This is a genomic window from Flammeovirgaceae bacterium, from assembly GCA_015180985.1.
Taxonomy (GTDB): domain Bacteria; phylum Bacteroidota; class Bacteroidia; order Cytophagales; family Cyclobacteriaceae; genus UBA2336.
Window position 1 is genome coordinate 1,210,963 of sequence record CP054185.1, and the last position, 57,671, is coordinate 1,268,633.

Sequence of the window (57,671 nt, forward strand, 5' to 3'; positions counted from 1 at the left end):
TCCATCCGTAACCAACTTTGAAAACAACCACAGTGTTATTGATAATGATGGCCCGCGCCTCATTATTCGCACCAACCTCAATGCCCCGAACGGACGCATTGTTGAGGTAAATGCCACAAATCCGGCACCCGAAAACTGGAAAGATATTGTAAAGGAAACCCCGGAGCCGATACAAAGTGTAAGTACGGCAGGGCGCAAATTATTTGTTGCGTATTTAAAGGATGCTAAAAGCCAAATCAAACAGTTTGATAACAAAGGAAATTTCGAGCGCGAAGTAGAACTACCGGCCATTGGTACAGCCGGTGGTTTTGGCGGCCGGTGGACCGACACCGATGTGTACTATTCGTTCACTTCGTTTACCTACCCGGCCACCATCTTTAAATACAATATTGTTTCCGGTAAATCAACCGAATACGCCAGACCAAAAGTTGCCTTCAATCCGGATCACTACGAAACCAAACAGATTTTTTACCAGAGTAAGGATGGTACAAAAATCCCCATGTTTATTGTTCACAAAAAAGGCATTGCGCTGAACGGGAAAAATCCAACCTGGTTGTATGCTTATGGCGGATTTAACATCAGCCTCACGCCTTCATTCAGCGCATCGCGCATGGTGTGGCTTGAAAACGGAGGCGTCTATGCGCAACCCAACCTGCGTGGAGGGGGTGAATATGGCGAGCAATGGCACCTGGCCGGCACGAAAATGAACAAGCAAAATGTGTTTGATGACTTTATTGCTGCCGGTGAATACCTTATTGCAGAGAAATACACAGCAAGCGATAAACTGGCTATTGCCGGTGGTTCAAACGGGGGTCTTTTGGTAGGCGCCACCATGACACAACGCCCCGATTTGGCGAAGGTGGCTTTTCCGGCAGTAGGGGTAATGGATATGCTGCGCTACCACAAGTTTACCGTAGGTGCTGCATGGGCTTATGATTACGGCACAGCCGATGACTCGAAAGAGATGTTTGAATACCTGCGCAGGTACTCACCAATCCATGCGCTCAGGCCCGGAACGGCCTATCCGGCAACATTGGTTACTACAGCCGACCATGACGACCGCGTGGTGCCGGCTCACTCCTTTAAATTTGCGGCCACGCTTCAGGCGTGCCAGGCGGCAAATAATCCGGTACTGATTCGGGTAGATGTAAAGTCTGGCCACGGTTCATCCAATTTGTCGAAGGCGCTTGATGTAACGGCCGATCAATACGCCTTTGCCTGGTACACCATGGGAGTGGTGCCGCCTTTGGCTAAGGAAGATATGTGATGGATATAGGCCAACTGATACTGCCAGCATTAGTGGGAGTACACCGTTAGTCATTCTAACTTCGCAATTACGCAATTAAATAGTGTTATGTCGGTAATTGTCCGTATCGGAATTGAATCTGATCTTCCAGGTGTGCTTGAACTGATTAAAGAACTGGCAACTTACGAACGCGCACCACATGAAGTAACCAACACGGTTGAATTGATGGAACAGGATGGATTCGGAGCTAAACCCATCTATGGCTTTTTTGTGGCCGAAGTAAATAATCGGCTTGTGGGTGTTTCAATTTACTACTGGCGCTACTCCACCTGGAAGGGCAAGCGCCTATACCTGGAAGACATTGTAGTGACCGAGTCGGAACGCGGAAAGGGCATTGGTAAAAAACTGTTTGACCGCACCCTGCAGCATGCGCTGGATGAAAATTGTACCGGCATCATGTGGCAGGTACTTGATTGGAATGAGCCTGCTATAAACTTTTATAAGAAGTTTTACAACCCAAAGATGGATGAAGAATGGATTAACTGCAGTTTGGAGCGTGAGCAGATTGAAACGCTATTGAACAAATCTTAAACACCCACCTCAACAATTGCCCGGAGCGGAATCCCGTGGCCTCCGTGTACCTCAACGTAGTCGTCCTCCAGGTCAATCAGGTCTGACACCACCTCCACCACTTCGCCAGTGGCCAGTTTAACGAACAGGCTGATGGATTCGTGGTCGGCATTGGTAAGCGCCATGGCTGTTTTGAGTTTGTGTTCCCGCTCAAACTTGTCCTCAAAAGAGGTAAGCACTTCTTCAGCAGCAAAATGAAGTGAGCGGATTTCTTCGAGTGAAACTTTTCGGGCATTCATACTACACAGGGTTAAGTGAAACATGAAACCCATACGGGTATTTATAAAACAAGGCAACCGCACGGCCGGTTCATACCTCTTCCAGCAAGGTGCGAAAAGCTACGTGTTTAAACTTCTGTTTATGCTCCTCAATTAATGCCGGTGCAAATTTTTCAAGGTACTGCACCACATTTTCCAGCGAGTGGGCCTGGTATTGCACACTGTACGATAGGGTGCCGTCCTCGTTATCATGAAGTACTTTGTAAATCTTTCCTGATACAAACATGCCTGTATTCAGTACTTGCTGCATGTGCGATTCTTTCATCCACTTCAGCCAGGCAACTTCATCAGCCTGGTCAATACCTACAGTAACATTATAAAGAAACATGCTTATCGGATAGTTGATCAGAATCATTAAATGCGCTGACCCTGATCATGTAGAAAGGTAGCTTTTTTGATGTACTTTAGCAATGACCAAGATAATAGGTTCTAAAATGAAGGCGATCTTATTCATTTCTTTCATAGTGGCATTTTATTGTATACTGCCATCGGGTTTTGCTCAAAGTCAGGATACCACACCTTACCGGATTGAAACAAAGGATGGGAATGAATTTATTGGCCGGATTATTCAGCAGGATCAAACCACCATCCGGCTACAAACTGAAAAGCTGGGTGAAATAACAATTCAGAAAGCCGACATTAAAAGCATGGTTGCAATTCAAACAAAGCAAGGAAAAGATGGCAGGTACTGGTTCGATAATCCGCAGGCCACCCGGTATTTCTGGCAGCCTAACGGGTATGGACTTAAAAAAGGCGAGGCCTATTATCAAAACATATGGATTTTCTTTAACCAGGTTAGCGTAGGCGTTACTGACCACTTTAGTGTTGGGGCGGGCTTAATGCCGTTGTTTCTATTTGCGGGTGCATCCTCGCCCGCCTGGTTGACTCCGAAATTCTCCATTCCTGTTGTCAAAGATAAATTTAATTTGGGGGCAGGCGCATTAATAGGGACTGTGCTGGGCGAGGAGAACTCAGGCTATGGTATTACTTATGGAGTAGCCACTGTTGGCTCGCGCGATAAAAATTTCAGTTTTGGTGTGGGCTATGGCTATGCCGGAGATGACTGGGCTCAAACTCCAACGTTCACGTTAAGTGCTATGATTCGGACAGGTGAACGAGGCTATTTAGTTACTGAGAGTTACTATATCGGCTCCAGCGATGCCTCGTTGATGTTGTTTTCGGTTGGTGGAAGAAGAATCGTAAAACGGGTTGGAATTGATTTTGCGTTAATAATTCCATCGGAAACGGGAGGCGAACTGTTTGCCTTCCCAATCCTGGGTCTCACGGTTCCGTTTGGTAATGTGCCCGGCAATGTGGTTAAGTGAGTGTGTACAGCGGTTTAACTTAATCGTTTACCCACCTCATCCCAATTAACAACACTCCACCAGTTTGCCACGTATTCGTTTCGCTTGTTCTGGTATTTCAGGTAATAAGCATGCTCCCAAACGTCCAAAGCTAAAAGGGGTGTGCCTTTTAGTTCACTACTATCCATCAGCGGGTTGTCTTGGTTTGGTGTGGATCCGATTTTCAGTTTGCCATTATCATTTACGAGCCATGCCCAACCGGAGCCAAACCGGCCCATGGCGGCCGCAGAAAATTGTTCCTTAAATTTTTCGAATGACCCAAAGGCATTACTTAGTGCATCGGCAACTTTTCCGGCAGGGGCACCACTACCGCCAGGCTTCATAACCAGCCAGAAAAAATTGTGGTTCCATGCTCCACCTCCGTTGTTACGTGCCTTCGCTGAAAGACGCGAGGTGTTGGCAAAAAATTCAGTTTCCGAAGCATAGGCAATACCTTCAGCCGTAATAGCCTCATTTACATTTTTCACATACGCAGCATGATGGCGGCTGTAATGAATCTCCATGGTCAAGGCATCAATTGCCGGCTCCAACGCTGCATAGGCGTAGGGTAGGGTAATTTGCGAGAAAGTCAATGCCGGAACTGAAACAGTTTTTGCGGTAGCAGTTGCACTACAGGCCGTTTCGGCCATGATTGGCGGGGCTGCTGTGGCTACCAATGCGGCTTTAACGGCAGTTTCAATAAATTCTCTCCGGGTTTTCATAAACTGAGTTATTTTAAATCACGTAGTTTCTTTTACAAAAGTCAATTTACCTAAAATTCCGTAGCTTGCATATAGCCCTAACACCAACCTTATGAGCGATATACTGTACGAGCAGATCCCCTCATTGGATTTAGCTGACTTTACCGGCAGCGACTTGGTAAAGAAGAAAAAGTTTGTTGCCGATCTAGGCTCAGCCTATAACAATATAGGCTTTGTGGCTATCCGCAACCATTACCTGTCCGATGACTTATCCGAAAAACTGTATGCCGTTATTAAAAAATTTTTTGCCTTACCGGATGCAGTAAAGCAGAAGTACGAGATACCCGGCCTGGCCGGCCAACGCGGGTATGTGGGCAAAGGTAAAGAACATGCCAAAGGAAGAAACACCGGTGACCTGAAAGAGTTTTATCACATCGGGCAGGAGGTAGAGGATGATGACCCAATTAAAAGGGAATATCCTGCCAATGTTTGGCCCGATGAGTTACCTGAATTTAAAGAAATCGGCTTGGAAGTTTACCGCAGGCTGGAGAAAACCGGTGTCTATATGCTTCGGGCAATTGCCCTTTATCTTGGTCTGCCCGAAAATTATTTTGATGACAAAGTGCGTCATGGCAACAGCATTTTGCGGCCTATCCATTATTTTCCCATTACCAACCCAGAGGCAGTGCCAGCTGATGCGGTACGCGCTGCCGAGCATGGCGATATTAACCTGATTACTTTACTGATGGGAGCCAGTGCAGATGGACTGCAGGTGTTGCGCAGGGATGGGAAGTGGATACCCATTACGGCTTTGCCCGAGCAGTTGGTGGTGAACGTTGGCGATATGCTGGAGCGACACACCAATAAAAAGCTTAAGTCTACCATTCACCGGGTGGTTAATCCCCCGCGCGATAAAATGAATACTCCCAGGTATTCCATTCCGTTTTTTATGCATCCGAGAAGTGAAATGAGTTTGGCTGCAATTCCATCCTGTGTGGATAAGGACCACCCTAAATTGTGGCCTGATATTACAGCCGGAGAATTTTTGGAGGAGCGCCTGGCAGAAATCGGGTTGAAGAAAAAGTAAACAACCGGCTTTACTTGCGCCATGTACCAGCGTGTCCGATACTACATTTTTCTGCGCGATGTATTGTGGTTGGCATTAACAGCATTCGGAGGGCCGCAAGCTCACCTGGCTCACTTTCAGCGGGTATTGGTAAATAGACGCAAGTATCTTACTGAGGCTGAACTGATGGAGCTTAACTCACTCTGTCAGATACTGCCCGGACCCAGTTCTACACAAACTCTTACTGCAGTTGGGTTTAAAATTGGTGGTCCCAACCTGGCGTACCTTACCTTATTGGTATGGGCATTACCCTCGGTGCTTTTCATGGCCATGATGGGTGTGTTGCTTTCAAACATTCAGGAGAAAAACTGGTCATTGGAATTCACCCGTTTTATTCAGCCTATGGCCGTGGGCTTTGTAAGCTATGCTGCCTATATCATTAGTTTAAAAACAGTTTACACCAAAACCGGAATCGTTTTGATGATAGCCGCTGCATTAGCTTCATACTTTATTCAAACTCCGTTTGTCTTTCCGGTTATCCTGCTGGTATCCGGCCTGGTTACTGCACTCAAGTATAAAGAGCATCCTAAAGAAGCAAAAAAGAAGTTAGAGATTCCCTGGGCAAACTTTTTTTTGTGGATAGGCGTGTTACTATTAGCGGCCGGGCTGGGTGCTGTTACCGGTGCCTTGCCAATTCGGTTGTTCGAAAATTTTTATCGTAACGGCAGCCTGATTTTCGGAGGCGGACAGGTGCTGACACCATTGCTTTATACCGAGTTTGTGCAGTACGCCCCCAAGCAATACCTAACTTCGCAAGAGTTTCTTTCAGGCTATGCGGTTGTGCAGTCGCTGCCCGGGCCCGTGTTTTCATTCAGCGCTTTTATCGGTTCGCTGGCTATGCGCGAGTATGGCTTTGCCGGTGAACTTGTCGGTGCGTTTATGTCGGCTGCGGGAATATTTTTGCCGGGTACTTTTTTGATATTTTTTGTTATCCGCATCTGGGATAGTTTAAAAAAATACCGGGCAATCCGGGCATCACTGGAAGGTGTTACCGCAGCCAGTGCCGGGTTGGTGGCTGCTGCAGCAGTTATTCTGTTTCAGCCCCTACAGAACACGGTGTTGAATTTCTCAGTTACCATAGGCACGTTTGCGGTGCTGGCATTTACCCGAATTCCTTCCCCGATAATTATTCTGTTAGGATTTGCTTTAGGGTTTATTATTAAGCAATAAAAAAAGCCCGGCACTGCACCGGGCTTTGCATTTTGGTTAACGTACCCTCTAATTATCCGAGTTTAAAAATAATCGGTACTACGTAACGTTGGCGCACCGGCTTACCGCGTTGCTTGCCTGGATTCCACGGGGGTGCACTCTGTACCACCCGTACCGCTTCCTCATCGCAACCGGCACCAATGCCTTTTATAGCTTTTACATCTTGTATGGAACCATCGCGGTTAATTACAAACTCCACGAATACCTTACCCTCAATACCCATCCTGCGGGCCTGGGCCGGATATTTCATTTTGTCTTGTACATACTTGTAGAAGGCAGCCATTCCTCCTTTCGGTGTGGCCGATTCTTCCACCACCAGGAAAATCTGGTCAACATCTTCTTTCTCTTCAACCACCGGGGCAATGGTTATTTCTTCAACCTTGGTGTCGGTGGTTACTTCAACGTCAAATTCAACCTTGATATCTTCTTTTATTTCTTCCTCGTCAGGAACCTCAATAATCTGAGGCTGCTGAATTTTCGGGGGGGGTGGCGGAGGTTGCTCCGTAGGGGGTACTTCCAGTATTTCCTCTACCGCATTGGTATTCTTGCCCAGGTTTTTCAGGTCGGTGTCATCGTACGACCGGAATTCGAAGGCCATTACAACGATAATCAACGTGATAACCAACCCGATGTTAAAAAACAACCAGGATTTGTTGGTTAAATCCGCTTTTTCTGTCTTTTTAGGTTCCATAGGTTCAGCAATTTGACAATAGAACGCCAAATATAGAAAAAGGTCACAAACCGGGGATAAGAAAATTGGCTATTTCCGGGTACCGTAAAATATCGTCAGATAAAGGGTGGGAAAAACCGAATATTTTTTGGCGGTAGGGATAAATTCGATGGATTTGGTATAAGCATCAATTAAAAAACCCGCTTCAAAACCTGTAACCGAACTTTTTATATCACCCATTTCAAAGTTCAAGGCTGCTTTAAAGTTACCGCCAAGAACAGCATCCGATTGGCCAAGCCCCTCCAATAATCGTCCGGTACCCCAGATTTGCTCAATGGGAATGCTTAAATCGTATTGTTTGCGTAGGGTTAAAAAACCATTGTTGTCAACGGAATATTCTACATAGTACGGGGCAACCAAACCCAGGCTTGGGCCCGCTGCAAACACGGCCTTTATTTCTACGCCCTGCTGGGGTGCTTTTTTAAATAAGATAAAATCGCGGCCGTACTGAAGCCGAAAGGCATATAGGTAGTTGCTCTTTCCGAGGATGAAGAAGTTGCCCGTAGCGTACGAATTAAATCGAAGTTCCTGAGGGTGTTTAACATTCATTATTTCCAGCCCGTAGGTTTCCAGCATCCGGTCATTCAGTTTGCGGGACTTTTTAAACATAAATCCACCAATCAGGCCGCCTGCTGTATTTTTGTTGATGCCCCATACGAATTCCGACTGGTATTCGTAGCTATCCTGGGTTTGGCTATACGCCAGCCCCGCCAGGGCTGTTAACAATAAAATCAATAATCTGACTAGTAATTCACGCATTGTTAGCAACTTGCCGTGTATTAGTTGGTTTCAAAATAACGCAAAATTTACGGATAAGTTATTGTATGAGTACCCTTACCAATACCTACCAGGGTGGGTTACGCACCACCTTAACACATACCCGTTCGGGGCAATCGTTCATTTCAGATGCCCCACCGGATAACATGGGTAAAGGCGAAGCCTTTAGCCCAACCGATTTGGTTTGCGCGGCCCTGAGTTCATGCATGCTCACCACCATGGGTATTGTAGCTGAACGCGAACAGATTGATATGACCGGCATGAGAACAGCGGTAGTAAAAATAATGGCTTCAAATCCTCGTAAAATTGCTGAAATACAAATAACGCTGTCGCACCCGAACCTGAAAGCTACTGAAGCACAGAAGCAAAAACTCAGAAATACGGCCCTATCCTGCCCGGTGGCGTTAAGCCTTCATGACTCAGTTAAACAAACTGTGGTTTTTAACTTCTGACGGCCTTTAAAAGCTGTTCGTACTGAATTTCGAAGTGCGAGGCGTGGTAAATGGTTTTGCCATTGCGAATGATAAGTGCCTGCGGAGACTCGTGCGGCACGCCAAACAACCCGGTAATCTTATCGGAAATGTTCCGGTAGGAAAGTAAATCGAGAAAGTAGGGTGTAATGCCTCGCATTTCTTCTGTGTTCCAGTTTCTTTCTAACCGGTTAAGTACTGCGTTGCTGATAGAGCAGCGGGTGCTGTGTTTAAAAATGAGGGTTAATTCGCTGGCCTGCTGCAGGCGGATTAATTGCGAAGAATCGGTTAAATAATTCCAGTTCATATTTAGTCGTACCACAAACCCTGCTCGCGTTTGTCAAAGCGCGGTTTTCTGATTTTTTCTTTCAGGTTGTCGGGCTGGGTTTCGTTTTTACGGAATAAACGCGCCCACCAGAGTTTAAAGTTCGTAAGGAAGTCTTTTTCTTCTTTAACATTATTCTTGTTGGTTTTTACAAACTGGGCATCGGGGTGATAATCCTTTTTGCCAAACAGATCGAATTTCCTCATGCGTATGTTACCCTGGTAGTCCGTTACGCGGGCAAAGGCTTTACCGGGTTCGCGCACATTCAAAGCTTCTTTATCGCTGCTGGGGTTGTGCTTGTAATCCCAGGTGAGTTTCGAAACTTTGTAATATTCACTTGCTTTAAGGGAGGTTTTAGATGCTGCAATACCAGGCAATGAACCTTTGGCGGCTAAGGGCTTCGTTTTATAATCGCCCTCTTTCACGCGCACCTGGAGTCCGGTGATTTCTGCATTGTATTTGGAAGGCTTTAACTTTCGCAAGGCTTCTTCGTCAGCATTTTTGTTTTCAACATAGCGTGATCGTTTTACCCGTACCTGGAGTCCATCCACTTCATAGGTGGTTTTATCCGGCCGTGATTTTTTGATGGCTTCGTCAACCTGATTGGGATTCTTTAGGTAGTTTCGTTTAAAGCGCAACAGGCGCGTATAACCGGTAAATTCTTCGCCCTGGTTGCGCATATCAGGGTGCAAATCAAACTGACGGTATTTTCCGGGAAAGCCACCCACTTCCTTGCTCGGTTCTTTTTTGTCTACTTTCAGGTTGCCCTGGTAGCGCCCGGCCCGGGCTGCGCGTTCATCGGGTGTGCGTACAGGAATAGGCTGCTCATTGTTATTCCACAACTTACCACTCACGCTGCCTCCGCCTTTCTTTGGTTGTTTGGCTTTATAAGTTCCGGTAAACTCTTCACCCTGGTTACGCATGCTGGGTTTTAAGTCGAACTGTTTGTATTTGCCGGGAAAGTATCCGAGTTCTTTTTGGGGTGTTTTAACCGGAATGGGCTGTTCGCGGTTGTTCCAGAGTTTGCCGCTTACGCTGCCGCCACCTTTAAGTGGTTTTTTTGCTTTAATGTATCCGGTAAAATCGCCACCCTGTGCATCAAAGGTTTTTCTTCCTTTAATATTTCCCTGGTAGGTATCAATTCCTTTTGCCCCGATGCCGGGTGTTCTTCCCTGAACAGGTGTTTGCCGGTTGTTCCACAGTTTACCGCTCACGCTGCCTCCGCCCTTTAGTGGTTTGCGCGCTTTTATATAGCCAGAAAAATCGCCACCCTGCGCGTCAAAGGTTTTTCTTCCTTTAATGTTTCCCTGGTAGGTATCAATTCCTTTTGCCCCGATGCCGGGTGCGCGTCCCTGAACCGGCATTGTGCCGGGCCGCTTTTCGCCTGAGCGTGTTGCCGACTTATAGCCTCCACCGGGAATCGTTCCTTTGTACGGTTTGTCGCCAAAACGATCCCTTCGTACAGGCAGCGGATAAACCGGTTGGCCTGCTTCAAGTTTGCCGCGGCTTGAGAAGTTCCGGCCGCGTATTCTACGGCCGCTGATGTCGCCTTTCCAAGCGCGACTTTCACGGGTGGCAGTTACATACCGTCCACCAGCCGGGCCTTTGTATGGTTTGTCGCCTATGCGCTTGCGACCATAATAAGGTGTTGTGGTTGGTTTGATAACTTTTGGCCGGGGTGTTTCGTAATTTTTTGTTCGAAGCCTGCGCCCTGAAATGTCACCGGTATAAGCACGTTCACCTTTTTGTTTGCGGTTCCAGAAGCCTGCATAAGGGTTTATGCTTTTGCGGGCGATATAGGCACTGGAGGCAGATGCCGGAACAACCCTGCGGCTACGAGGCGGTTTTTGTAAACTGGCTGAACGCTGATTGCGGGCCACGTAGCTTTTGTTTGAAACTGCCGGTTGCTCTGTTTTACCCGGTTTGCGCGAGGGGTTATGAACAAAGCGGCCGGATTGCGGGTACACGTTGCGTGTGCGGCCCGTGGCTGATCGCACAGTGACGCGTTTTGGTGAAACTGCCCGCCATTTAGTTTGAGGATCTTTTGCATTAGTGCGAACATAAGGCCCTCGCTGTGGGTAAACATTTCGGGTTTGGCCGGTAGCCGTTCGTACCTGAACACGATTGCCTGCGGCATTGCCTTGCCAGGCTTTTTCTTTGCCCGGTGTGCTTTTATAAATCGGACGTAAAGGTTTGCCGGGTTTTCCGCTTTGCGAGGCGCTTGTTGCCTTTGATTTGCCTTTGGGTGTTATGCGTTTTGCGCTGGTGCTTTTGCTCTTTGCTTTCTTGGGTTTGGCTTTGAAACGCGTTTCACGCGAAGGTTTGCCGGGTTCATCACCTTTAGTGTTTTGTGCAAGTAACGGGCTTGCAAACGCCATTGTCACAATCAGAACTATTGCGTAAGGCACGCGTACCTGTGGGTGGATAATATGCTCCTTGACGAGGCTCAAAAAATAGTGATAAAGCAGGCTAAGGTACGAAAAACGCGCAATTTGCCGGATTATAAAACCTTTTGTTAAAACGCCAGCAATTCTTCAATCTTGTTTTTCAGTCGTCCTTTAGGCAAAAAGTTTTGTTCAAGCGTGGAAGCAAACGGGATGGGGGTATCCAGGCTGGCCACACGCATTACCGGAGCATCCAGGCAGGTAAAGCAATGTTCGGTAATCCAGGCACTGATTTCGGCACCAATACCACCGGTTAGCGTGTCCTCGTGCAAGATCATTACACGGCTGGTTTTCTTAACGGATTCATAAACAGTTTCGGTATCCCACGGCAACAGGGTACGCAGGTCGATAATATCTGCTGAAACTCCGGACATGCTTTCCAGAATTTCTTTAGCCCAGTGCACGCCCATGCCATACGTGATGATAGATAAATCGGTACCCGTGGTTACCGTTTTTGCCTTACCGATTTCGAGGGTATAGTAATCGTCCGGTATTTCTTCTTTAATGGATCGATACAATAATTTATGTTCGAAATACATCACGGGATTAGGATCCTCAAAGGCTGCACACAGCAAGCCCTTGGCATCGTAAGGAGTTGAGGGATAAACGATTTTTAATCCCGGGGTATGAAAAAACCAGGCTTCGTTGCTTTGCGAGTGAAACGGACCGGCCGCTGTGCCGGCACCGGTGGGCATTCGCACCACCACATCGGCCTGCTGCCCCCAGCGCCAATGGGTTTTGGCCAGGTTGTTTACAATTTGTGTTATACCTTCTGACACGAAATCGGCAAACTGCATTTCCACCATGGCCTTCATCCCTTTAATGGAAAGCCCAAGACCGGCACCCAAAATAGCCGATTCGCAAATGGGCGTATTTCGTACGCGGTCTTTACCGAATTGCTTTACGAACCCATCGGTAATTTTAAATACGCCACCGTACTCGGCAATGTCCTGGCCCATCAGCACCAAATTATCATGGCGCTCCATACTTTGTTGTAAGCCATCGCTGATGGCATCGATAAATCGTTTTTCTGATTTTTTGTCGGATGAAGGCGTGATAATGGCGCGAGTAAAAGGCGCATAAACATCCTGAAGTTCCTGTGCGGTATTGGGTTGGGGTGGTGTTTCTTCAAAAGCGATAGCCAGGCCGGACTCAATTTCCTTTTTGATTTTTTTTCGGATGGCTTCAGCTTCCTTCTCCGTAAGGATACCCTCGCTAAACAAAAATTTCTCGTAGTTGTCCACCGGATCTTTCTTGGCCCATTGCTCCATCAGTTCCTTCGGCACGTATTTGGTACCCGAGGCCTCTTCATGGCCGCGCATACGGAAGGTGATGCACTCAAGAAGAACCGGCCTTGGATTTTTGCGGATATCTTCGGCAAGTTTTGAAACGGTGTTGTACACAGCCAGTACATTATTGCCGTCTACCTGAATGCCTTCAATGCCGTAACCAATGGCTTTATCTGCAAAGCTTTTACAGCGAAATTGTTCGTGGCTGGGGGTTGACAGGCCATACCCATTGTTCTCAATCACAAAGATTACAGGCAAATCCCAAACGGCAGCCACATTAACTGCTTCATGAAAATCGCCTTCGCTGGTGCCGCCATCGCCATTAAAAACAGCCGTAACTTTTTTCTCTTTGTTCAGTTTGCTGGCCAGTGCAATGCCATCGGCCACACCGTTTTGCGGGCCGAGGTGTGAGATCATACCGACAATGCGGTATTTGTTATTGCCGAAGTGAAAAGAGCGATCGCGGCCCTTAGTATACCCGCCCAGTGTACCCTGCCATTGCGCAAACAGTCGTTCGAAGGGCATGTTGCGCGAGGTAAACACACCCAGGTTGCGGTGCATAGGCAGAATGTATTCGTCAGGCTGAAGGGCCTCGGTTACGCCAACGGCAATGGCCTCTTGCCCGATGCCGCTGAACCATTTGCTGATTTTATTTTGCCGAAGGAGTATCAGCATTTTTTCCTCGATTAAACGGGGTCGCACAAGAGCTTGGTAAAGATGAATGAGTTTAGCGGAGTTGAGATTTTCTTTATCAAAATTCATACACAATAGAAAGTAGCAAAGTTAAGGGCTGAGAACAAACTTGTTTATACGTATATATGGTTTAATTTTGTACGTAGCTTAAGTACGCATGGAAGAAGTTAAATTAACTTTAAAACTTAAAAAGCGAACCATTGAGAGGGGTAAGCGCTTTGCCCGAAAGCAAAAAACGAGTTTATCGAAGATGATTGAAAATTACCTGGATAAGGTAACGCAGCAGGAATCGGATGAACTAACCCCGCTGGTCAGGAGTTTGTCCGGTGTATTAAAAGGTAAGTCACTTGATTACAAACGCGGATACTCCGACTTTCTCGATCGCAAATACAAGTAATGGATCGGGCGTTTGTCGATACGGACATTATTCTTGATTTATTGGCCGAGCGCAATCCGTTTTATAAAAGTGCTGCTATTCTTTTTTCTAAAGCCGATAGAGGCGACATTACATTATGTGTATCAACGCTTAGCTTTGCCAATACACACTTTTTGCTTCGCAAAAAATTTTCGGAACGTGAATCCAGAAAAATTCTAATGGGCTTCAAAACGCTGGTTCATATACTGGCAACAACAGATAAAGTAATTGACCGGGCATTAGCTTCAGGATTTTCTGATTTTGAGGACGCGGTTCAATACTACACGGCTTCAGAAAATAATGTGAACTTACTGCTTACAAGGAACCTTAAAGACTATAAACTTGCAAAGATTCCGGTAATGACGGCTGAGGCTTATATAAAGACAATTGGGTCATAGTATGATTTCGTTTTCTGAGTTTAGACTTGACAACGGGCTACATGTAATTGTTCATGAAGATCCGACCGTTCAGATAGCCGTGCTGAACCTTTTGTACGATGTCGGCTCGCGCGATGAGCGGCCGGATAAAACGGGGTTTGCTCACTTGTTCGAACACCTGATGTTTGGCGGCTCAGTCAACATCCCCAACTACGATGAGCCGCTGCAGTTGGTAGGCGGAGACAATAATGCGTTCACCAACACCGACATCACCAATTATTACTTAACCGTTCCGGCCACGAATATTGAAACCGGCTTTTGGCTGGAGAGCGACCGCATGCTGGGATTATCGTTCAACCCGAAGGTGCTGGATGTACAACGCAAAGTGGTGATTGAAGAATTTAAACAACGCTACCTCAATCAGCCCTATGGCGATGTGTGGCTGAAACTACGGCCGCTGGCGTACCAGGTGCATCCCTATCAATGGGCCACCATCGGTAAAGAGCCTGCTCATATTGAGGGTGCCACGCTTGAGGATGTAAAAGATTTTTTCTATACGCACTACATTCCAAACAATGCGGTACTGGTTGTGGCCGGCAATGTAACGGTTAACCAGGTGAAGAGCTTATCGGAAAAATGGTTTGCGCCCATACCGCGCGGCAAAAAAAAGGAACGGAAGGTGCCGGCTGAACCTGTGCAAAAACGTAAGCGCATATTAGAAGTTGAGGCCGAAGTACCGGCCAGCGCACTTTATATGGCCTGGCACATGCCGGGCCGGTTTCACCCCGACTTTTATGCGGTTGATCAACTGTCGGACATTCTGGGGCGTGGCGAATCAAGCCGGCTGTATTCGCAATTGGTAAAAGAGAAGGAAATATTCACTTCCATATCAGCTTATGTTTTAGGTTCGATTGATCCGGGTTTGCTGGTCATCAGCGGACGATTAAAGAGCGGCATATCCACCAAACGAGGCGAAGAGGCTGTTTTAGGAATTATTGATGAACTAATAAAAAAAGGCATAGAGCAGCCCGAATTACAAAAAGTTAAAAACCAGGCTGAAACCGCCCTTGAGTTTGATGAAGTAGAGGTAATGAACCGTGCCATGAGCCTGGCATTTTCTTCCTTATCGGGTGATGTGAACCACGTTAACCGTGAAAAGGAGGTGATTAACAATGTATCCATCGAAGCGATAATGCAAAAAGCAACAGCGATTTTGAAGGATGAAAATCTTTGTGTGATGCATTACCGTTCAAAAGCAGAAGCAGCATGAATATGCGGATAGGTTTCGGTTTCGATGTGCACCAACTGGAGGCAGGCCGGGAATTTTGGCTTGGCGGCATAAAAATTTCTGCCGATAAAGGTGCTACCGGCCACTCCGATGCCGATGTACTTATACATGCCTTATGCGATGCCTTACTGGGCGCTGCCGGATTGCGCGACATCGGCTACCATTTTCCTAACACCGATCCCCAATGGAAGGGTAAAGACAGCAGACATTTTTTAACTGAAGTAGTGCGCATGCTAAATGCAAAGGGGTGGCGGGTTGGTAATGTGGATTGTACGGTTTGCCTGGAGCGGCCAAAGATCAATCCGCATATACAGTCCATGCGGGCCGTGCTGGCACCCGTGCTTCAAATCCCGGCAGATGGCGTTAGTATTAAGGCTACTACTAATGAAAAACTTGGCTACATAGGTCGTGAAGAAGGCGTATGTGCGTATGCCGTGGCTTTGATTGTAAAAAACTAAGAACATTATTTTGTCGTTCCGCTTCCCAGCAGCATGGACCATGTTTTTAATGAAGGAGTGCGGTCGGCAATTATCTTTATGATGCCTAAAAACGGAATGAAAAGAATTAACCCGGCCACACCCCACAGTATACCTCCGGTAACGATGGCTGCAATGGTAACCAATGCGTTAAGTTTCAGGCGGCTGCTTACGGCAAGCGGAAAGATTACATTCGCCTCCAGGTATTGAACCACTGCGAATACGGCAATAACACCAAGGGGGTACCAGATGGAGTTATACGTAATCCATGAAATGGTGATGGGCAGCAGTGCTGCAATAATGATTCCGAGATACGGGATGAACGTGAGGATAGAGGCCGTAAATCCGAATAAAACCGGGTGAGGAATTCCAATCAGGTAAAGACCTAAACTGTTCAGTACACCTACAATCAGGTAAACCAACAGCATACCTTTAATAAAATTGTAGTAGGATTGGATGCTAAGGTGAAGGATTTCGCGGATTTGCTCCTTGCGCTGCGTTGGAAAAAGCCGGTAAAGCACATTAACCCACCGGTCGCGATGATAAAGAATCAGCACTACGTAAACCGGAACTAAAATAAACAACACACCTGAAATCGTTCCGGCAGAAATGGTTTTCCTGATAAAGCTCATGGTATCCGATCCGGACTGCTGACCAAGATTTTTCAGCCATTCGTTTTGTCGCTCGGCACTGATATTTAGTTCCTGCGTAATCCAGGCACTGAATGCATGGAATGTTTGCAGCAGTTTATCCTGCAAGGTGGTCCACTCTTTAAAGAAACTCAGTAGCTGAAGTGTAAATAACCAGGCGATGGCGCCCATCAAAACAAAAATAATCGACAGACTGATTAGAATGGCAGCCATCTTTTTAATCCGGTGCTGCTCAAGCCATATGCAAACAGGATAGAGAATGCAACTAATCAGTAAGGAAAATGAAAGCGGAATAAAGAGCGGCCTGCCGATGTAAAGTATAACTCCGCCAAAAACAATATATTGTAGGATAAGCAGGGCGGAAACCCGTGCATTTGCTTTACTGAGGTTCATTTAATACCAATGTAACGGAAGGCCCAGTAGGTAACCATGATAGAAATCATCATAACGGAAGACGGATCGCATACTATTAAAAATCATGCACTGAATGAGACCTACCATTCACTGCATGGCGCCATGAATGAGTCGCTGCATGTTTTTATAAAACACGGCCTGGAGTTTTTTCTTGCCCGATCACCTGCAGCGATTGCTGTGCTTGAAGTAGGCTTTGGCACAGGATTGAATGCCTGGCTCACGGCTAAACACCTGGCAGGTACTATGGTTAAACTTCACTACATAGCGCTTGAGCCTCAGCCTTTGGGTGAGTCGGTTTGGTCGCAATTGAATTATGCGACTACAAACGATGATCAGACTTTGTTTAACACCCTTCACCGCGTTGCGTGGAATGAGCCCGTGCCGGTAACTCCTGAATTTGTAATTCATAAGATGCCCAAATCGGTATATGATTTGGAACTGACTCAGGCATGCCTGGACCTTATATATTATGATGCCTTTGCTCCTCAAAAGCAGCCTGAAATGTGGACGAGCAATATACTGGCAAAAGTGGCCGGTTGGCTTAGGCCCGGTGGTGTATTGGTAACGTACTGCGCCAAAGGGCAGGTGAAGCGCGATTTAAAAGCGGCCGGTCTTATGGTCGAAGCCCTGCAAGGCCCCCCCGGAAAGCGCGAAATGATTCGGGCTTTAAAATGAGGAGTTACGTTGATCATTATTTAATTGAAGGTTGTTAGTATTAATCCTATCTTCCTCACCCTAAAGTTATTGCTATGAGACCCGTGCCATTTCTACTCCTTTGTTCAGTGGTTGCATTTGCACAAAGTGCCTGGACTCCCGCTGAAATGATGAAATTCAAGCGGCTGACTTCGGCTGTTATTTCTCCAGATGGCAAGCGCGTGGCCTACACCGTTTCTGTACCTCTGATGGAAGGTGATAAATCGGAGTTCCTCACACACATCTGGGTGGCTTCCACCGATGGTAGCATGAATCGCCAGTTTACATTTGGCGATAAGTCTTGCTCCAATCCGCAGTTTTCGCCCGACAGCCGGTGGCTGGCATTCATTTCTTCGCGCGGCAGCGACCGAACCCAATTGCATGTTATTTCATTAGAAGGCGGAGAAGCAGAACAGGTGACAAACCAGAAAAATAACGTGGGCCAGTTCGCCTGGTCGCCCGATGGCAAACGCATAGCATTCACCATGACTGACCCGCTTACTGAACAAGAAGAGAAAAACAGGAAAGAAAAACGTGATATGGAAATTGCCGATACCTATAAGAACGCACATATCTATACGGTGAGTTTAGCGAAAGATGCGAGGGGTAAATATCCGGTGAAGCGCCTTAGCGGTGGTGATTTTCACGTGACCGATTTAACCTGGTCGCCCGATGGAAAAACAATTGCCTTTGCGCATCAGATTAATGCATCGCTTAACGAGTGGCCTACAACGGATATTAGCACAATACCTGCTGATAGTGGTGCTGTTAAAAAACTGGTGGCGAACAAAGGCCAGGATGCCAATCCCGTTTACTCGCCCGATGGCCAGTGGCTCGCTTTTTTTTCGGGCGGTGATGTTGTTAGTTGGTCGGGAGCCAATGATGTGTACATTGTTCCCGCTACAGGCGGAACACCCAAAAAACTGGCCCCAACATTTGATGGCAGTTTTCAGATTCTATCCTGGGCAGCCGATGGCAAAAGCATTTTTATTTCTGAGGCCTACCGTACCACGCGGGTTGTGTATTCCCTGCCGGTTGACGGCAAGCCGGCTAAAATAATTACACCCGCTGAGGGTATGCACACCAATGCCACCTTTAATAAAGCAACTGACCAGATGGCGTGTATTTACCAAAACTCATCCGTCCCTGCCAATGTGTATGTAATGAGCTTAAAGGATATGAAGCTGCGTAAAATTTCCTCCATCAATGACGACTTTGCCGCTAAGCCTCATGCCAAAACTGAAGTGATTTCCTGGAAATCGAAGGACGGAAAATATATCATTGACGGCTTGCTTACCTATCCGGCTAATTACCAAGCCGGCAGAAAGTATCCGCTTATCCTGAATATTCACGGAGGTCCTGCCGGAGTTTTCACCCAGAATTATACAGGTGCCAGTACCATTTACCCGCTTCAGGCTTTTGCCAGCGAAGGGTATGCAGTACTTCGGCCTAACCCGCGTGGTAGTTCAGGGTATGGTGTTGAATTTCGCCAGGCCAATAAAAACGACTGGGGCTTTGGCGATTATGACGACATCATGGCGGGAGTGGATAAGGTTATTGCTGATGGGCTGGTGCATCCGGACAGCTTGTGCGTTACCGGATGGAGTTATGGCGGTTACATGACGTCCATGATCATCACAAAAACCAACCGGTTTAAGGCCGCCATGGTTGGTGCAGGCGTTACCAACCTGATAAGCTTTACCGGTACGGCTGATATTCCTGATTTCATACCCGACTACTTTGGCGGAGAATTGTGGGATCGCACCGATGTGTATGCCCGGCACTCGGCCATGTTTGCCGTAAAAAATGCAAAAACACCAACGCTGGTAATCCATGGTGAGCGTGATTTGCGTGTACCGATTTCGCAGGGGCAGGAGTTATACATGGCGTTGAAAAGGTTGGGTGTAAAAACACAAATGGTTTCGTACCCGCGTACGCCTCACGGTCCGCAGGAGCCAAAGTTTATCCAGGATATTGCCGAGCGGGTTATTGACTGGTTTAATCAACACAACCGCGGAAGAAAAGCAAAACACACCGATACAAATTGATTTTATGGATCGGATTTTCATTTTTAATTATTTTTAAATATTGCGTAGCCGGCTAATGCTGTTCAGGAAGGGTATCGGGTTACTTGTTGTGCTATTGGGACTTGCATACTCAATTCAGGCTCAGCAGCAATTTGCTCATCCGGTAACCCTGTTGCCCTCCGAAGTGCCGGTGTCTTTCCTGCAGTTTATCGAAAAAGTTGAGCGGGAAACCGGGGTGCGTTTTTTCTATGATTCCAACTGGATTGAGTATCTCAGCATAGACAGGGCGTATACTAATTTACCGTTGGGCAGGATTTTAGATCAGGTGCTGGAGGGTTCCGATATTACCTATACGGCATTAAGCGGTTATGGTATTATACTGGTTAAAGATCCGTCCCGAGAAATTGAACGTCAACGTTTGCTGGCCAAAGCAGTAGCTCAGCGTAAAAAGGTTGAACAACTGGTTATTGGCAATCCTGCCGATTACCATCCTGACAAAAAACTGGTTTTGCGCGGACTTGTTACCGATGAGAAAACTTCTTCGCCTGTCCGTAATGCCACCATTACCCTGCTTAACGCGGAGCGGGGAACCACCACCAATGAACAAGGTGCTTACGAACTTACGTTGTCACCCGGAAGTAATCTGGTTAGTTTCAGCCATGCCAACTATTCAGAAGAAATTATTGATTTAAAGATTTACACCAGCGGACGTTTAAATATTATCCTGGAGGAAGTTCCAATTGTACTGGAAGAAGTGATTGTGACTGATCAGGCCATTGTAAATTCAACTATTGGGCAGGTTACCTTGCGGGTAAGTGAAATGAAGCGGACTCCCGTTTTCCTGGGCGAGGTAGATGTTGTAAAGCAGGTGCAAACACAAGCGGGTGTAACTACAGTGGGCGAGCTGGCTGCTGGTTTTAATGTACGGGGAGGAAGCACCGATCAAAACCTGGTGCTTTATGATGGGTTGCCGATTTTCAATACATCGCATGCATTAGGATTTTTCTCAGCATTTAATGCTGAAGCCATAAACCAGGTAGCGTTTTATAAGGGGGGTATTCCAGCCGAGTTTGGAGGCAGGGCATCATCGGTTTTGAACGTTACCTCAAAGGAAGGAAACTATAACCGCTGGACCGGCAGCGGTGGCATAGGCTTCATCTCAACATTTTTAACTGTTGGCGGCCCTATAAAAAAAGATACAACCTCGGTTATCGCTTCGGTACGTGCGACTTATTCCGACTGGATGCTCAAGTTGGTCAATTCTGATTATACAACCCTGCAGAACAGCTCGGTACAGTTTTATGATGGCTCGTTTAAATTAGCGCATAAGTTTTCTGCCAAAAGCAAGCTGATATTTTCGGGCTATTTCAGCCGTGACCGTATGCGGCTTACCAATGACACTCTTTTTCAATGGAATAATCTGGCCGTTTCAGCACGATTTGACAGGGCCGTAAGCGATAAGCTGTTTTACAGCATAACCATGGGTATGGGTGGTTATCGTTATACGCTGAACGAAGCGGATGAACGCGAAGCGTTTGATTTGACATATGGTATTGTATATCCATCCATTAGGGCCGACTTCAATTACAACGACAGGAATCCGAAGGCCTTCGGTTTCCAGGCTACGTATTACAATTTTAAACCGGGCACGCTTAGGCCGTCTACACCGGCATCCCTTATTCCGGCTATTTCAATTGCTGATGAGAATGCAGTTGAAGCCGGAGTTTATTTTAGCGAATCATTTAAGCTTGGAAACCGCATCAACCTGGATGCCGGCATCCGGTATGCGTTGTATGCCCGGCTTGGACCAGGCACTGTTTATGATTACGAAGCCGGTCAGCCTCTTGAGCCGCAAAATGTAATTGATTCTGCCCAATACCCGGCTGGCAGCCTCATTAAATTTTATCACGGACCTGAACCCCGCCTGGCTGCGCGATATTCGTTGAATCAATTCAGTTCATTAAAATTCGGGTATAACCGTTTATATCAATTTGTTCACCTGATTAGCAACACAGCCGCGGTAACTCCGGTAGATGTTTGGCAATCAAGCAACAGTTTTTTCAGACCCCAACTGGCCGATCAGGTTTCGGCAGGGTACTTCAGAAATCTGAAAGAGAATACCTATGAAGTATATGGCGAGTTGTTTTACAAGCATATTGCCAACATTCTCGATTTTAAAGACGGAGCAAGTTTGATTTTGAATAATAAACTTGAAACGGCATTGCTTCCCGGTAAAGCGAGGTCGTATGGTGTTGAACTTTCGGCAACCAAACTCAGGGGACGGCTGCAGGGAAATATGAATTACACTTTCTCACGCTCATTCAGGCAGGTAAATGGTAACGATGAAATTGAAAAGATTAATAACGGAAAATTTTTCCCCGCTAATTTCGATCAGCCCCACGTGGTTAACCTCACCTGGCGCTATGCTATAAGCCGCAGGCATTACTTTTCAGGGAACTTTACCTACCATACCGGACGGCCCATTTCACTTCCGGCCCATATTTACTACGTGGATGGCATTGGCATTTCGGATTTTCCGGAACGCAATACATACCGGTTGCCCGACTACCACCGCCTGGATATAGCCTTTATTATTGAGGGCAATCACAAGCGGAAAAAATTGTGGGATGGCACCTGGGTTATTTCTGCCTATAACCTCTACGGCAGAAAAAATGCGTACTCAGTCTTTTTCCAGCAGGATCAATGGGGTATTCTTAAGCCCTACCAGCTTTCTGTAGTAGGCACAGTTATTCCAACTATTAACTACACGTTCAAGTTCTGATGAAAATGTTAAAGAAGACAGTAATTGTGTTGGTAGCAGCCTTAATCGGAAGCTGCGTTGATCCGTTTAACATTCCAAGAATCGACTCATCACCTCAACTGGTAGTTGATGCTACCATTACCGATGAGCCCGGCCCGCATACCGTTACGCTAACCTATACATCCGAGTTATCGAACGATTATACAAACCGGGAGTTTGTTAGTGGAGCCATCGTTCGTATAAAAGATGAGACAACCGATGTAACAACCGGCCTGGTTGAAACATCAACCGGAAAGTACCAAACACCGGATAACTGGGGCGTTGTGGTTGGGAGGGCGTATAGTCTTTATATTCAGCTTGCGGATGGACGTGAATTTCGTTCAGATACCCAACAGGTTTTTCCGGCCGGTGAGATTGACAGCCTTTCGCTTGTGTTTCTTCCTAATTCAATAAATCAAAATGATGGCACGCAACCCCAGAACGCCATTGGAATTTATATTGATTCAAAGGGCGTTGCCGGAGAACCCAATTTTTTCCGTTGGAGGTGGACAGGCACCTATCAGGTTGAAACGGATCCGGCTAATAAAACACGGATTGACCCCAACTGTATGTGTGAAGTTCCCGATCCTCCGGCCTGTGCCTTTGGTACATGCAGTTGCTGTACCTGTTGGGTAAGCGATTTCAGTAACCGGGCAACAGTGTCAAACAATCAATTCATAAACGACAATTCGTTTTACAATGTATTCTTAGGCAAAATACCGGTAGAGCCATTCCGCTTTTTCAGAAAATATCATGTTGAAGTTGAACAGCTAAGCCTTTCCGAATCGGCCTACAATTTTTGGAAACTTGTGCAAGCTCAACAACAAGGTGCTACAGATATCTTTCAGCCAAACGCCATTAAGATTAGAGGTAATGTGAAATCGATTACCGATCAGGATGCTGAAGCTTTTGGTGTGGTATCTTTTTGTTCAGTTAGCAAAGCTTCACGATTTATTTTCAGGCATGAGTTGCCGGTTGTATTGCTTGACCCCCCCCTGATACGGGAAGATTGCCGGATTATTTTTAGAAATGCTTCCAACGTCCGACCTGATTTCTGGTAACGATGGCAAAACTCAGTATTTTGTGGTGTACACTGGTTACGACAGCATACGCTCAGTTGCCGCTGGAACAATGGCCTGAAAAACTGAAGGCTTTTTATACAGTTCACAATCCGGTAAAATTGCACCTGCAGTTTAATCAGCCGGCTTATGCACCCGGAGATACTGCCTTTTTTCGGGCCGCCTATCTGTTGGCAGCCGATGGCGCTCCGTTAAAAGGATATAACCTAATTGAACTGGATGTGGTTGATGCCTCCGGGAAAACAGTACTGCATCAGGTTTTCCGGATACGCGATGGCTGGGGCAGTAACCAACTGATGGTACCTACAGATATGCCCCCGGGTACTTACCGGGTATTTGTCTACGACAATTGGATGAAAAATTTTGGCCGATCCAGGTACTTTGCGGGCGAACTACAGGTGGCTGGTGAATATGCGTATTCAACTGCTCTGGTAAAGGAAAAGCCGGCCTGCTACCCGGAAGGCGGGCAGCTTGTTGCAGGCGTGCGGAATAAAGTAGTAGTGTATGCGGCAGCGGCCAACAATCAAAATGGTTTTGTAACGGATGCCTCCGGAAAACAAATCGCCACGTTTATTACCGACAGCAATGGTTATGGATTATTTTTTATTACTCCCGATAAAGATGAGATCTATACCGTTAGCCTTAATGGACAGGCTAACCAACTTGTTGCTGCCCGCGATGGTGTGAGTATTATGGTTACTCCTGCTGTCTCAGCAAAAAGCCAACACCGTGTGTTGCTGCAGGCACCTGCTTTGTCGGATTTACGAAATGCTCCACTCCATTTACTCATCAGCGGTCATGGTTTGGTTTATTATTCCGCAACATTTTCATTTCAGGATAAAGAATTTATTAACCTGGCCATACCAGCCGAAGCTTTGGGCCACGGCATTTGCTACTTAACAGTTAATAGTAGAGACGGAGAAACGCTTGCTTCACGAATTATCTTCAACAAGAAGAGTGCAGTCAAAATTTCTGTTAAGCCTGATAAACCATCGTATCCTACACGCACACCAGCTGCTATTGAAGTGTCGGTTTCGGATGATACTAATAATCCGGTGTTGGCACGCATGGCAGTTTCAGTTTATCAGCAGGCCATTTTTCCGTCAATCGAATCTTCATCAAGACAAACAGATCAGTACCTTTTGGTAGTAGCCGATCTTGACAAGCCCCTGCCTCCCGGCTTTGATGCCAATCTGCAAACTGCCGAAGGCTTACACCTGCTGGACCGCGTGCTGATTACAAATTCCTGGCCGTGGTACACCTGGGAGAACGTGCTGGACAAGCAAACGAAACCACAGTTTTTATTCAGGGACTTTCTGCAGGTTAACGGAAGATTAGTTGAGCATCCGTCTGGTAAACCCTTTACCGATTCGGTAAGCATAACCTTTTTTGTTATGGGTGCTCAGGATGTATACGAAGTGTTTTCAAGAAATGATGGTACGTTCCGTGTTTCATTTTTATTACCGTTTTATAGCAGTGAGAAAATTTTTTACCGGGTTGAGCGGGCCGGAAGAAGGATTGATGATGTAAGGCTTGAGCTAACCGATAGCCTGAACCACTATGCTGCGCTGCCGCTGCAACGCACAGCCACTGGTAATCCGTATTACAGATACGCGCAAATGCGAAATCGCATAAATACTTCTTACCGGTACTTTAGTGCGGCTTCAAACCGAACCCCTGAAGTCATCAGCCGGAATGTGCTAATCGAGAAAGAACTTTTTGAGCCGGACGTAGCCATCGATTTGGATGATTATACACTGTTTCCGACCATGCAGGAGACCCTTCACGAAATTGTACCTTACCTGCAATACCGCAAAATTGCCGGCCGTGATGTAGTGCGGCTCTATTTGCCCGAGCAGGCCAGGGCGGGCATGGAAAATCCGGCCTTCATTATTGATGGTGTGCTAACCGATGACGCCTCTTATTTTCTGAAGCTAAAACCAGCTGAAGTGGCTAAAATAAAACTAATCTACACAGCTCCAAAGCTGGCGAAACTGGGAGCCATTTCTCGAAACGGTATCGTATTGGTTGAAACGAAAATAGAGAACAATGCAGCAAATGTTGCGGCAACCAGTCGTTTATTCAGCATAAACGGAATTACACCGGCAATGCCTGTAAACAATAGCTCCTTTACCTGGCAGAAGGCAAATCCGCGTGCTCCACAGTTAAAATCATGTTTATTCTGGAACCCCCTTATCCGAAGCAACGAAAACGGGATGGCAAATTTCTCGTTCACAACGACCGATGAAACCGGGCGGTTTGTCATTCGGATTGAGGGACTTACCGTTGAAGGTGTACCGTTTGTTTACGAAGAATACCTGGATGTGAGCTACAGCAAAGGAAATTAAGAGGTAAATCTGAAAAATTTTTCAGGCGTAATGCAACCGGTAAGCGGGATGTCATCCGTTGTGGTGTCAATGGAATCAACTGGTCCAAAAAACGAAATCCCGATTCGATTGGTTTGTGGCCGGCATTTGGCAAGAAACCTATCGTAATAACCCTTACCGTACCCAACCCGATGCCCCGTGGTATCGAAGGCAAGCAAGGGAACCAGCACCAAGTCAATTTTATCTGCAGGCATTACAATATTTCCTGTTGGTTCGGGTACTCCCCAACGGCTGGTTTTCAGGTTACGCATGCCTTCAAACAGAAAGTGTTCAAGCTGGTTGGTTGCCGGGTTTACTTTCGGTACCGCAAGGCGGATATGGGTAAATTCCCGTTGCAGCCTATCAATAATAAGCCAGGTATCGGGTTCTTTTTTTTTGATAATCGGCAGGAAGCAATGGATCACTTTTACAAATGATAAATCTACAGAAGCAAAGAACATATCGCAGAGCCTGCGGTTAAACAGGTAATACTCCGCTTCATTGAGTGATAACCTTTTTTTAATAAATGAATCACGTAGTTCCTGCTTAGTCATTTTCAGCCAGGATGTTGAACCGGAAATCAAAGGGATCGAAATGCTGAACCAGCTTATGGATAAACTGCGGATCAGTTTGATAGAAATTCAGGAAGTTATCAGTGCGCTCCTGTAAACTGCCATTCGGAAAAAGGGCATCCTTCAGCTCTTCCACCTGGCGCAGCCGGTCGGCCTGCCTGCGCTTTTCAGCGCGCAGTAATTTTTGTTCTATCTTTTCCAGGCTGTTTATCGCCCGTTTGGTTTCTGCGGCCACCATGGGCTCCAATGTTTTATCAAGGAATGTTGCATGGTTCTTAATGGCATTAAACTGATTAACGATTGCTTCCTTCTCTCCGTTTAACTGGATTTTATTTGAAGAAAATTTAAGTGCAGTTTGGTTTAGCAGTGTTGATTTCTCTTTGAACAAATCAGTTAATTCAATCCCTGTTTTTTGAAATTTCCGGAACTGCGGAGCATTGATTACTAAGGCAAAATTGCGGGGCAGTAAAACCGGAAAGGGCACGTTATAATAATCGAACATGCTTTTAAACTGCAGCCAGTACACCAGTTCGGCAGGCCCGCCTACGTACGCCAGGTTGGGCAGTATCATTTCCTGGTACAAAGGCCGCAGGCAAACATTCGGGCTGAATTTTTCGGGCGATTGCTGAACGAGTTTTTCAATTTCCGCCTTTGTAAACGATAGTGCAGTGTCTATCACAGTATACCGGTCGCCTGATTTTTCAATACGGCTCCTCAGCCCATCGTCCAGGTAAAACAGATTTACCTCCCGGCAAAATACCTGGGGTTTATACCCAAGCTTTTCGAGGTTTGAGTTGGTTTGATCGACTAACCTTTTGGCTGAATGATTGAAAAGGTCGTCACTGATAACCGGTGAAAAAAGTTTTTTCAATTCGTGGTCGTCTCCGTCAATTGCCACAAGCCCGTATTCGCCAAACAATGCATTCACGTAATAGCGAACGGCATCGCTGAGTTTTTTAAACCGGGTGTACGCTTCTTTAAACAGGGTAATGTCTCCGGGAATTTCGGAAAACAACGTCTTCAAATCATGGGTTGTAAACCGGCCCACTGCCCCCTGTTGCGAAGTGTGCCAGGTATAGTTTTTCCCGTAAAGTCTGAAGGATTTGATTTCATCGTAGTCATGGTCTTCAGAGGCCATCCAGTACACTGGAACAAACCGGTAATCGGGGTACGCTGCTGAAAGTTTTTTACAGGCATTGATTACTGTAACGATTTTATAAATAAAGTAAAGCGGCCCCGTAAAAATATTAAGCTGGTGCCCGGTGGTTATCGTAAATGTTTTAGTATTGCCCAGGTTGCTGATGTTGTTTTTTACGGCTTGGGCTGCAGAAACATGGGTATATTGCTTTTGAAGAACCTGAACCAGTATGTTCCGGTTGCCTGCCGGAAAGGATTGTTTCTGTGCGAGTTGGTCTGCGAAATTTTTAAGTTCAGGAAACGTATTATAAAAGGATTTGAGGGATTCCTTTTGTCGGATATAATCCAGAAAAAAGGGGGTGAATGCACCCGTGGATTCGAACGATACCGGGTTAACATTCATGGCAACAGCAATCCGTTAGGCAAAGCATACGACAAATAACGCGTTTTTGACGGTAAGGTTAAATGAAATTACACGGGCATTTATACAGCCGTTCCGTGCAAATCGAAATCGGTGGCTGAGGTTATCTTAACCGGCACGAAATCGCCAATCCGCAAATACCCAGCTGCGGCATCAATGATTACTTCGTTATCCACTTCGGGCGAATCGAATTCGGTGCGGCCTACGAAGTTTCCGCCTTCCTTCCGGTCAATTAATACCTTGTATGTGTTACCCACCTTCTGCTGGTTAAGTTCGTTCGAAATGCCCTGCTGCAATTCCATTACGGCATCAGCCCGTTGTTGTTTTACTTCATCGGGTACATCATCGTTCATGGAATAGGCATGCGTGTTCTCTTCATGCGAGTATGTAAAAACTCCCAGTCGGTCGAAACGGGATTTTTCCACAAAATCCATCATTTCCTCAAAGTCTTTCTCCGTTTCACCGGGGTGGCCTGCAATGAGGGTGGTGCGTATGGCAATGCCCGGCACTTTCGCGCGGATGGTTTGAAGTAACTGTTCGGTTTTTTCGCGCGTGGTTCCCCTGCGCATGCGTTCAAGCATGTTGGTGCTGCCGTGCTGCAAAGGAATATCCAGGTACTTGCAAATGGTGCTGCGCTGGGCCATCACGTCAAGCACATCCATAGGGAAGCCCGTAGGGAAGGCATAGTGGAGGCGGATCCATTCAATACCCTCCACATCGGCCAGTCGGTTAAGCAGTTCGGCCAGGTTTCTTTTCTTGTAAAGATCCAATCCGTAATAGGTCGAGTCCTGGGCAATTATCAGCAATTCTTTGGTTCCGCCCTTCGCCAGGTTTTGTGATTCTTTTATCAGTTCTTCAATCGGACGCGATACATGCCTGCCCCGCATGATGGGTATAGCGCAGAAAGAACAGGGCCGATCGCACCCTTCCGAAATTTTCAGGTACGCATAGTGACCGGGGTTCGTCAGTATCCGCTCGCCTACCAGTTCCTGTTTGTAGTCGGCTTTGAATTGTTTGAGCAGGCGGGAAAGATCGCGTGTACCGAACCAGGCATCAACTTCGGGGATTTCTTTTTCGAGATCGTCTTTATACCGTTGCGACAGGCATCCGGTAACATACACCTTATCTACCAGGCCTTCCTGCTTGGCGTCAACATAACGAAGTATCGTGTCGATGGATTCCTGCTTGGCATTGTCGATAAAACCGCACGTATTGATCACCACCACACTGGCGTCATCGGCACCCGATTCATGAACGGCCTCGATGCCATTACCACGCAACTGGGTAAGTAACACCTCCGAGTCAACCACATTTTTCGAACACCCCAGCGTAACAATGTTGACTTTGGTGTTTGTATGTCCCTTGGTTTTCACGCGATTCGGTTTTAAGGCCTGCAAAAATACGAAAAATACAAGGGCACCGGGTTTGCGCGTTATACTGAAGACGTATCTTTACGAATTGTGAGATTTGCACTGCCAGTTTTTTTTATTGTGATGGTTTCGTCCTGTCTGGATGAGCCGGATTGCATCCGGAATGCCGATACCGCACTGGTCATTCAGTTTAAGCGATTGCTTGACGGGAAAAACGACACGTTGATTTTTTACCGGGTTGAAGCCATTGGCACCGACAGTATTTTTTACGGTCAGGATCCCGATGTACTGGACACCCTTCGCGGAACGCCCATGATTTTATCGGTTAACCCGAATGCAACGTCCACGTCATTTACCTTTTATCTCCCGGTGTTGGAGCGATCGCTTTCTGTTGAATATGACAGGTCAGTGCGGTTTATCAGTGAAGATTGCGGCAGCGAAGTGAGCCTCAGCAACCTCAGAATTTCGTTTACCGATTTTGATTCAGTTCGTGTTATTAATCCCATTTTAAGCACTGCCCGAACCGTAAACATTGAAATCTACCGCTAACATATTGCTGATCCTGCTTTCGATAAACCTGCTTGCCCAAAAAGCCGATACGCTGGTGCGCGATTTCAGGCCATCGGGTGTCCGCATCGGGTATGATGTTTTTGGGGGTGCCAGGAGCGCGCTGGATAAAACGTATTCCGGCTTTGAAATGAGTGCCGATGTTGATTTTTACCGCTACTACCTTACGGTTGATGTTGGAAACTGGAAACGGGAGCTGACAAGTGATGCAGACCGGTACATTAACAACGGTAATTATATGCGGGCAGGTGTTGATGTAAATTTTTTAAAGAAAGATCCGGAACGGAACATGTTCTTTATCGGGGCGCGCTACGGCTGGGGAACATTTTCAGAATCGCTGGTGAAGACAACGGATGATCCGGTTTGGGGAATAACTACGGAAACATTTACCAATACCAACAGCCGTGCTTCCTGGTTTGAAGTGACCACCGGGCTTCGCGTAAAGATGTATAAGTTTTTCTGGATGGGGTATACCATCCGGTATAAGTTTGGATTGAATACTTCCGGTACAGGGGAGTTGGCGACTTACGATGTGCCGGGCTTTGGCAGTACGTTTAAGAGTTCTACCTGGGGTTTTAATTACCTGCTATTGTTCAGGATACCGGTGAGGAAGGAGTTGTAAGTCTATTGGTTGGCAAACAATGAATCCACAAACTCGGCATTGTTAAAAATCTGCAGGTCGTCAACCTTTTCGCCAACGCCAATGTATTTCACCGGTATTTTAAATTCATCCGAAATGCCGATTACTACGCCACCTTTCGCTGTGCCGTCAAGCTTGGTAATAGCCAGCCCGGTTACATCGGTGGCTTTGGTAAACTCGCGGGCCTGGATTACGGCATTCTGGCCGGTACTGCCATCGAGCACCAGCAGCACTTCGTGGGGTGCATCCGGAATAACTTTCTGAATCACACGCCTGATTTTTGAAAGCTCGTTCATCAGGTTGGTTTTGGTATGCAGGCGACCGGCCGTGTCAATGATCACCACATCCGCATTTTTATCCAGTCCCTCTTTTACGGCATCAAAAGCAACGGACGATGGGTCAGTATTCATACCACGGCTTACAACGGGTATGCCGTTCCGTTCGCCCCAAAGTTTAAGCTGGTCAACAGCCGCAGCACGAAAGGTATCGGCTGCACCCAGCAAAACCGATTTGCCTAACTTTTTATACTGAGCCGAAAGTTTGCCAATGGTGGTAGTTTTACCCACACCGTTTACGCCTACCACCATCATCACATACGGTTTAATGCCGGCCGGCAGATCAAAATCCTGCAATGAAGCCGATTGGTTTTCAGCCAACAACGAAGCAATTTCTTCTTTTAGGATGCGGTTTAGTTCAACTGTGCCAAGGTATTTGTCGCGCGCTACACGCTGCTGAATGCGTTCAATAATTTTTAGCGTGGTATTAACGCCAACATCGGAGGAGATGAGGATTTCCTCCAGGTTATCGAGCACGTTATCATCTACCGTGGATTTACCGGCCACCGCCTTGCCGAGGCGGGTAAAAAAACTCTCACTGGTTTTTTGCAACCCCTTGTTGAGCGATTCTTTCTTTTCTTTTGTAAAAAATCCGAAGGCCATACATGCAACTTAGTAAAAAAACGAACCCCTGCTCCCGAAGGAACAGGGGTTTGAAAAATGCTTTTACAATACCGGTTATTTTTTGGCCAATGTTTCTTTCACCATTTCGGCCGGAACAATCTCTTCCCTAAAGGTGTAGGCTCCGGTTTTTTCCGACTTGATGGCGCGAATCACTTTTGCGTAGTGCTTGCCATCCCCTTTCTTCAGCGTTGCAACAACTTTCTTTGCCATGGTTACTTAATTTCTTTGTGTAAGGTATATTTTTTCAACACCGGGTTGTACTTCTTCAACTCCAGCCGCTCGGTGGTGTTTTTGCGGTTTTTGGTGGTAATGTAACGGCTCATGCCGGGCATGCCCGAAGCTTTGTGTTCGGTGCATTCCAGAATTACCTGTACGCGGTTGCCTTTCTTTGCCATGTTCGTAATCGGTTAATTATGCTACAACCCTCCCTGGGCTTTGGCTTCTTTTAATACGGCCGTAATGCCATGCTTATTGATGGTTTTAATGGCCTTGGTCGATACCTTCAGCGTTATCCAGCGGTTCTCTTCCGGCAGGAAGAAGCGCTTTTTCTGAAGGTTCGGGTAAAACCTGCGCTTGGTCTTGTTATTCGCGTGGGAAACGTTGTTTCCTACCCGCGGCCGTTTTCCGGTTATTTCGCAAACTCGTGCCATTGCCTTTGTGCTTTATTCTTAAAAAAGGACTGCAAATATCGGGAAAAGGGGTTCAAATCTCCAAGCCCTGTCCAAAATTAGGTTTTGAGCCTGAAATCGCCCCTTAATTTCGCTTATAAAGGGTTTTCAGTGTATAATAACCCTGCGTGCGTACGATTTTCCCCTGATAATGAACCTGAAGATGTACAGGCCCGCCTTGAGCCCGCCTGTTTCAAATTGGTAAGATTGATAGGCATTGAGGTAAAGCGGAGTACCAACCTGCTGGCCTGTGGTGTTTATTACGTAAACCTGAGCGGGGCGATCGACCCGGATGTTAATAACCGGAGACAAATCGGTAATAACCGGATTGGGATAAATTTCAATTTGTGGCGCATCGGGTAAAGCTGAGGTTTCATCGTGCTTTAGAATGTGTATGCCGCCCGTTATGTTACCAACTACAATAGCGGGTTTGTCGGTGTTGAACAGGTTAACGGCTACCGGCCAGGTTCGGCCGCCCAGGTTTTGTGCCTGGTATTGTTCACTCAACTCATTGTAAACAATGTTACGGATGGGCTCAGCCGTTGATGCCTCCTTAAAATTACTTACGATGCCCAACTGGCCGGTCTGGTCACCGATAACCAGATCCATGTTGCCGTCATTATCTAGGTCGGCTGCTGAACAGGAGAGGTTTTGCCTGATAACACTGGAGCCCAATCCGAGGAATGCAGGGTTGATTAATGTAAATGCGGGCGAAGCCAACGTACCGGTGTTTTCCCAATACTGCAGCGCACCGTTTGATTTGCCAACAAGCAGATCGGGTTTGGAATCGTTGTTGACATAAACAACTGAAACGTTTTCGTTGGCAAAGATGGTGAAGTTAAGGGACTGGATGTTGGCAGCATCGATTTGTAAACCGATGTTGGCCGTGTTGGGGATGAAGTACAGGTTCGTACTGAAGCCGAACTGATTCGAGGCGGTGAATACCAGGTCGGGCCGGGTATCGCCATTCATATCGGCAAAAGTGGGCTTAATGTTGGTCAGGGTGAGGAACGAAATGCCCGCATAGTTTTCGGTAACCAGGTTAAACGCGGGTTCGTTTCGGGAGCCTGTGTTTTCATAAAAAGCGACTGCGGCACGGTCATCATGAGCATAGTTGCCGATGAACAGATCAAAATCGCCATCGCCATCGGCATCAAAAAAGGCAGGTACCGCGTTATCGCCAACATCAATCATGTTAGCCTGCAGGTAGTTTGGCGATTGAAAACTAAACTGTGGCAGTTGATTGGTACCGGTGTTTTTATAAAACCAGATACATTCCTTCAGGTTTGTAAACGTGGATTCGCGGTAGAAAATGTTGGGTGTAGCGAGCATGTCGGTTACGCCATCGCCATCTGCATCTTCGAAGTAAACAGTTGGATAAGGAAAAGCCGCAATCGGATTGGAGACCGGAAAAGCCGTGGCTGCTGTTACCAGGGGGGCGGCATTGCTTCCTTCGTTTAGTAGTTGATAAATCCTGAAGCAATCGGATTCGGAAAAAAGCAGATCCTGGTCACCATCGTTATCCAGGTCGCGGGCCACGAGGCTTTTGCCTCCCGCATGCTGTTGTCTTCCGCCTGAGGAGCATGACTCGTTGTTGAAAGCAAATTCTCCGCAACTGCATTCGGTAACTCCACCCCAGGTTTGCGTTATCCGTTCAAAGTCGAGTGAGTCGCAGGTGCCGTAACGTTCCATGCTGAAGTTTTTATGAAACTCGATGGTACCCGCACCCACAAATTTTACATTGAAAATATCCAGGTCGCCATCGCCATCGGCATCGCTGATGGCCGGAAGGTCATCAAAATTAAGTTGCAGGTTTACTTTGTTGGTAAAGCCTTTGGTTAGTAACACGGTGCTTTTGGTGCCAAAGCCGGTATCGAATAAAAAATGTTCCCAGGCAGGGGGTTGTCCGGGGGCTGAACTATTTTTGTAAACCTTAATGCCCAGTACATCGCCAGTGAACAAATCTTTTTTACCATCGCAGTTAAAATCGCGCAACAGCACCCAATTGGTAATATCCTCTGGGAAATGTACTTCGTATTGAGGGGCGTAAACATACCGGTTACCAGTTTTTAAAAAGGTCATGATGCGGCCAGCCATCCGGTCGAAAATGGCAAGATCATCAACACCATCCATGTTCAGGTCAATGGTATTGAACTGGCCGGCATTAAAGCCCCCGGCCCACGCCAGCCTGAGTGTATCGCTGTTAATCAGTACCGGGATGCTGCTGTCCAGCCGATAGGTAAACTGGGCAAGCAAACTTGCCGGAAGCAGGTAAATAAGAAAAGCCGGCACTAACAAACTTTTTTTCATGCAGCACTAACACAGGCCCAATGGGTACTGTTATCTTGGCAGGTAAGATAACGATGGACATTCAGAAATTATATGAAATCTACCGGAAGAGCGGAAAAGTTTCTACTGATACACGGAAGATCGAACCCGGCTCTGTTTTTTTTGCCCTGAAAGGAGAAAAATTTGACGGCAATCAGTTTGCCGGAGAGGCATTGGCCAAAGGCGCTGCATATGCGGTAATTGATGATCCGCTGTATAATAAAGGAGAGCATTTTGTTGTAGTGGATGATGTTCTTACCGCGCTTCAGCAGTTGGCCCGCCACCACCGCCAGCAGCTTACCATTCCGGTAATCGGGCTGACCGGCTCTAACGGAAAAACTACATCGAAGGAATTACTTTATGCCGTGCTCGCCAAAAAATTTAAGACGTTTGCTACAAAGGGAAACCTGAACAACCATATTGGTGTGCCACTTTCCATTCTTTCGATTGACAGAACAATTGAAATTGCCGTGATTGAAATGGGTGCCAATCATGTTGGCGAGATTGCAGCCCTGAGCGCCATCGCCAACCCAACGCATGGGTTTATTACCAACATCGGCAAGGCACACATCGGCACGTTTGGTGGGTTTGATAACATCATTCGAGGAAAATCGGAATTGTACATGCACCTAATTAATAATCAAGGTACGGTGTTCATCAATTCGCAAAATCCGATTTTGTTTAACATGGCCAAGCGGTTTAAGAACCCGGTGCTCTACCCGGCCAAAGGCGATTACTATCATTGCGAGATGATAAGCGCAAATCCATATATTAAAATCCGCACCGAAAGCGGACGGGAGGTACAGACAAAATTACTGGGTACCTACAATTTTGAAAACATTGCCACCGCGTTATGTATCGGTAAGTATTTTGGTGTGGATGAAAACCTGGCAAACCAGGCTGTGGCAGACTATGAGCCGGCCAACATGCGCTCGCAGGTAATTAAAAAAGGCACCAATACTATTATTCTGGATGCCTACAACGCCAACCCCAGTTCGATGGAAGCGGCCATCCGAAGCCTTGCAGATATGAAGGCTGAAAAAAAGGTCCTCATCCTGGGCGATATGTTTGAGTTGGAAGAAGAAGCCGAACAGGAGCACCGGAACATCGGTAAACTGGTTCGCGACCTGGGCTTTACTAGTGTTTTATTGTGTGGTGATTTGATGCGCTACGCACTGGATGAATTTCCGCGCGCCAGATATTTTTCTGAAAAAGAAGACTTATTGAGTTCTCTGAAGCAAAACCCAATCAGCGAATCGACCGTACTGGTAAAAGCTTCGCGGGGGATAGGACTGGAGGCGGTAATGGATGTGATTTAGCGGAGCAAGCTATCGAAATGGAAAAAATTTTACTATTCCTGAAAGGCGTTGCAAAAAACAACAACCGTGAGTGGTTCGAGAAAAATAAACTGCGCTACCAAGAAGCCAAAATAACATTTGAGGAATTTCTGGAGGTACTGTATAAAGAGCTATTGAAATTTGATGAAAGCCTGGCCGGACTGAATCCGCGCAAACAGGCTTTCCGCATTTACCGCGATGTGCGCTTCAGCAAAGACAAACGCCCTTACAAGGTAAACATGGGTGCGGCCTTCTCAGCCCATGGAAAAATGGAGCAGGAACCCGGCTATTATATTCATATTGAACCGGGTAAAAGTTTTGTGGCGGGCGGACTATATATGCCTAATGCGGAGAATTTGGCAAAGGTTCGTCAGGAAATTGACTACAATGCAGAAGTGTTTCTGAAAATACTCACGGATAAAAAATTTAAAAAATACTTTTCCGGTCTGGATGATTTCGATCGGGTAAAAACGGCCCCGAAGGGGTATGCAAAAGATCATCCCCACATTGCACTGCTGAAGAATAAAAGTTTTGTGGTTTCCCATCCCTTCAGCGATGCGCAGGTGAAGGATAAACTGTTTATGAAAAATGTTGCCGGGGTATGCAAAGCAGTTAAACCCCTGAATGATTTTTTGAAAGAGGCCTTGCAATAAATTAAAAAGCCCCGATGCCATCGGGGCTTACTGCTACAAGCTTAAGTATTATTTTGTTGTATTCAGAAATTCTTTCAATGTGGCATCAAGGTATTCATTAGCTGCACGGTACACGCTTTCTTTGTACACCTTAGCATCGCATGGCAGCGGTTGGGCCATCATCAGAAAGTTATCTGTAACGCTAAATATGGTTAGTGCACCGATATCGGTTCCCCAGTTATCCACCGAGGCTGTTTCAACGGCTTTGTATTTTTTATCTTCAAATACTCCGGGTATATCCAGATTTTTTTTCAAGTGATAGTTGCTAATGGCCTGTACACCCAGGCTTTCCATAAAAGCATAGGTAACTACTGTTTGTGGAAATTCCCCAAAGGCCTGCGTGGTTGGCAGGGGATCTTTTTCCACCCGCAGGTACGGTCTAAGCACAACCTTCACCAATCCTCCTGCTGCATCCGACAACATTTTACTTCCGCCCGATTGGGCATCTTCAACAAACGGAATCAGGACATTCACCTTTACAACAGTTGCCTTAATGTCTTTTGAAATTTTAAGAGAGTTGTCTGTAAAAGTGCTTTTTTCTTTTCCGGAATCTTTTGTTTTTTTAACGAAATACTCAAATCCGGTAGGCACTGAAGTGATAAAGCCCGGATACTGTGCTTCACTTAATGTTCCGCCTCGTTTGCGTTCCCACCCTGCAAATTCCTTGATGGACTGGGCTTCATCTGCCGAGACGATGGTGTAACCGGCTTGCTGTAATTTTTCAATGTATTGTTGGTAGAGTTTATCGGTTATCTCCAGCAAGTCGGTGCTTTCAATACCCTTTGCAGCCAGGGTTAAACTGGCTTTGGTGGCACCGCGGTAGCCACCCCCCAAGGTTCCGGAATCCTTTAACTCAATGGCTTGTTGTGCAAGGGTTACACCCATGAGCATGGCCACAAAAAATGTAAGTGTACTTTTTTTCATACTAGTTGAAATTATGGCTGAAAAGTATTCCCAGATTCTATTGTGTTGTATACCGTAAAGCCGCCATTTAAATACCGTGGCAGTACGGTAGCTAGTCGGCAAGCTTATGGGTATACGCAAACTTTATCAATCCCACTAACGTGTTGGTGTTTGCTTTTTTGTACAGGTTTTTGCGGTAAGTTTCTACGGTGCGCTCGCTCAACTTCAGAACAGAAGCAATTTGTTTATTGGAGTACTCTTTCAGTATCAATTTAAGAACTTCTTGTTCACGGCCCGATAACCGTGGCGATTCTTCCGGTTTAAGAATTGTATTTGTTAATTCAGCGCTGATGTACCGATGCCCTCCCTTAATTTTTTCAATGGCCATTAGCAACTCTTGTTTACTTACATTTTTTAGCAAGTAACCATGAAAACCGGTTTTGATGGCCTTGCGGACTAAGGAGCCTTCATCGTGCATGCTGAGTAGTACGGCCTTCAGTAGAGGGCGCCATTTGCGACATTGCTCAAATAGTTCAATGCCGTTTATGCCGGGCATTTCGTAGTCGGTCAGCAATAGGTCGATTTCGTTTGCCTGAATAAACTTCAGTGCTTGTTGAGCATCGGCAAATATGGCAACTACTTCATACGAGTCGTCCAGTAGCTGGCTTAAGCCCTCTATAAAAATACGGTGGTCATCAACTAAAATTACTTTCATAGTGATTAGTTGATACGGTATTCGGATAAGATAGCGGTATTTCGGCTATAAGGCTGCTGCCCTGCGAGCCGGGTTGTGAATCAATAAACACGGTTCCGTTAAGTAGCTGGATGCGTGACTGGATGTTGGGCCAGCCGAACCCCTTTCCCCGATGGAGTACATCGGGGTTAAACCCTGGGCCGTCATCTTCGATGACAAGCGATAGCTGTGAGGTATGACGCACCAGTTCTATACTAATATGTGAGCATGATCCGTGTTTTATAATATTGTTTACCCATTCCTGGCATACTCGATACAACGAAATTTCTGTTTGTTCACTGAGTCGTTCATTCATTGATGTAGCGGTCACCTGTATTGATAGGTTTGCCGTTTGGCTAACACGTACTGCCATTTCTTTCAGGGCCTCGGTAAGCCCGTGGTTTACCAGTGTGCGCGGTTGTAAGTTAAAGGCAATGTTGCGTATTTCCTGGTGCATTTGGTCGAGTTGTTCAGCTACGTTGAGCATCGGTTGGCTTGTTGATTGATTGATGATTAAGCGCGCAGACGAAATGAACTGGCCGAGGCCATCGTGCAGATCTTTGGCGAACCGGGAGCGTTCTTTTTCTTCTGAAGCAATTACTGAACTGGTAAGTAGTTTTTGAAATTCCTGCTCGCGCAAGGTTGCTTCCTGCTGTTTTTTTATTTTAATCTGTTTGCGCCAGAAGTAGCCAATAACAATAAGCAGTGCCAGTATGCTGGTGAGAAGAAATATAAGCCATTGGTTTTGCCTTAGTTTTTCGGCTTGTTGGGCTAATAGCTGTTCTTTCCTCTCAGTTTCATATCGTATTTGCAGTTCCTGTATATCTTTCGCTTTCTGCAGGGTAAACAAACTGTCTTTTATAACGTGTGCTTCTTGCTGATAACGCAGCGCATTTTTATAATCGCCTGCTAGTTTGTAAATGTTAGCTAAGAATTCAAGCATTTGTTTTACCATATCGGGCATGGCAAGCGTTTGAGCCTGTTCTAAACCTTGTTCGGCCTGGTAAATTGCCTGACGGTAATCTTTAATTGTTAGGTATACCTGTGCTTTTGTGAGATAATTGTCAGCCAGGCCTTGCTGGTCGTTTATAAGCGAGCGGATACGAGTTGACTGGTCAATGTATTTCAACGCCTGCGGTATGTTGTTTTCGCTTACGGCAATTTCGGCCAGGTCCAGCAGTACATAGCCCAGGCCCACGCTGTCCTTTTGTTGTTTTCGAATGTTATAAACTTCCTGAAAATAAGGCTTTGCTTCCTTAATTCTGCCTCGTTTGGCGAGTATGGCTCCCCGGTGGCCGAGGTTGGTGCCCAGTTTTTCCGAATCATTAATTTGTCTGGCAATTTGTTCGGCTATATCGAGGCTACGAAAGCAATTTTTCAGATCGTTTTGTTTATGATAAAATACGGCCAGTTCGTTATGGGTTGCAGCTATGCCAGCGGGATGATTCATTTCTTCAAACAAGCTTAACGCCTTGAAATATTTTTCCTGAACATGTTCGTAATCGCCTTTCAGGTACGTGATTACGCCCAGGTACAGGGCTGCAAAAGCTTCTTCTTCCTTCCAGTTATTTTTGCCGGCTTGTTCAGCGGCATAAGCAAGGAGTGATTCGGCCAGATTGATGTTTTGGCTGTAAAATTTGTAGTATTGGCGATTAATGTTTTGGATTTGCTCTTTCAGCGGCAAGTTTTCCATTTCTTTCAACACACTGTCTTTTAGCGGCTGGGCAACACTGTGTATCAGGTTAAATGTCGTTACAAGGAGCACTATTGGTAAAAAATACAGTTGATTCATTAGCGGGTACCTTGGGTCTACCAGTCGAATTCTTCTTTAGATAACTCGGCTTCTTTTTTCTTTTGTTTCTTTTTAAAAAGATCTTTCAGTTCCTGAACTTCTTTCTTCAAATCAGAGGCAATTTTACGTTTTACGGCCTCGGTATCATACTGCACGCGGTAATCATCGGTAGTACCGGTAATTTTCAGAAACAGTTTTGCGCGCCCCTCCATTTCCTCAATAGCACCGGTAGCTTCCTCCACGTTAATTTTTCGTTTATTGTTCAGCGGGGTAACAATGCGGTAATCAATCTGCTGGTCAAACCGGTGGGTGCCGCTTATCTGCATAACCGATACGTTGGTTTTTACCTCCATTTGCGGAATGTAGATGGTTTCCTTTTCGATGTGAATCTCGTTTTTTAAATCGGCAAACCGGATGGCACTCAGCCCCTGATCATCCAGGTAACGCTCCAGTTTTTTTAAGGGCTCAAACTGGTTGAGTTCACCTTTGCGTATGGTGGCGCTGATATCAGCTACCAGTGTTTCCGGGAACATGCGCAGGTTCTGGTTCAGCACTACGTCCATCATCACCTCGGCATCGGCCTGCCCCTTCAGGTTTTTATCAAGAAGAAAATCCTGCCGGAAATTTTCAAATACATAAAAAGCGCTGTCAACATGAATGCCATTAAGTAAAAAGGCACACGCCAGGGCATTGGCTTTTGGGTTTGTTGCATCAATACTGCCGGTAAACATCAGTTGGCCGCCCAGGCCTTCCAGCGTAATATTGCGTGAAATGGCTTTTTCGTTAGCGATAAGCAGATCGCCTTTCAAATTGGTTGCCTTGAATCGATTGTATGTTAAACGCCCCACTTCACAATTAAATTTGAGGTTCAGGTTTTTTGAAATACTGAACTCATATTCCGGTTTTGTTGCAGTTTCGGTTGGTTTGCCGAAACCCAACTCAAAGAGTTCGTTCACATCAAGAAATTTAGCCCGTAAATCAGCCTCAATACTTACAGGCTGATTTTCGAAAAGCAGCCAGGTTATTACATTTTTAAAAAAACCATTGAGCAGAAAGTCGCTCCGGCCCAGGTTGCCCGCAACATTACTGAGGGCCAAATCATTTTTATTGAATTGCAAGGTTCCGCTTAGGTTGTTAACGGGCACGCGGTCAGCTCCATATAAAAAGCTCAGGTTTTTCAAGTCAACGCTTCCGAGGGCCGAAGCCTGTTGGGCGGTTACTTTGTTTTTCAGCCACGCGGTTTTTCCTTCAAAGGAGATGTCAGCAATCAGGGTTCCGGATGGCTCACTGATTGATTTAATGGGGTAGAAACCAAACAGGGAGGCGGCATTCACCTCACCGGTAAAGGCAAAGGTTATGTCAGGATCATGGATGTTGCGGATTTCCAGATCAGACCGGAATGTTTTTCCCTGCAATTTACCGCTGATGTTTTTCAATGAAAGGGTGGCTGTGTTCGGGTTATGAATGGCGGGTAGTATTAAAGTCCCCGCCACCGATGTTTCTTCAAGACTTGCATGGTATTGTGGGTGCTTAACCTGTGCGTTAGTGAGGCCAAAATCCACACGAAGAGCCGGACTTTTTTTAGTGCCGATTTCTCCGTTGAGTTGTGCGCTGAAATATGCATTGCCTGTACTTTGGTACTCCCGAAAGCGTTCGGTTGTTTTTTCCGGAAATAACGAAAGCAGCGTTTGAAGCGTTGTGTTTTTGCCTGTTACTGAAAGATTGATCAGGTTACTGTCTTTCCATTGGTAAGAACCCTGCAGGGTAAAAAACGATGGTCCAAGTTGCAAGTCAGAGGGCCGAATAGTTAGTTTTTTTTCGGGGTGATCGTAAAAAAGGTTTGCGTTAACATTAAACAATTTGTTTTCGGGCAATGAAAGGCTGCCAATCAACAGGTGTTCTGTGGTAATTTCGCCCTGGGCATTAATTTCGTATCTATCCTTCTGGGAGTTAATGGAAGCCCTCAGCCGGTTGGAATAAAACTGCATATCATCTTTGCGCTCCAGGTCAAGGAACCGGACCCGGCAATTAACCAGCAAAACATTTTGAAGCGCAAAACCAACCGACTCAGAGGAGGATGTTTCTTTTACTACGGTATAATTATTTTCTCCTTTGCTGTTAATCTTCAGGTTGGTTTCACAATCGGTTATGCTTAATCCAAGCACGGTGTACTTGCCCCGGTAAACTTCAATGGGGTTTAACTGGAACGAAATTTTCGAGGCGGTAAGCAGTGGGTATTGCCCCTCGTGGCTGTCTTCTGCGTACACATCATAAAATACAATAGACAGTTGCGGAAAGCGTTCAAACACCGAAACATCCATTTTGCCGATTTTAACCGGGGTATTTAATTGCCGGTTTGCTTGCTGTACAAACTGGTTGATAACCTGGTCTTTAAACAGGAATACCGAGGCTATGAGGGCAATGAGCAATACAGCAAGGGCCAACAGTGAGTAGCCTATAACTTTGCGGAAGGTTTTCAAGGGTAAAAAATGAAAGTAAAGTTAGTTTTTTAGCAGGTTATTAACGCGAAATCACAGTGCGTTTGTACAAATCAAAAACTGTACTACTTTTGCAGTCCTCAAACAGGGGAGCTTAGCTCAGCTGGTTCAGAGCATCTGCCTTACAAGCAGAGGGTCGGGGGTTCGAATCCCTCAGCTCCCACGTTTTCAAGTCTCCTTTCATGGGAGACTTTTTTATGCAAGCCATCTTTTACATTCTTCATTCTTCAACGGCCGGCCGGTATTATGTCGGCCATACCACTGAGGATTTGGGAGAGCGATTGCGCAAACACAACTCCCATCACAGCGGTTATACGGGAAAGTTTAACGACTGGAAGGTTGTGTATTACGAAAGTTTGAATACCAAGGAAGAGGCTTACAGAAGGGAGCGGGAGGTAAAATTGTGGAAAAGCCGGAAAAGGATAGAGCAGCTGATAAGTTGCACTTATTACTTGAACACAGCGCTTGCTAAAGTACTACCCCATCTGATTCTTCTCCACAAACTCTTTAAAACTCTTCCGGTACGAATCGCTTATCGGCAGCATGGCCTGGCCAATCTGTACTTCGTTTTTATGGATGGCATCAATAGCTTTAATGTTTATAATAAACGAATTGTGAATACGGATAAAGCTATCTGCAGGAAGTTGCTCTTCGAGGTGTTTCATCCGCTGCAAGGTGGTAATCTTTTGCTGGCGGGTGTGGATGGTAACATAGTCTTTCAGTCCTTCGATGTAAAGAATATCATTGAACACCACCTTAACCAACTTGGTGCCGTCTTTCACAAATACAAAAGGCTGGCCGGCTGGTTGTTCGGTTGCTGTGGCTGAGTGAATAACCGGTGTTACCGGCATTCGAGCGCTTGCTTTTTCAACGGCTTTCAAAAAGCGTTCAAACGTTACAGGCTTTAGTAAGTAATCCGCCACATCAAGTTCGTACCCCTCCAATGCATACTCGGAATAGGCTGTAGTGAAAATAACCATGGGCTTATTGGGCAGGATTTTCAACAGTGTTATGCCGGTAATCTCCGGCATCTGAATGTCCAGAAAGATCAGGTCAACCGGGTTTTTCTTCAGGGCCTCCATGGCTTTCATGGCATTGGGGCAGGCATCAACCAGGTTCAGGTAGGGTACTTTCTTTACGTACTCTACCATCAGGTTGCGGGCCAGGGGCTCGTCTTCAACAATCAGGCAATCAATTTTTCTCAATTCAAAACAACGTTGAGTTGCACGGCATACCGATTGGGTTTATCCTCAATCGTTAGTTCGTACTGCCCGGGGTAACTCAACTCAAGCCTTCGCTTCACGTTTTGCAAACCAATGCCCGACTTTCCTTCTTTGGTATCGGTTGTCGGAGGCAGTTTGCTGTTCTCAACCCGGTAAACGCATTGGCTGCCGTTAAGCTTTACCGACACGTTTACCCAGGCATTAGTGCTGTGGTTGTTTACCCCGTGCTTGAAGGCATTTTCAAGAAAGGTAATAAAAATCAGGGGTGCAATCTGCTTGTTATCGGTATTTCCTTCAATTTCAAACCGGATGGGCACCTGGTTGTTCAGCCGCAGCTGCTCCAGGCTGATGTAGTTTTTCATGTACTCAATTTCCTTATTGAGCGGCACCTTTGCATGATTGGAGTCGTAAATCATGTACCGCATCATCTGCGATAGCTTTTCAATAACCGTTGTGGTGTTATCCGATTTGGAGAAAGCCAGGTAATACAGGTTGTTGAGGGTGTTAAATAGAAAGTGCGGATTAATCTGGGCCTTCAGAAAATTCAGTTCTGCCATCAGGCGCTCATTTTCTATTTCCTTCTTACGAGCCTCCAGTTCAAACCAATCGGCTGCAAAGCGTAGCATACTCACGAATACGGTAATAAACAGGTTAATGGCAACAACCTGCACCACAAACATGTTCGAATAAAAGTAGTCCGCTCTGGGTGAGCCTTCCACCATCATTCGCTGCACGTAGATCCGAAGAAAGACGAGCAGGGCAAAGGGAATGCTGAACTCCAGCAGGTATCTCCAGATGTTCTTGTTCTTAATGAATCGGGGTAAAAAAATAAAGTAATTGAGGTAGGCAATGGTAAAGGTAAACGCAAACTGAACTCCTGCAAATGATATGGCATTGTTCCAGTCGTAGCCCCTGCGTTGCTGGTAAAAGCTTATCTGGTACAGGTTAAACGACAGGTAGATGCACCAGAAAATAATGTGCAGCAACGTGAGCCGGTGCCGTTGAAAAAGTGTTTGCATACTTGATTTTAAACGCACAAAACTAACTGCTTGCCTTGTTCCTGCGATGAAAACCCATGCTTTTTCGACTGCTTTAATAAAGTGTTCGATTGATAGGATAATTAAGACCCCGGCACGTCTTGATGCCCGTTGGTCGATGCAATAGGGCCGGCCGTCTAATACTTGCTGTATTGCAGAACAATCCTCGCAGTTTTGCAGTCTTTAAGGCAGTAAAACCCTGATGAACTACAATAACAAGCAATGAAACGTACTTTTTTACTTTTACCCGGGATACTTTTTTTCGCAGGCCTGATGGCACAAACCGAAAAGCCAAAAGGCAATAATAAAATTTCCGGAGTAGTGATTGATGCCAACTCCAAACAGCCGGTAGAGTTTGCCACCATCGCCCTGGCCGATGCCGAAGGAAAAATTATTGACGGTGCCGTTGCCGATGACAAGGGAAAGTTTACAATAACCAAACTCGGTGCCGGTAGTTATACGGTAAGCATATCGTTTATCGGATATGAAACCCAGAACATACCAGTAACACTTGATAAGAAGGACATTGATCTTGGCGCAATAGCTTTCAAGGAAGAAGCTGCTGTTCTTAACGAAGTGGTTGTGGAGGGTCAGCGTGCCTTAATTGAAGAACGGGTTGATCGAACAATTTATAATGCCGAGAACGATGCCACCACCAAAGGCGGTGATGCCACCGATGTGTTGCGCAGGGTGCCCATGCTTAATGTTGACCTGGACGGAAATGTATCGCTTCGCGGGAACTCCAATATTCTTGTGCTCATTAATAATAAGCCCTCCACCATCACCGCCAGCAGCGTTGCTGATGCGTTGAAGCAGATCCCGGCCGACCAGATTAAAACAGTTGAGGTGATTACTTCGCCTTCTGCCAAGTACGATGCTGAAGGATCATCGGGTATTATTAACATCGTTACTAAAAAGAATACACTTGAAGGGTTGACTTTAAACGTAGATGCCGGTGTGGGCTACCGGGGCTCGAACCTCGGACTTAATGGTGCCTACCGAAAAGGCAAAATGGGATTTTCATTAGGTGGCTTTGGTCGGGCTAATTACAACAATACCGGCAGTTTTGAGAACCGCCAACTTACACAGGATACCATTTTGAACATACAGCGTGCCGATACGCGCAACAACAACTTGTTTGGTCGGTACTCGCTAAACTGGGATTATGACATTGATAAGCACAATTACCTGGCTGCTTCGGTACGGTACGGTGTTCGGAATGGAACAAGTTATCAGGATGATTTAGAAACTCTTTCGCTGGTAAACGGTGTTCAAACCCGGTACGATAGGGCTAATGTTAACACAATTGATAACTCAGGAACGGTCGATCTTACCCTGGACTATACGCGTACTTTTGAAAAACCATCGAAAGAATTCAGCATCTCAACCCTTTACAGTTTAAATAACCGCACCAACGATTTTACCAATATTTCTTATGACGATAACGATATCGTTGATTTCAGGCGCAGGAACGATAACAAAAGCTTTAACCAGGAGGTTACCCTTCAGGTAGATTATCAAACCCCGATTGGCGATAAGCAACTGGTTGAATTTGGCGCCAAAGAGATTATTCGCAAAGTGTCAAGCGATTATCAGAGCTTCCGGGCGGTAGGGCCTGACGGGGACTACGTTCCTGAAACAACAACCAATGCCGGCAATGTTTTTAATTACGACCAGGACGTTACAGCCGGCTACATTTCGTACACGGCTACGCTGCCCAGGGCTTATAGCCTGAAAGCAGGAGGGCGTTATGAATATACCCGCATTGATGCCAACTTCCAGAACGATCCGGAGGATCCTTCGCTTGCCGATAAAGAAATACCCTCTTATGGTGTTTTTGTTCCCAGCATAAATCTTTCCAAGCGATTGAAAAACAATAATACCCTGAAGGCAGCGTATAACCGCAGAATCAGACGACCGTCCATTCAGTTTTTAAACCCCAACATTCAAAATCCTAACCCGCTGTTTCTCCAGATTGGCAATCCGTACCTTGATCCGGAACTGACTGACAATTATGAATTATCATACAGTGCGAATATCAAGAGTACATACCTCAACTTCTCCACCTTCTTCCGGAATACTACCGATGCTATCCAGGGTGTTCGGCAGGCAAAAGGAGACACCATAATCACAACTTACCAGAATATTGGTGAAGAGAAGGCGGTTGGACTAAGTGTTTTTGGCAACATAATGGTTGGCAAACTTACCCTGGGCGGTGGTGGTGATGTGTATTACGCTATTCTTGACAACAACGTAGCCGATCCGCTTTATGCCGCCCGTAATGAAGGCTGGGTACCCAGTGGCCGATTGTTTGGTAACTACAAAATAAATGATCGTTGGTCATTACAGGCATTTGGTTTTTACCGTGGTCGCCAGGTAAACCTGCAGGGCTACCAGGGAGGTTTTGGCACCTACAGTGTTGCCATCCGTAAAGATTTTAAAGACAAGAAGGGCGGGTTCGGCATTGGTTTTGAAAACTTCTTTACACCGCAATTCCGTATTAAGGGTGTAACGGAATCACCAACCATTGATCAAACCAATATCAATATCCGCGATGTGTTCAGCATCCGGATAAACTTTAATTACCGGTTTGGTAAAATGAGCTACGATAACCAGCCCCGCAGGAGACGTGGCGTAAATAATGATGATTTGAAAGATGGCGGTGGCGGTGATATGGATGGTAACATGGGCCAGGGTCAGCAGCAAAATGGCCAGCGCGGTAGCGGATTTACCGGAGCCAGCCGCCCGGTTACCCAGCCCGTGAAGAAAGAAACAGTTCCGGCTGATTCAACCGTGGCTCCGGTTGATGCAACCGGCACCTGGACGTACACCGTGGATAGCGGACAGCAGTCGTCCGGTGGTAAACTGGTGATTACCAACACCGATGGCAAATGGGGAGGAACCATTAAGAGCGACCGCATGCCACAGGAGGTTACACTCACGTCTGTATCGGTAACCGGCAACAACATCGTGTATACCTACGTGCTCAATTTTGGTGGCAACGAGGTAACCATAACGGTTGATGCCATAGTTAAAGATGACACCATGGAGGGAACCATGAGTTTCGGGCAGTTCAGAACGGTGCCCATTAAGGCAGCGCGCAACAAATAATTTTTTATAGGGTTAGGTTAGGGGCCCCGGTTTTTGCCGGGGCTTCTTTTTTAATTTATCGCATACTGTACAATTTATTCCGCTTCTCCTCCCGCAGCATTTCCGGAAAGCCCATTTTGCGGGCCAGTGCATTAACTGCCATTACGATCCGTTTGGTTTTTGTTTGTGTTGTCTTGGCGCTGTCGATCCATTTGCTGAAGTAGCGCTGATGCCCCGCGGGTAGTGTTTTAAAAAAGGTGTTGGCCGCTGGGTCATCCTTAACACAAGCCATAAAATCAGCATTCATGATGAATTTACTTTCATCCAGTTCCAAAGTCACTTTTAATTTATCACCCTGTTTTTTGCCGGTTCCTTTTCGTATGGTGCCGTTTATGGGTAAAATAAATTTGCCATTGCCCATCGGTATCAGGGCGGTTTGCCTGAGCGGGTAGCGGTCTAGTTTCCCTTTTACCCGGAAGGAGGTTCTGCTGTCGGGCTTGAGTTTTTTGGCTTGCGCGGCACTGATTTCAATGTAACTCCAGCCGGTTTTCTCGCCTTTCTTGTCAAAACGTTGAATAGTGGCATTGAAAGTGATCATGTCTGAAGATTGTATCTACAACTATTGTATTAATTTTGGTTGATTTAAAGATCCGGCACAAATGGCTTCAATCGAAAGTGAAGTTAAACAGGAAAAATTTCAAAGTGAATTTCAAAAGGCGGCTGTAAACATTTTGTTCACCGGCAGTTGGCTGTACAACCTGAATGCCACCTTCCTGAAAGAATTTGATATTACACCTGAGCAGTTTAATGTATTGCGCATTTTACGTGGCAGCCACCCCAAACCCATGATGCTGGCTGACATCACCTGCCGGATGATCGATAAGAACAGCAACGCAACACGGCTGGTAGAAAAGTTGCGGCTGAAGGGTTTTGTGAAGCGCGAAATCTGCAAGAACAACCGCAGGCAGGTGGACATCAGCATTACCGATAAAGGTTTGAGCCTGTTGACAGAAATCGATCGCGCATCGGATGCCTGGCAAAATACACTGAAGAACCTGACGAAAGCTGAAGCACAGGAATTAAACCGGTTACTGGATAAGCTTCGCGGGTAATTTAAAGATACTTCGTAATTGAGCAGATCGATAACCATATATCCGATTAGCGAAAATGCCCTGACAATTTGTTTGGGAAACGAATTGAATGCCGTAGTAAATGACAAGGTTTTCAGACTTTATAATCACCTGCGAAAACAACCCAATCCTTTTTGGAAGGACCTGATTCCGGCATACTGTACGCTTACTGTAGTATATGATATAAAAGAAATTCGCAGGCAAAGTCAATCGGCATTTGCGTGGGTTAGTAAACAGTTGGAGGAGGCAGTTAAGCGATGTGATGATGTTAAAGCTGTTTCTGGCAGAAAACTTTCTGTTCCCGTTTGTTACGATTCGGATTTTGGATTCGATATAAAGTCGTTGTCCAAAGCAAAAAACCTATCCATTGATCAGGTGATTGAACTTCACGCTGCGCAAACCTATCGTGTGTTTATGCTGGGATTTTTGCCCGGCTTTGCCTACATGGGTATCGTGAATGAAAAAATTGCCACACCACGCTTGCCAACACCCCGCAAACACGTGCCTGCAGGCAGTGTGGGCATTGCCGGAAATCAGACAGGTATTTATCCGTTGGATTCACCCGGTGGATGGAATATTATCGGGCGTACCCCCGTAACGCTTTTTAATCCGCAAGCTGAAAATCCGGTATTGTTTCAGCCCGGTGATGAAGTAAAGCTCTATCCAATCTCAAAGGATGAATTTGACTCTTTCAATACTGAATGCTTTAACCCACTTATGCCATGAGCATGGAAGTGATAAAGGCGGGTATTGCTGATTCCGTTCAGGATGCCGGCCGGTTTGGGTATCAGCATTTGGGCATCAACCCATCTGGTGCAATGGATTTGAATGCGATGAAGATTGCCAATGCATTGGTTGGAAATCCATTAAATGAAGCCATTGTTGAAATGAGTTTTCCGGCTGCTGCTATTCGTTTTAATTCTCCAGCGCTAATAGCCGTTGGTGGTGCCAACTTTATGCCTAAGTTGAATGGTAAGAACATTCCGCTGCATCAGCCTCTTCTTGTAGCAGCAGGTAGTGAGCTGAAGTTTTCAAAGGTAATGTGCGGTGCATGGTGTTACCTTGCCGTACAAGGTGGATTGGAACTTGAGGAACGGCTGGGCAGTTACAGCACGAACACAAAGGCTAAAATTGGTGGGGTTGACGGAAGATTTTTGAAAAAGGGCGATACGCTATCGTTCAGGAAAAATATTAGTGCAGCAGAAACAAAAGTATTTCCCTGGCGTGCGGATGTTACCGAATTTTACACCCATTGGTTTGTGTCCTCACTGACCAAGGCGACAAAAACCGTGATACGGTGTATTCAGGGCAATGAATTTGATTGGTTGACTAAGGCCTCCCAAAAAGATTTTTTGAAAAAAGGGTTTACCATTGGCCGACAAAGCGACCGGATGGGTTATCGGCTGGAGGGAACGGAATTGAAACAATCCGGAAAGCAGGAATTGCTTTCAACAGCCGTTTCGTTTGGAACGATACAAGTGTTGCCCAGCGGTGAGTTGATAGCGCTGATGGCCGAACATCAAACTACGGGTGGTTATCCGAGAATAGCGCATGTAATTGCCGCTGATCGGTCAAAGTTGGCGCAATTCCGTCCAGCGGAGAAAGTTTATTTTTCCTTGGTGGATATCAGAGAGGCTGAAGATTTGTTTATAAAACAAGTACAGCACATAGTTCAATTGCAGCAGGCGTGTAAATTTAAATTGAGAGAACGCGATTTATGACCATCGACCTGAATTGCGATTTAGGTGAGGGCATGCCCAACGATGCGGCCATTATGCCCCACATTACCAGCGCCAACATTGCCTGTGGCTATCACGCTGGCGATGAAGCCACCATGCGCAAAACAATTGATTTGTGTTTGAAACATGGCGTAGCCATCGGTGCTCATCCGGGTTTTAACGACAAGCCAAATTTCGGGCGCGTGCCTGTTCAGTTGCCTGCTGATGAGTTGTACGAGTTAATATGGAAGCAATTGAAAATTATTGACAGTATCTGTAAAGAACTGCAGGCAACACTCCATCATGTTAAACCGCATGGTGCGCTGTATAATATGGCCGCAAAAGACAGTGTAATGAGTCGCACAATTGCACAGGCTGTAAAAGACTTTAATCCTGATTTGATTTACTACGGATTAAGCGGAAGCGTAATGATTTCGGAAGCAAAAGCACTTGGGTTGAAAACGGCCCATGAGGTTTTTGCAGACAGGGTTTACGGGGAGGACGGCTCCCTGTTGCCCCGGACCCTTGCCGGAGCACGTATTACCAATTTACGGCAATCCGTTGAGCAGGTGATGAACCTGATCAACGGATTTGTGATAACAACAAGCGGCACACGGGTAGCGTTACAAGCCGATACCGTTTGCGTGCATGGCGATGAACCAGGCGCGGCTCAGCTTGCCGAGCAACTGCACAAGAAACTGCATCAACTGCGGGTTAAGGTACAGGCTGTGAATTGCTACACTCATTGAATTGTCGGCTTGCCAGGGTTACTGGCCGGCTGCAATACCATGGAGGCCAAAACAGCCACAGAAAGTGTGAGGACGATGAATGCCAAAGAAATTTCAATAGGAATTATGATTAAATCCGAGATACTCATCTTTATCCCAACAAAAACCAGGATAACAGCCAGACCGTATTTCAGGTAAGCAAAATAGCGTTCAATACCGGCCAGGGCAAAATAAAGTGAACGAAGGCCCAGAATGGCAAATACGTTGGATGTATATACAATGAAAGGGTCTTTTGAGACCGCCAGGATTGCCGGTATGCTGTCAACCGCGAAAATCAGGTCGGTAAATTCGATAAGCACAACAACCAGCAAGAGTGGTGTGGCATACAACAATCCGTTACGTATTACGAAGAAATTGTCTTTGTCGTAATGGGGTGTCAGTCGGAACCATTTTTTTGTGAAGCGTACCACCGGATTTCGTTCGGGTTCAAAATGCTCACCGCGGTGAATAATCATTCGAATTCCGGTAATGATTAAGAACGCACCGAAAAGATAGATGAGAAAATGAAACTGCTGAATCAGTTCAATGCCGGCATATATAAAACAGAAGCGCATAATCAGGGCTCCCAGAATTCCCCAGAAAAGCACTTTGTGCTGATAGGCCGCAGGCACTTGAAAATAGCTGAAAATCAAAATGATGACGAAAATGTTATCAACACTCAGCGATTTCTCGATGAGAAACCCGGTAAAGAATTCAAAGGCCTTATCCTGCCCGTAGGTATAATAGATGAATCCGTTAAAAATGAAGGCGAGTGTAACCCAGAAGGCCGTCCACCACAACGCGTTGCGCACCGAAATTTCCCTGGCCTTCCGGTGAAACACACCCAGATCAAGAATCAGCAAGAAAAGGATTAGTAAAACAAACCCTGCCCAACTCCATAAACTTTCCATAAATCCGTTTGTTTGGTTAGTGGGCTGTAGTTAAACTATCCGGCAGATACCCGTGTTGCTTCATCCAGCGATACAATTCGCTGCGTTCCCTGTCGGCAAGCCAGGCTTGCGATTTCCGGAATTCCTTCAGAAGCAACCTGCGATCAAACGCTACTTTAGCGATAATAATTTTTGTGTAATCGAGCATTGAAATTTTATGCTTAGCTTTCATGAGTTCATTCGTTACTGGTTAATAGTCGTGGCATCCTAGCCAGAAAACGTTTTGCATAAGTTCACCTGAAAACGAATTGGCAGGCGGATTACCGTAAAATTCTGAGAGAGGCGTTGTAACTGCTACAATCGAAAGACCTGGAGAACGAGGAATCGTTTAGTCAGAGCAAAGACCGGCTGGGGTATTGAGTGCTCTAGGCTGATGGTCTGCCGTGCGGTTGTTGCAAGCAGCAGGGGTTTAAGGGCAGGTGTTGCTCGCCTCTGATGGCTGTACGCCTCGGTCTTTTCTTCCGTTTTTGAAGTCTCCTCAAACTGTTCAGCATTTGGAAAAGCTGAAATCAGCGAGGCGTAAACCGGCTGGGTCAGTAAACTAAGTGAAAGAATGCAGGCTACAATACGAAGCACGATGAGCAGAATTTTACCTTCTTTACGAAGCAAAACTTTAAAGGTTACTTGCCTGAGCCTGTTCTTCAGCAAAGAAATCAGGGGATAACGATGGTTATTGGTTTATTGATCACAAAAAACCGTTATTTCGTCAATAAATTTCAGGATGATTAATAAGTATTTTTTATCTGGTAAATAATGAAATTTAATACAGAAGAATGATTCCGACTAGGAGACCAAGGGGTACGTTTTGTTGATTTAAAAAAAGTATAGACGCATGAAAATCAGTGTACTCGGAACCGGAACCGTGGGTAACACCATTGGTTCACGATTAATCGAATTGGGGCACCAGGTGATGATGGGATCCAGAAGCAAATCCAACGAAAAGGTTTTGGCCTTTGTAGCGAAGCATAAGGCCGGAGCGAGCGCAGGTACATTTCAAGAAGCTGCTGCCTTTGGTGAAGTCATTTTCAACTGTACAAAAGGTGATGCTTCCATTGAAGCTATTAAGTTAGCCGGTGAGAACATCAATGAAAAAATTATCATTGACGTGGCTAACCCTCTCGACTTCAGCAAAGGTCAGCCAGCCAGTTTACTTCCAGCGCTATCGAATACGAATTCATTAGGCGAGGAAATCCAAAAAACATTCCCGAAAGCCAAAGTTGTAAAAACGCTTAATACCATGTGGTGTGGTTTGATGGTGAATCCGAACATGGTTGGCAGAGGTGACCATACAAATTTCATCTGTGGCAATGATGACGAGGCTAAGGCAAAAGTGAAATCACTCTTAAAAGAGTTTGGTTGGAAGGAGCAAAATATCCTTGATTTGGGAGATATTACCAATGCACGCGGTATGGAAGCAGTGCTCCCTATCTGGTTGCGCGTTTGGGCAACTACAAAAAATGGTGCCTTTAATTTTAAAGTTATAAGTTGAGAATTGAACAACATCCCTGTGAAAACTATTCTAGTGACCGGTGCCAACAAGGGAATTGGCTTTGAAGTGGTACGGCAACTGGCTAAACTGAAGCACCAGGTAATTCTTACTGCGCGTGATGAGGCAAATGGCAACGAAGCGGTTGATCGGTTAAAAGACGAAGGGCTTGATGTGCATTTTCTTTTGTTGGATGTGACCGATGAAGCAAGCATCAAGCAAGCAGCGCAACAAGTGAAGAAGCAGTTCGGTAAAGTAGATGTGCTTATTAATAATGCGGCCGTGCTCCTTCGCGAAGACCGGTCCTTATCAGACGGAACAGCCGAAATTTTTCATAAAACCATGCGCACCAATGTGTTTGGTCCCGTACAGATGGTCCGGCATTTTCTATCATTAATTCCTTCTGGCGGAAGAATCATCAACACCTCCAGTGGTGGCGGCAGCATGACCGACCCCGTAGGCGGATGGTCGCCCGTGTATTGTGTCTCCAAATCATCACTCAATGCAATTACACGACACTTGGCTTATGAACTTTCATCACGGGATATTTCAGTAAATGCCTACTGCCCCGGCTGGGTTAAAACCGATATGGGCGGGAAGTCGGCACCACGCACGGTTGAACAAGGTGCTGATACGGCTGTGTGGCTGGCAACCGCAGCAATCAATCAAACTGGGAAATTTTTTCGCGATCGCCAGGAAATTCCGTGGTGAGCGGGCCTCTGGTATCGTGAGAAGCTATAAAGCATGACAAAATGGAATAACTTCAAAATTGCATGTATTTTTAAAGTATATATTTAAATTTGCATGTAATTCTATACATACGTGTTCAAGAGGCGGCAAGAGTTCTTCAAATCGGGTAGAAACAGCTTTTTTTTATGGGGTGTGCGTCAATCGGGTAAAAGCACCCTCCTGAAAGAGCGGTACGGCAACGCTTTGTATTTCGATTTGCTGCTTAGCGATGTGTACCGCAGGCTGCTGAACAACCCCGAGCAATTCCGTGAAAGCGTTCTGGCAGCCAACCCGCACGAGCCCGTAATCGTGGATGAAATTCAGAAATTGCCCGCATTACTAAATGAAGTCCACTGGTTGATCGAAAACAAAAAGATCCAATTCATCTTATCCGGCTCTACTCCCCGCAAAATTTTGAAGCAAGGCGTAAACTTGCTGGGCGGCCGCGCGCTGCGGTATCAGTTGTATCCGCTGTCGTTCAGCGAGATTCCGGATTTTAATCTGATCAAAGCGCTCAATAACGGACTGCTGCCACGGCATTATCTGGCCGAAGATGCGGGTCAGTTGATAGACGCCTATATCGGCAGTTACCTGGAAGACGAGATCGTGGCTGAAACCAAAATCCGAAATACCGAAACGTTCTCCCGTTTTCTAAACAAAGCCGCTTTTTCAAATGGTGAAATCATCAACTACACCAACATTGCAGCAGACTGCGGAGTCAGCAGCCCCACCATCAAAGAGTACTTCAGTATTCTGGAGGACACACTGATTGGCGATTTTGTACCCTCGTTTCAAAAGAACCCGAAGCGCAGAACCATTGCCGCACCCAAATTCTATTTTTTCGATGTGGGTATTGTCAACACATTACTCAGGCGTAAATCGATTGAGCCGGGTAGCGTTAACTTCGGCTTTGCTTTTGAGCATTTTATTTTTCACGAGCTAAAAACCTACAGTCAGTATTCGGGCAAAAAATTTCCGATCCACTATTGGCGCACCTCATCTCAATTTGAAGTGGATTTCGTGCTGGGCGATCACGAGGTGGCGGTGGAAGTAAAATCTACTGATAATGTACACCTCAAACACACCAAAGGGCTAAATGCCTTTTCAGACGAATACAAACTGAAGAGCCGCATCATTGTAAGCCTTGACCCGTTGCCGCGTACGATTGCGTCCGGCATTACCGTTTTGCCCTGGCGCGAGTTTTTGAACCGACTCTGGGCGGGGGTAATTATTTGAGTACGCAATGGCGGTACGGGTTGCGGCTGAGAATTTCTTTCTGACGAGCAATCGATTTCGTGGCAGTTATTTTTTCTCAGTCTCCTTCGCCTTCACGCCAAACTCCTTCATTAAGTCAACGCCATACTTTCGGATTACTTCAATGATGGGAATGGCCTTTAATCCCCGCGGGGTAATGGAGTATTCCACTTTTGGCGGTACTACCGGGTAAACTTTTCGCGTAATAAAACCCTCGTTCTCCAAACTACGCAACACGCTTGAAAGCATTTTATGCGTGATGTGCGGCAAATCTTTTTTCAGATCGCTGTAGCGTAAGGTCTTTTCGCGCAGGCGCCACAAAATGGGCATCTTCCAGGTGCCGCCAATGCGGTCCATGGCAAACTCTACCGGGTTGTAGTAAACTTTCTTATCGTAAATAAAATCGGGCATGGGATGTTAAGGATTCAAAACTCAGGCATTTCTGTGTCAAATTACCAATACTTTCCCAAAAGGAAGTATCCTACTTAAAAGTTAATATGTTGATTCAGGCACTATACAACACCAACCTTTGTGTGCATAACGCACAACTAATCGATCAACATGGAAAAGGTAAAAGAAAGACAGAGCTATGTGCACTTTCACGGTGCACCTGCCAAAGGAAAAATTTTAATGGTGGCGAGTTCGCCATCGGTATCCAAACAAACCGGCTGGCCCATCGGGTTCTGGGCGGCTGAGTTAACACACCCGCTGCGGGTGTTTCAGGAAGCAGGGTATGAAGTGGAGTTGGTATCCACCGAAGGCGGCAAACTGGAAATGGACGGGTTCTCTAATCCAACCGATGCCAGCGGCTACTCGGCACATGATGTAATTTCACTTGGTTACCTGCAGCAGGATTGGTTTAACAAAATGCTGGCCAACACCCGCAAACTTACTGAGGTAAAACCTGCTGACTATGCGGCCATCTTTTTAGTAGGTGGCCAGGGCCCGATGTACACCTTTCGCGGCAACAAGGAATTGGAAAAACTTTTTGTGTCATTTTATGAAGCTGGTAAACCCAGTGCAGCGGTTTGTCACAGCACAACACTGTTACTCGAAGCAAAAAAGTCAAACGGTGAATTGTTGGTGAAAGGCAAAACCTGGACAGGCTTTGCCGATGCCGAAGAGGAATTTGCCGACAAGGCCGTGGGCATGAAGATTCAACCTTATCGCATTGAAGACGAAGCGCGAAAAATTTCCGGCACCAACTTCAAAGTGGCTGCTCCCTTCTCATCGTATGCGATTGCCGATGGCAACCTGGTTACTGGTCAGCAACAAAATTCCGGGGCGGCTGCTGCCGAAATGGTGGTGGAGTTACTTGGCAAGTAACATGAAGCTGATTGCTTTTTATTTAATCGTAGGATTAGCAGGAGTGCCTATGTGCATCCCTGCTGTTGCACAATTGAATGAGAGCGATACAGCCAGTTTTCAAGTGCGTACAGGTGCAACCGGTGCATGGCAAAAAGGAAATGTCGATTTACTTGTGTTGCGTGCCCGGTTGGAATTGGTTTCCAACAGTAAGCGGAGTTTGGTTTTCAAATCCCAAAACAACAGCCTTTACCAGCAGTTTAGCGGCTTTAAAGCCGACAACGACATGTATAGCCGCAACTATCTTTATTACCATCCTTTTCGCAAGGTGTATCCATTCGCGATGGTTTATCTGCAAACGAACTATCGCAGGCAAATTGATTTTCGGTGGTTTGGTGGTGTGGGTACTACATGGCAGTTTGTACAAAAGCCTGCAACAAATCTGAAAGTATCGGCCAGTGTTATCTATGAAGAGACTGACTTTAGAAATCAACAATTCAACGAAGAGTTTTATAACGG

General features: G+C 46.1%; 57 protein-coding genes, 1 tRNA gene and 1 pseudogene (2 of these 59 only partly in view). 31 read left to right on the top strand and 28 right to left on the bottom strand.

Annotation, left to right across the window (positions count from 1 at the left end; translation table 11 throughout):
- On the top strand, positions 1-1,267 hold the 3' portion of the coding sequence (locus HRU69_05755; protein QOI97027.1) for a S9 family peptidase. It extends 869 nt beyond the left edge of the window; only the last 1,267 of its 2,136 coding nucleotides appear in the window; its start codon lies beyond the left edge, outside the window; it ends in the stop codon at positions 1,265-1,267.
- A gap of 87 nt (positions 1,268-1,354) precedes the next feature.
- On the top strand, positions 1,355-1,837 hold the full coding sequence (locus tag HRU69_05760; protein QOI97028.1) for a GNAT family N-acetyltransferase: 483 nt from the start codon (positions 1,355-1,357) through the stop codon (positions 1,835-1,837).
- On the opposite strand, the gene HRU69_05765 is transcribed toward HRU69_05760, so the two are convergent.
- On the bottom strand, positions 1,834-2,115 hold the full coding sequence (locus HRU69_05765) for a hypothetical protein (GenBank protein QOI97029.1): 282 nt from the start codon (positions 2,113-2,115) through the stop codon (positions 1,834-1,836). The genes HRU69_05760 and HRU69_05765 overlap by 4 nt on opposite strands.
- 70 nt (positions 2,116-2,185) lie before the next feature.
- A complete protein-coding gene (locus HRU69_05770) occupies positions 2,186-2,482 on the bottom strand; it encodes a DUF4286 family protein (protein ID QOI98839.1) in 297 nt (98 codons plus the stop codon).
- A 106-nt stretch (positions 2,483-2,588) separates the two neighbouring features.
- On the opposite strand from HRU69_05770, the gene HRU69_05775 reads away from it, so the two are divergent.
- Entirely contained in the window at positions 2,589-3,479 is an 891-nt protein-coding gene (locus HRU69_05775) for a hypothetical protein (protein QOI97030.1), read from the top strand.
- A 14-nt stretch (positions 3,480-3,493) separates the two neighbouring features.
- Here the strand turns inward: HRU69_05775 and HRU69_05780 are convergent, their stop codons facing one another.
- On the bottom strand, positions 3,494-4,219 hold the full coding sequence (locus HRU69_05780) for a superoxide dismutase (protein ID QOI97031.1): 726 nt from the start codon (positions 4,217-4,219) through the stop codon (positions 3,494-3,496).
- Positions 4,220-4,310: 91 nt separating this feature from the next.
- Between HRU69_05780 and HRU69_05785 the strand changes: the two genes are divergently transcribed.
- Both HRU69_05785 and chrA read left to right on the top strand, forming a co-directional pair.
- Positions 4,311-5,285, top strand: coding sequence for an isopenicillin N synthase family oxygenase (locus HRU69_05785; protein QOI97032.1), 975 nt, complete (start codon positions 4,311-4,313; stop codon positions 5,283-5,285).
- Positions 5,286-5,306: 21 nt separating this feature from the next.
- Positions 5,307-6,494 carry a chromate efflux transporter gene (chrA, locus tag HRU69_05790; GenBank protein QOI97033.1) on the top strand — a complete coding sequence of 396 codons (1,188 nt, stop codon included), beginning with the start codon at positions 5,307-5,309 and terminating at the stop codon, positions 6,492-6,494.
- A gap of 52 nt (positions 6,495-6,546) precedes the next feature.
- On the opposite strand, the gene HRU69_05795 is transcribed toward chrA, so the two are convergent.
- Positions 6,547-7,224 carry an energy transducer TonB gene (locus HRU69_05795; GenBank protein ID QOI97034.1) on the bottom strand — a complete coding sequence of 226 codons (678 nt, stop codon included), beginning with the start codon at positions 7,222-7,224 and terminating at the stop codon, positions 6,547-6,549.
- Positions 7,225-7,293: 69 nt separating this feature from the next.
- A complete protein-coding gene (locus tag HRU69_05800) occupies positions 7,294-8,022 on the bottom strand; it encodes a hypothetical protein (GenBank protein QOI97035.1) in 729 nt (242 codons plus the stop codon).
- A 65-nt stretch (positions 8,023-8,087) separates the two neighbouring features.
- Between HRU69_05800 and HRU69_05805 the strand changes: the two genes are divergently transcribed.
- Positions 8,088-8,492, top strand: coding sequence for an OsmC family protein (locus HRU69_05805; protein QOI97036.1), 405 nt, complete (start codon positions 8,088-8,090; stop codon positions 8,490-8,492).
- Here the strand turns inward: HRU69_05805 and ytxJ are convergent.
- The 3 genes from ytxJ to HRU69_05820 form a co-directional block, all read right to left on the bottom strand.
- Positions 8,482-8,817: a bacillithiol system redox-active protein YtxJ gene (ytxJ, locus tag HRU69_05810; protein ID QOI97037.1), complete on the bottom strand. Its 336-nt coding sequence runs from the start codon at positions 8,815-8,817 to the stop codon at positions 8,482-8,484. The two genes, HRU69_05805 and ytxJ, sit on opposite strands and share 11 nt — an antisense overlap.
- A gap of 2 nt (positions 8,818-8,819) precedes the next feature.
- A complete protein-coding gene (locus HRU69_05815) occupies positions 8,820-11,285 on the bottom strand; it encodes a hypothetical protein (GenBank protein ID QOI97038.1) in 2,466 nt (821 codons plus the stop codon).
- A gap of 65 nt (positions 11,286-11,350) precedes the next feature.
- Positions 11,351-13,330: a dehydrogenase gene (locus HRU69_05820; GenBank protein ID QOI97039.1), complete on the bottom strand. Its 1,980-nt coding sequence runs from the start codon at positions 13,328-13,330 to the stop codon at positions 11,351-11,353.
- 88 nt (positions 13,331-13,418) lie between these two features.
- Between HRU69_05820 and HRU69_05825 the strand changes: the two genes are divergently transcribed.
- From HRU69_05825 to HRU69_05840, 4 genes are read left to right on the top strand one after another with little or no spacing between them, the layout of a single operon-like run.
- Positions 13,419-13,658 carry a hypothetical protein gene (locus HRU69_05825; protein ID QOI97040.1) on the top strand — a complete coding sequence of 80 codons (240 nt, stop codon included), beginning with the start codon at positions 13,419-13,421 and terminating at the stop codon, positions 13,656-13,658.
- Entirely contained in the window at positions 13,658-14,074 is a 417-nt protein-coding gene (locus tag HRU69_05830; protein QOI97041.1) for a PIN domain-containing protein, read from the top strand. Before HRU69_05825 ends, HRU69_05830 begins: the two co-directional genes overlap by 1 nt.
- A gap of 1 nt (position 14,075) precedes the next feature.
- A complete protein-coding gene (locus HRU69_05835; GenBank protein ID QOI97042.1) occupies positions 14,076-15,323 on the top strand; it encodes an insulinase family protein in 1,248 nt (415 codons plus the stop codon).
- The gene (locus HRU69_05840) at positions 15,320-15,799 is read left to right on the top strand and encodes a 2-C-methyl-D-erythritol 2,4-cyclodiphosphate synthase (protein QOI97043.1); all 480 of its coding nucleotides are present in this window, start codon (positions 15,320-15,322) and stop codon (positions 15,797-15,799) included. Before HRU69_05835 ends, HRU69_05840 begins: the two co-directional genes overlap by 4 nt.
- Before the next feature lie 5 nt (positions 15,800-15,804).
- On the opposite strand, the gene HRU69_05845 is transcribed toward HRU69_05840, so the two are convergent.
- Positions 15,805-16,860: an AI-2E family transporter gene (locus tag HRU69_05845; GenBank protein QOI97044.1), complete on the bottom strand. Its 1,056-nt coding sequence runs from the start codon at positions 16,858-16,860 to the stop codon at positions 15,805-15,807.
- A gap of 36 nt (positions 16,861-16,896) precedes the next feature.
- Between HRU69_05845 and mnmD the strand changes: the two genes are divergently transcribed.
- From mnmD to HRU69_05870, 5 genes are all read left to right on the top strand, one after another.
- On the top strand, positions 16,897-17,556 hold the full coding sequence (gene mnmD, locus HRU69_05850) for a tRNA (5-methylaminomethyl-2-thiouridine)(34)-methyltransferase MnmD (protein ID QOI97045.1): 660 nt from the start codon (positions 16,897-16,899) through the stop codon (positions 17,554-17,556).
- A gap of 74 nt (positions 17,557-17,630) precedes the next feature.
- Positions 17,631-19,622 carry a S9 family peptidase gene (locus HRU69_05855; protein ID QOI97046.1) on the top strand — a complete coding sequence of 664 codons (1,992 nt, stop codon included), beginning with the start codon at positions 17,631-17,633 and terminating at the stop codon, positions 19,620-19,622.
- Between the two features lie 55 nt (positions 19,623-19,677).
- The gene (locus HRU69_05860; GenBank protein QOI97047.1) at positions 19,678-22,383 is read left to right on the top strand and encodes a carboxypeptidase-like regulatory domain-containing protein; all 2,706 of its coding nucleotides are present in this window, start codon (positions 19,678-19,680) and stop codon (positions 22,381-22,383) included.
- 5 nt (positions 22,384-22,388) lie between these two features.
- Positions 22,389-23,462, top strand: a complete 1,074-nt coding sequence (locus tag HRU69_05865; protein ID QOI97048.1) for a DUF4249 domain-containing protein — start codon at positions 22,389-22,391, stop codon at positions 23,460-23,462.
- A gap of 2 nt (positions 23,463-23,464) precedes the next feature.
- A complete protein-coding gene (locus tag HRU69_05870) occupies positions 23,465-25,828 on the top strand; it encodes a hypothetical protein (protein ID QOI97049.1) in 2,364 nt (787 codons plus the stop codon).
- On the opposite strand, the gene HRU69_05875 is transcribed toward HRU69_05870, so the two are convergent.
- From HRU69_05875 to rimO, 3 genes are all read right to left on the bottom strand, one after another.
- Positions 25,825-26,400 carry a 5-formyltetrahydrofolate cyclo-ligase gene (locus HRU69_05875; GenBank protein ID QOI97050.1) on the bottom strand — a complete coding sequence of 192 codons (576 nt, stop codon included), beginning with the start codon at positions 26,398-26,400 and terminating at the stop codon, positions 25,825-25,827. The genes HRU69_05870 and HRU69_05875 overlap by 4 nt on opposite strands.
- Positions 26,393-27,958 carry a bacillithiol biosynthesis cysteine-adding enzyme BshC gene (bshC, locus tag HRU69_05880; GenBank protein ID QOI97051.1) on the bottom strand — a complete coding sequence of 522 codons (1,566 nt, stop codon included), beginning with the start codon at positions 27,956-27,958 and terminating at the stop codon, positions 26,393-26,395. Before bshC ends, HRU69_05875 begins: the two co-directional genes overlap by 8 nt.
- An 80-nt stretch (positions 27,959-28,038) precedes the next feature.
- The gene (gene rimO / locus HRU69_05885) at positions 28,039-29,349 is read right to left on the bottom strand and encodes a 30S ribosomal protein S12 methylthiotransferase RimO (GenBank protein QOI97052.1); all 1,311 of its coding nucleotides are present in this window, start codon (positions 29,347-29,349) and stop codon (positions 28,039-28,041) included.
- A gap of 87 nt (positions 29,350-29,436) precedes the next feature.
- Between rimO and HRU69_05890 the strand changes: the two genes are divergently transcribed.
- Together HRU69_05890 and HRU69_05895 are read left to right on the top strand one after the other, a co-directional pair.
- The gene (locus tag HRU69_05890) at positions 29,437-29,895 is read left to right on the top strand and encodes a hypothetical protein (protein ID QOI97053.1); all 459 of its coding nucleotides are present in this window, start codon (positions 29,437-29,439) and stop codon (positions 29,893-29,895) included.
- Positions 29,879-30,535: a hypothetical protein gene (locus HRU69_05895; protein QOI97054.1), complete on the top strand. Its 657-nt coding sequence runs from the start codon at positions 29,879-29,881 to the stop codon at positions 30,533-30,535. Before HRU69_05890 ends, HRU69_05895 begins: the two co-directional genes overlap by 17 nt.
- Before the next feature lie 2 nt (positions 30,536-30,537).
- Here HRU69_05895 and ftsY read toward each other — a convergent pair whose 3' ends face one another.
- The 5 genes from ftsY to HRU69_05920 form a co-directional block, all read right to left on the bottom strand.
- Positions 30,538-31,491, bottom strand: coding sequence for a signal recognition particle-docking protein FtsY (gene ftsY, locus HRU69_05900; GenBank protein QOI97055.1), 954 nt, complete (start codon positions 31,489-31,491; stop codon positions 30,538-30,540).
- 75 nt (positions 31,492-31,566) lie between these two features.
- Positions 31,567-31,722: a DUF4295 domain-containing protein gene (locus tag HRU69_05905; GenBank protein ID QOI97056.1), complete on the bottom strand. Its 156-nt coding sequence runs from the start codon at positions 31,720-31,722 to the stop codon at positions 31,567-31,569.
- Positions 31,723-31,724: 2 nt separating this feature from the next.
- Positions 31,725-31,907 carry a 50S ribosomal protein L33 gene (gene rpmG, locus HRU69_05910; protein QOI97057.1) on the bottom strand — a complete coding sequence of 61 codons (183 nt, stop codon included), beginning with the start codon at positions 31,905-31,907 and terminating at the stop codon, positions 31,725-31,727.
- Positions 31,908-31,928: 21 nt separating this feature from the next.
- The gene (locus HRU69_05915; protein ID QOI97058.1) at positions 31,929-32,162 is read right to left on the bottom strand and encodes a 50S ribosomal protein L28; all 234 of its coding nucleotides are present in this window, start codon (positions 32,160-32,162) and stop codon (positions 31,929-31,931) included.
- 126 nt (positions 32,163-32,288) lie between these two features.
- A complete protein-coding gene (locus tag HRU69_05920) occupies positions 32,289-34,490 on the bottom strand; it encodes a T9SS type A sorting domain-containing protein (GenBank protein QOI97059.1) in 2,202 nt (733 codons plus the stop codon).
- A 53-nt stretch (positions 34,491-34,543) separates the two neighbouring features.
- Between HRU69_05920 and HRU69_05925 the strand changes: the two genes are divergently transcribed.
- Positions 34,544-35,827, top strand: coding sequence for a UDP-N-acetylmuramoyl-tripeptide--D-alanyl-D-alanine ligase (locus HRU69_05925; protein ID QOI98840.1), 1,284 nt, complete (start codon positions 34,544-34,546; stop codon positions 35,825-35,827).
- A 17-nt stretch (positions 35,828-35,844) separates the two neighbouring features.
- Complete coding sequence (locus tag HRU69_05930; GenBank protein ID QOI97060.1) at positions 35,845-36,498, top strand: DUF2461 domain-containing protein; 654 nt, start codon at positions 35,845-35,847, stop codon at positions 36,496-36,498.
- Positions 36,499-36,546: 48 nt separating this feature from the next.
- Here the strand turns inward: HRU69_05930 and HRU69_05935 are convergent, their stop codons facing one another.
- The 4 genes from HRU69_05935 to HRU69_05950 form a co-directional block, all read right to left on the bottom strand.
- Positions 36,547-37,461: a hypothetical protein gene (locus HRU69_05935; protein ID QOI97061.1), complete on the bottom strand. Its 915-nt coding sequence runs from the start codon at positions 37,459-37,461 to the stop codon at positions 36,547-36,549.
- A gap of 91 nt (positions 37,462-37,552) precedes the next feature.
- Positions 37,553-38,155 carry a response regulator transcription factor gene (locus tag HRU69_05940; GenBank protein ID QOI97062.1) on the bottom strand — a complete coding sequence of 201 codons (603 nt, stop codon included), beginning with the start codon at positions 38,153-38,155 and terminating at the stop codon, positions 37,553-37,555.
- Positions 38,136-39,965, bottom strand: coding sequence for a tetratricopeptide repeat protein (locus HRU69_05945; GenBank protein ID QOI97063.1), 1,830 nt, complete (start codon positions 39,963-39,965; stop codon positions 38,136-38,138). The genes HRU69_05940 and HRU69_05945 overlap by 20 nt, the downstream gene beginning before the upstream one ends.
- Before the next feature lie 17 nt (positions 39,966-39,982).
- Positions 39,983-42,445: a hypothetical protein gene (locus HRU69_05950; protein ID QOI97064.1), complete on the bottom strand. Its 2,463-nt coding sequence runs from the start codon at positions 42,443-42,445 to the stop codon at positions 39,983-39,985.
- A 106-nt stretch (positions 42,446-42,551) separates the two neighbouring features.
- On the opposite strand from HRU69_05950, the gene HRU69_05955 reads away from it, so the two are divergent.
- Positions 42,552-42,626, top strand: a tRNA-Val gene (locus HRU69_05955).
- Positions 42,627-42,660: 34 nt separating this feature from the next.
- Positions 42,661-42,903: pseudogene (locus tag HRU69_05960) on the top strand (GIY-YIG nuclease family protein).
- A 36-nt stretch (positions 42,904-42,939) separates the two neighbouring features.
- On the opposite strand, the gene HRU69_05965 reads toward HRU69_05960, so the two are convergent.
- Together HRU69_05965 and HRU69_05970 are read right to left on the bottom strand one after the other, a co-directional pair.
- Entirely contained in the window at positions 42,940-43,668 is a 729-nt protein-coding gene (locus HRU69_05965) for a response regulator transcription factor (protein QOI97065.1), read from the bottom strand.
- Complete coding sequence (locus tag HRU69_05970; GenBank protein QOI97066.1) at positions 43,665-44,705, bottom strand: histidine kinase; 1,041 nt, start codon at positions 44,703-44,705, stop codon at positions 43,665-43,667. The genes HRU69_05965 and HRU69_05970 overlap by 4 nt, the downstream gene beginning before the upstream one ends.
- 240 nt (positions 44,706-44,945) lie before the next feature.
- Here HRU69_05970 and HRU69_05975 point away from each other — a divergent pair, with 240 nt between their 5' ends.
- On the top strand, positions 44,946-47,834 hold the full coding sequence (locus HRU69_05975; GenBank protein ID QOI97067.1) for a TonB-dependent receptor: 2,889 nt from the start codon (positions 44,946-44,948) through the stop codon (positions 47,832-47,834).
- Positions 47,835-47,889: 55 nt separating this feature from the next.
- On the opposite strand, the gene HRU69_05980 is transcribed toward HRU69_05975, so the two are convergent.
- Positions 47,890-48,411 carry a DUF1905 domain-containing protein gene (locus HRU69_05980; protein QOI97068.1) on the bottom strand — a complete coding sequence of 174 codons (522 nt, stop codon included), beginning with the start codon at positions 48,409-48,411 and terminating at the stop codon, positions 47,890-47,892.
- 61 nt (positions 48,412-48,472) lie between these two features.
- Between HRU69_05980 and HRU69_05985 the strand changes: the two genes are divergently transcribed.
- From HRU69_05985 to HRU69_06000, 4 genes are read left to right on the top strand one after another with little or no spacing between them, the layout of a single operon-like run.
- Entirely contained in the window at positions 48,473-48,925 is a 453-nt protein-coding gene (locus HRU69_05985; protein ID QOI97069.1) for a MarR family transcriptional regulator, read from the top strand.
- Between the two features lie 18 nt (positions 48,926-48,943).
- A complete protein-coding gene (gene pxpB, locus HRU69_05990) occupies positions 48,944-49,669 on the top strand; it encodes a 5-oxoprolinase subunit PxpB (GenBank protein ID QOI97070.1) in 726 nt (241 codons plus the stop codon).
- Positions 49,666-50,664: a biotin-dependent carboxyltransferase family protein gene (locus HRU69_05995; GenBank protein ID QOI97071.1), complete on the top strand. Its 999-nt coding sequence runs from the start codon at positions 49,666-49,668 to the stop codon at positions 50,662-50,664. Before pxpB ends, HRU69_05995 begins: the two co-directional genes overlap by 4 nt.
- Positions 50,661-51,410, top strand: a complete 750-nt coding sequence (locus HRU69_06000) for a LamB/YcsF family protein (GenBank protein QOI97072.1) — start codon at positions 50,661-50,663, stop codon at positions 51,408-51,410. The genes HRU69_05995 and HRU69_06000 overlap by 4 nt, the downstream gene beginning before the upstream one ends.
- Here HRU69_06000 and HRU69_06005 read toward each other — a convergent pair.
- The 3 genes from HRU69_06005 to HRU69_06015 all read right to left on the bottom strand — a co-directional run bounded on the left by HRU69_06005 (position 51,404) and on the right by HRU69_06015 (position 52,987).
- A complete protein-coding gene (locus tag HRU69_06005) occupies positions 51,404-52,339 on the bottom strand; it encodes a TerC family protein (protein ID QOI97073.1) in 936 nt (311 codons plus the stop codon). The two genes, HRU69_06000 and HRU69_06005, sit on opposite strands and share 7 nt — an antisense overlap.
- 16 nt (positions 52,340-52,355) lie before the next feature.
- Positions 52,356-52,550: a hypothetical protein gene (locus tag HRU69_06010; protein ID QOI97074.1), complete on the bottom strand. Its 195-nt coding sequence runs from the start codon at positions 52,548-52,550 to the stop codon at positions 52,356-52,358.
- Between the two features lie 122 nt (positions 52,551-52,672).
- Positions 52,673-52,987 (bottom strand): hypothetical protein, encoded by a 315-nt coding sequence (locus HRU69_06015; protein QOI97075.1) that lies wholly within the window; start codon positions 52,985-52,987, stop codon positions 52,673-52,675.
- A gap of 223 nt (positions 52,988-53,210) precedes the next feature.
- Here HRU69_06015 and HRU69_06020 point away from each other — a divergent pair, with 223 nt between their 5' ends.
- The 3 genes from HRU69_06020 to HRU69_06030 all read left to right on the top strand — a co-directional run bounded on the left by HRU69_06020 (position 53,211) and on the right by HRU69_06030 (position 55,829).
- Positions 53,211-53,867: an NAD(P)-binding domain-containing protein gene (locus HRU69_06020; GenBank protein QOI97076.1), complete on the top strand. Its 657-nt coding sequence runs from the start codon at positions 53,211-53,213 to the stop codon at positions 53,865-53,867.
- 3 nt (positions 53,868-53,870) lie between these two features.
- Positions 53,871-54,575: an SDR family oxidoreductase gene (locus tag HRU69_06025; GenBank protein QOI97077.1), complete on the top strand. Its 705-nt coding sequence runs from the start codon at positions 53,871-53,873 to the stop codon at positions 54,573-54,575.
- A 111-nt stretch (positions 54,576-54,686) separates the two neighbouring features.
- Entirely contained in the window at positions 54,687-55,829 is a 1,143-nt protein-coding gene (locus HRU69_06030; protein QOI97078.1) for an ATP-binding protein, read from the top strand.
- Between the two features lie 66 nt (positions 55,830-55,895).
- Here the strand turns inward: HRU69_06030 and HRU69_06035 are convergent, their stop codons facing one another.
- Positions 55,896-56,258: a helix-turn-helix transcriptional regulator gene (locus HRU69_06035; GenBank protein ID QOI97079.1), complete on the bottom strand. Its 363-nt coding sequence runs from the start codon at positions 56,256-56,258 to the stop codon at positions 55,896-55,898.
- 150 nt (positions 56,259-56,408) lie between these two features.
- Between HRU69_06035 and HRU69_06040 the strand changes: the two genes are divergently transcribed.
- Both HRU69_06040 and HRU69_06045 read left to right on the top strand, forming a co-directional pair.
- Complete coding sequence (locus HRU69_06040) at positions 56,409-57,173, top strand: type 1 glutamine amidotransferase domain-containing protein (protein QOI97080.1); 765 nt, start codon at positions 56,409-56,411, stop codon at positions 57,171-57,173.
- A gap of 1 nt (position 57,174) precedes the next feature.
- Positions 57,175-57,671 carry the 5' portion of a DUF481 domain-containing protein gene (locus tag HRU69_06045; GenBank protein ID QOI97081.1) on the top strand. The gene runs 283 nt beyond the window's last position, so only the first 497 of its 780 coding nucleotides appear in the window; the start codon lies at positions 57,175-57,177; its stop codon lies beyond the right edge, outside the window.

Coding starts and splice junctions, on each gene's coding strand:
- HRU69_05760 (QOI97028.1), top strand. CDS start 1,355: ATGTCGGTAATTGTCCGTATCGGAATTGAATCTGATCTTCCAGGTGTG.
- HRU69_05765 (QOI97029.1), bottom strand. CDS start 2,115: ATGAATGCCCGAAAAGTTTCACTCGAAGAAATCCGCTCACTTCATTTT.
- HRU69_05770 (QOI98839.1), bottom strand. CDS start 2,482: ATGTTTCTTTATAATGTTACTGTAGGTATTGACCAGGCTGATGAAGTT.
- HRU69_05775 (QOI97030.1), top strand. CDS start 2,589: ATGAAGGCGATCTTATTCATTTCTTTCATAGTGGCATTTTATTGTATA.
- HRU69_05780 (QOI97031.1), bottom strand. CDS start 4,219: ATGAAAACCCGGAGAGAATTTATTGAAACTGCCGTTAAAGCCGCATTG.
- HRU69_05785 (QOI97032.1), top strand. CDS start 4,311: ATGAGCGATATACTGTACGAGCAGATCCCCTCATTGGATTTAGCTGAC.
- chrA (QOI97033.1), top strand. CDS start 5,307: ATGTACCAGCGTGTCCGATACTACATTTTTCTGCGCGATGTATTGTGG.
- HRU69_05795 (QOI97034.1), bottom strand. CDS start 7,224: ATGGAACCTAAAAAGACAGAAAAAGCGGATTTAACCAACAAATCCTGG.
- HRU69_05800 (QOI97035.1), bottom strand. CDS start 8,022: ATGCGTGAATTACTAGTCAGATTATTGATTTTATTGTTAACAGCCCTG.
- HRU69_05805 (QOI97036.1), top strand. CDS start 8,088: ATGAGTACCCTTACCAATACCTACCAGGGTGGGTTACGCACCACCTTA.
- ytxJ (QOI97037.1), bottom strand. CDS start 8,817: ATGAACTGGAATTATTTAACCGATTCTTCGCAATTAATCCGCCTGCAG.
- HRU69_05820 (QOI97039.1), bottom strand. CDS start 13,330: ATGAATTTTGATAAAGAAAATCTCAACTCCGCTAAACTCATTCATCTT.
- HRU69_05825 (QOI97040.1), top strand. CDS start 13,419: ATGGAAGAAGTTAAATTAACTTTAAAACTTAAAAAGCGAACCATTGAG.
- HRU69_05830 (QOI97041.1), top strand. CDS start 13,658: ATGGATCGGGCGTTTGTCGATACGGACATTATTCTTGATTTATTGGCC.
- HRU69_05835 (QOI97042.1), top strand. CDS start 14,076: ATGATTTCGTTTTCTGAGTTTAGACTTGACAACGGGCTACATGTAATT.
- HRU69_05840 (QOI97043.1), top strand. CDS start 15,320: ATGAATATGCGGATAGGTTTCGGTTTCGATGTGCACCAACTGGAGGCA.
- HRU69_05845 (QOI97044.1), bottom strand. CDS start 16,860: ATGAACCTCAGTAAAGCAAATGCACGGGTTTCCGCCCTGCTTATCCTA.
- mnmD (QOI97045.1), top strand. CDS start 16,897: ATGATAGAAATCATCATAACGGAAGACGGATCGCATACTATTAAAAAT.
- HRU69_05855 (QOI97046.1), top strand. CDS start 17,631: ATGAGACCCGTGCCATTTCTACTCCTTTGTTCAGTGGTTGCATTTGCA.
- HRU69_05860 (QOI97047.1), top strand. CDS start 19,678: ATGCTGTTCAGGAAGGGTATCGGGTTACTTGTTGTGCTATTGGGACTT.
- HRU69_05865 (QOI97048.1), top strand. CDS start 22,389: ATGTTAAAGAAGACAGTAATTGTGTTGGTAGCAGCCTTAATCGGAAGC.
- HRU69_05870 (QOI97049.1), top strand. CDS start 23,465: ATGGCAAAACTCAGTATTTTGTGGTGTACACTGGTTACGACAGCATAC.
- HRU69_05875 (QOI97050.1), bottom strand. CDS start 26,400: ATGACTAAGCAGGAACTACGTGATTCATTTATTAAAAAAAGGTTATCA.
- bshC (QOI97051.1), bottom strand. CDS start 27,958: ATGAATGTTAACCCGGTATCGTTCGAATCCACGGGTGCATTCACCCCC.
- ftsY (QOI97055.1), bottom strand. CDS start 31,491: ATGGCCTTCGGATTTTTTACAAAAGAAAAGAAAGAATCGCTCAACAAG.
- HRU69_05905 (QOI97056.1), bottom strand. CDS start 31,722: ATGGCAAAGAAAGTTGTTGCAACGCTGAAGAAAGGGGATGGCAAGCAC.
- rpmG (QOI97057.1), bottom strand. CDS start 31,907: ATGGCAAAGAAAGGCAACCGCGTACAGGTAATTCTGGAATGCACCGAA.
- HRU69_05915 (QOI97058.1), bottom strand. CDS start 32,162: ATGGCACGAGTTTGCGAAATAACCGGAAAACGGCCGCGGGTAGGAAAC.
- HRU69_05920 (QOI97059.1), bottom strand. CDS start 34,490: ATGAAAAAAAGTTTGTTAGTGCCGGCTTTTCTTATTTACCTGCTTCCG.
- HRU69_05925 (QOI98840.1), top strand. CDS start 34,544: ATGGACATTCAGAAATTATATGAAATCTACCGGAAGAGCGGAAAAGTT.
- HRU69_05930 (QOI97060.1), top strand. CDS start 35,845: ATGGAAAAAATTTTACTATTCCTGAAAGGCGTTGCAAAAAACAACAAC.
- HRU69_05935 (QOI97061.1), bottom strand. CDS start 37,461: ATGAAAAAAAGTACACTTACATTTTTTGTGGCCATGCTCATGGGTGTA.
- HRU69_05940 (QOI97062.1), bottom strand. CDS start 38,155: ATGAAAGTAATTTTAGTTGATGACCACCGTATTTTTATAGAGGGCTTA.
- HRU69_05945 (QOI97063.1), bottom strand. CDS start 39,965: ATGAATCAACTGTATTTTTTACCAATAGTGCTCCTTGTAACGACATTT.
- HRU69_05970 (QOI97066.1), bottom strand. CDS start 44,705: ATGCAAACACTTTTTCAACGGCACCGGCTCACGTTGCTGCACATTATT.
- HRU69_05975 (QOI97067.1), top strand. CDS start 44,946: ATGAAACGTACTTTTTTACTTTTACCCGGGATACTTTTTTTCGCAGGC.
- HRU69_05980 (QOI97068.1), bottom strand. CDS start 48,411: ATGATCACTTTCAATGCCACTATTCAACGTTTTGACAAGAAAGGCGAG.
- HRU69_05985 (QOI97069.1), top strand. CDS start 48,473: ATGGCTTCAATCGAAAGTGAAGTTAAACAGGAAAAATTTCAAAGTGAA.
- HRU69_05995 (QOI97071.1), top strand. CDS start 49,666: ATGAGCATGGAAGTGATAAAGGCGGGTATTGCTGATTCCGTTCAGGAT.
- HRU69_06000 (QOI97072.1), top strand. CDS start 50,661: ATGACCATCGACCTGAATTGCGATTTAGGTGAGGGCATGCCCAACGAT.
- HRU69_06005 (QOI97073.1), bottom strand. CDS start 52,339: ATGGAAAGTTTATGGAGTTGGGCAGGGTTTGTTTTACTAATCCTTTTC.
- HRU69_06010 (QOI97074.1), bottom strand. CDS start 52,550: ATGAAAGCTAAGCATAAAATTTCAATGCTCGATTACACAAAAATTATT.
- HRU69_06020 (QOI97076.1), top strand. CDS start 53,211: ATGAAAATCAGTGTACTCGGAACCGGAACCGTGGGTAACACCATTGGT.
- HRU69_06035 (QOI97079.1), bottom strand. CDS start 56,258: ATGCCCGATTTTATTTACGATAAGAAAGTTTACTACAACCCGGTAGAG.
- HRU69_06040 (QOI97080.1), top strand. CDS start 56,409: ATGGAAAAGGTAAAAGAAAGACAGAGCTATGTGCACTTTCACGGTGCA.